Origin of the sequence: Janthinobacterium sp. SUN073, from assembly GCF_030397665.1 — a bacterium.
Classification (GTDB): Bacteria; Pseudomonadota; Gammaproteobacteria; order Burkholderiales; family Burkholderiaceae_D; genus Janthinobacterium.
The window spans coordinates 151,771-208,212 of record NZ_JAPUBT010000008.1 but is presented as its reverse complement, the minus strand read 5'-3'; the positions used below and the strand labels follow the sequence as shown (position 1 = coordinate 208,212).

Annotated in this window: 52 protein-coding genes (2 of these 52 cut by a window edge); 23 read left to right on the top strand and 29 right to left on the bottom strand. The window is 62.5% G+C overall.

Annotated features, from left to right (window positions below):
* From O0882_RS21065 to O0882_RS21055, 3 genes are all read left to right on the top strand, one after another.
* Positions 1 to 118: the end of a diacylglycerol kinase family protein gene (locus O0882_RS21065; protein WP_289951139.1), read on the top strand. Its footprint begins 797 nt before the window's first position; the window shows 118 of its 915 coding nt (coding positions 798-915); the start codon falls outside the window, past its left edge; it ends in the stop codon at positions 116 to 118.
* A gap of 3 nt (positions 119 to 121) precedes the next feature.
* The gene (locus tag O0882_RS21060) at positions 122 to 940 is read left to right on the top strand and encodes a metallophosphoesterase family protein (RefSeq protein WP_289951137.1); all 819 of its coding nucleotides are present in this window, start codon (positions 122 to 124) and stop codon (positions 938 to 940) included.
* 115 nt (positions 941 to 1,055) lie between these two features.
* Positions 1,056 to 1,571, top strand: coding sequence for a hypothetical protein (locus O0882_RS21055; protein WP_289951135.1), 516 nt, complete (start codon positions 1,056 to 1,058; stop codon positions 1,569 to 1,571).
* Between the two features lie 18 nt (positions 1,572 to 1,589).
* Here the strand turns inward: O0882_RS21055 and cls are convergent, their stop codons facing one another.
* The gene (cls, locus tag O0882_RS21050; protein ID WP_289951133.1) at positions 1,590 to 2,981 is read right to left on the bottom strand and encodes a cardiolipin synthase; all 1,392 of its coding nucleotides are present in this window, start codon (positions 2,979 to 2,981) and stop codon (positions 1,590 to 1,592) included.
* Entirely contained in the window at positions 2,978 to 5,089 is a 2,112-nt protein-coding gene (locus tag O0882_RS21045; protein ID WP_289951131.1) for a site-specific recombinase, read from the bottom strand. The genes cls and O0882_RS21045 overlap by 4 nt, the downstream gene beginning before the upstream one ends.
* A 318-nt stretch (positions 5,090 to 5,407) precedes the next feature.
* Here O0882_RS21045 and O0882_RS21040 point away from each other — a divergent pair, with 318 nt between their 5' ends.
* Entirely contained in the window at positions 5,408 to 6,517 is a 1,110-nt protein-coding gene (locus tag O0882_RS21040; protein ID WP_289951129.1) for a porin, read from the top strand.
* Here O0882_RS21040 and O0882_RS21035 read toward each other — a convergent pair.
* The 3 genes from O0882_RS21035 to O0882_RS21025 all read right to left on the bottom strand — a co-directional run bounded on the left by O0882_RS21035 (position 6,505) and on the right by O0882_RS21025 (position 9,058).
* The gene (locus O0882_RS21035) at positions 6,505 to 7,083 is read right to left on the bottom strand and encodes a DUF3617 domain-containing protein (protein WP_289951126.1); all 579 of its coding nucleotides are present in this window, start codon (positions 7,081 to 7,083) and stop codon (positions 6,505 to 6,507) included. The two genes, O0882_RS21040 and O0882_RS21035, sit on opposite strands and share 13 nt — an antisense overlap.
* Positions 7,084 to 7,150: 67 nt before the next feature.
* Entirely contained in the window at positions 7,151 to 8,698 is a 1,548-nt protein-coding gene (locus O0882_RS21030; RefSeq protein WP_289951123.1) for a TerC family protein, read from the bottom strand.
* Between the two features lie 84 nt (positions 8,699 to 8,782).
* Entirely contained in the window at positions 8,783 to 9,058 is a 276-nt protein-coding gene (locus O0882_RS21025) for a hypothetical protein (protein WP_289951121.1), read from the bottom strand.
* Positions 9,059 to 9,345: 287 nt separating this feature from the next.
* On the opposite strand from O0882_RS21025, the gene O0882_RS21020 reads away from it, so the two are divergent.
* The gene (locus tag O0882_RS21020; protein WP_289951117.1) at positions 9,346 to 12,192 is read left to right on the top strand and encodes a pitrilysin family protein; all 2,847 of its coding nucleotides are present in this window, start codon (positions 9,346 to 9,348) and stop codon (positions 12,190 to 12,192) included.
* Between the two features lie 68 nt (positions 12,193 to 12,260).
* On the opposite strand, the gene O0882_RS21015 is transcribed toward O0882_RS21020, so the two are convergent.
* From O0882_RS21015 to O0882_RS21000, 4 genes are all read right to left on the bottom strand, one after another.
* Positions 12,261 to 12,944: an OmpA family protein gene (locus O0882_RS21015; RefSeq protein WP_289951114.1), complete on the bottom strand. Its 684-nt coding sequence runs from the start codon at positions 12,942 to 12,944 to the stop codon at positions 12,261 to 12,263.
* 141 nt (positions 12,945 to 13,085) lie between these two features.
* Positions 13,086 to 13,232 (bottom strand): lmo0937 family membrane protein, encoded by a 147-nt coding sequence (locus O0882_RS21010; protein WP_010396376.1) that lies wholly within the window; start codon positions 13,230 to 13,232, stop codon positions 13,086 to 13,088.
* 184 nt (positions 13,233 to 13,416) lie between these two features.
* Entirely contained in the window at positions 13,417 to 13,728 is a 312-nt protein-coding gene (locus O0882_RS21005) for a hypothetical protein (RefSeq protein ID WP_289951112.1), read from the bottom strand.
* Between the two features lie 83 nt (positions 13,729 to 13,811).
* Complete coding sequence (locus O0882_RS21000) at positions 13,812 to 14,462, bottom strand: glycine zipper 2TM domain-containing protein (RefSeq protein WP_289951109.1); 651 nt, start codon at positions 14,460 to 14,462, stop codon at positions 13,812 to 13,814.
* Between the two features lie 177 nt (positions 14,463 to 14,639).
* On the opposite strand from O0882_RS21000, the gene O0882_RS20995 reads away from it, so the two are divergent.
* Positions 14,640 to 15,416 (top strand): Crp/Fnr family transcriptional regulator, encoded by a 777-nt coding sequence (locus tag O0882_RS20995; RefSeq protein WP_289951106.1) that lies wholly within the window; start codon positions 14,640 to 14,642, stop codon positions 15,414 to 15,416.
* Positions 15,417 to 15,494: 78 nt separating this feature from the next.
* On the opposite strand, the gene O0882_RS20990 is transcribed toward O0882_RS20995, so the two are convergent.
* The gene (locus O0882_RS20990; protein WP_010396384.1) at positions 15,495 to 15,713 is read right to left on the bottom strand and encodes a glycine zipper 2TM domain-containing protein; all 219 of its coding nucleotides are present in this window, start codon (positions 15,711 to 15,713) and stop codon (positions 15,495 to 15,497) included.
* A 181-nt stretch (positions 15,714 to 15,894) separates the two neighbouring features.
* On the bottom strand, positions 15,895 to 17,931 hold the full coding sequence (locus O0882_RS20985) for an AsmA family protein (RefSeq protein WP_289951104.1): 2,037 nt from the start codon (positions 17,929 to 17,931) through the stop codon (positions 15,895 to 15,897).
* A 257-nt stretch (positions 17,932 to 18,188) separates the two neighbouring features.
* Here O0882_RS20985 and O0882_RS20980 point away from each other — a divergent pair, with 257 nt between their 5' ends.
* From O0882_RS20980 to O0882_RS20950, 7 genes are all read left to right on the top strand, one after another.
* The gene (locus O0882_RS20980) at positions 18,189 to 18,593 is read left to right on the top strand and encodes a DUF4398 domain-containing protein (protein ID WP_289951103.1); all 405 of its coding nucleotides are present in this window, start codon (positions 18,189 to 18,191) and stop codon (positions 18,591 to 18,593) included.
* Between the two features lie 32 nt (positions 18,594 to 18,625).
* On the top strand, positions 18,626 to 19,525 hold the full coding sequence (locus O0882_RS20975) for an OmpA family protein (protein ID WP_289951102.1): 900 nt from the start codon (positions 18,626 to 18,628) through the stop codon (positions 19,523 to 19,525).
* A gap of 87 nt (positions 19,526 to 19,612) precedes the next feature.
* Positions 19,613 to 20,149 carry a ferritin-like domain-containing protein gene (locus tag O0882_RS20970; RefSeq protein ID WP_289951101.1) on the top strand — a complete coding sequence of 179 codons (537 nt, stop codon included), beginning with the start codon at positions 19,613 to 19,615 and terminating at the stop codon, positions 20,147 to 20,149.
* Positions 20,150 to 20,207: 58 nt separating this feature from the next.
* Entirely contained in the window at positions 20,208 to 20,510 is a 303-nt protein-coding gene (locus tag O0882_RS20965) for a DUF883 family protein (RefSeq protein WP_034786336.1), read from the top strand.
* A gap of 18 nt (positions 20,511 to 20,528) precedes the next feature.
* Positions 20,529 to 20,915 (top strand): phage holin family protein, encoded by a 387-nt coding sequence (locus O0882_RS20960; protein ID WP_070224915.1) that lies wholly within the window; start codon positions 20,529 to 20,531, stop codon positions 20,913 to 20,915.
* Positions 20,916 to 20,936: 21 nt separating this feature from the next.
* Positions 20,937 to 21,275: a hypothetical protein gene (locus tag O0882_RS20955; protein WP_071078646.1), complete on the top strand. Its 339-nt coding sequence runs from the start codon at positions 20,937 to 20,939 to the stop codon at positions 21,273 to 21,275.
* Between the two features lie 136 nt (positions 21,276 to 21,411).
* Positions 21,412 to 22,566, top strand: coding sequence for a patatin-like phospholipase family protein (locus O0882_RS20950; RefSeq protein WP_289951092.1), 1,155 nt, complete (start codon positions 21,412 to 21,414; stop codon positions 22,564 to 22,566).
* Between the two features lie 24 nt (positions 22,567 to 22,590).
* Here O0882_RS20950 and O0882_RS20945 read toward each other — a convergent pair whose 3' ends face one another.
* The 3 genes from O0882_RS20945 to O0882_RS20935 form a co-directional block, all read right to left on the bottom strand.
* Positions 22,591 to 22,896 (bottom strand): hypothetical protein, encoded by a 306-nt coding sequence (locus O0882_RS20945; protein ID WP_289951090.1) that lies wholly within the window; start codon positions 22,894 to 22,896, stop codon positions 22,591 to 22,593.
* Positions 22,897 to 22,940: 44 nt separating this feature from the next.
* Positions 22,941 to 23,093, bottom strand: coding sequence for a DUF3309 family protein (locus O0882_RS20940; RefSeq protein WP_010396415.1), 153 nt, complete (start codon positions 23,091 to 23,093; stop codon positions 22,941 to 22,943).
* A gap of 67 nt (positions 23,094 to 23,160) precedes the next feature.
* Entirely contained in the window at positions 23,161 to 23,607 is a 447-nt protein-coding gene (locus O0882_RS20935) for a glycine zipper 2TM domain-containing protein (protein ID WP_096234578.1), read from the bottom strand.
* A 268-nt stretch (positions 23,608 to 23,875) separates the two neighbouring features.
* On the opposite strand from O0882_RS20935, the gene O0882_RS20930 reads away from it, so the two are divergent.
* The 3 genes from O0882_RS20930 to O0882_RS20920 all read left to right on the top strand — a co-directional run bounded on the left by O0882_RS20930 (position 23,876) and on the right by O0882_RS20920 (position 26,090).
* Entirely contained in the window at positions 23,876 to 24,430 is a 555-nt protein-coding gene (locus O0882_RS20930) for a hypothetical protein (protein ID WP_071078642.1), read from the top strand.
* 82 nt (positions 24,431 to 24,512) lie between these two features.
* Positions 24,513 to 24,824 (top strand): BON domain-containing protein, encoded by a 312-nt coding sequence (locus O0882_RS20925; protein WP_289951087.1) that lies wholly within the window; start codon positions 24,513 to 24,515, stop codon positions 24,822 to 24,824.
* A 177-nt stretch (positions 24,825 to 25,001) separates the two neighbouring features.
* Positions 25,002 to 26,090 (top strand): AI-2E family transporter, encoded by a 1,089-nt coding sequence (locus O0882_RS20920; protein ID WP_289951245.1) that lies wholly within the window; start codon positions 25,002 to 25,004, stop codon positions 26,088 to 26,090.
* Between the two features lie 54 nt (positions 26,091 to 26,144).
* Here O0882_RS20920 and O0882_RS20915 read toward each other — a convergent pair whose 3' ends face one another.
* The 3 genes from O0882_RS20915 to O0882_RS20905 all read right to left on the bottom strand — a co-directional run bounded on the left by O0882_RS20915 (position 26,145) and on the right by O0882_RS20905 (position 28,641).
* Positions 26,145 to 27,092 carry a YihY/virulence factor BrkB family protein gene (locus O0882_RS20915; RefSeq protein ID WP_289951085.1) on the bottom strand — a complete coding sequence of 316 codons (948 nt, stop codon included), beginning with the start codon at positions 27,090 to 27,092 and terminating at the stop codon, positions 26,145 to 26,147.
* A gap of 70 nt (positions 27,093 to 27,162) precedes the next feature.
* On the bottom strand, positions 27,163 to 28,182 hold the full coding sequence (locus O0882_RS20910; RefSeq protein ID WP_289951083.1) for an OmpA family protein: 1,020 nt from the start codon (positions 28,180 to 28,182) through the stop codon (positions 27,163 to 27,165).
* Between the two features lie 189 nt (positions 28,183 to 28,371).
* Positions 28,372 to 28,641 carry a hypothetical protein gene (locus O0882_RS20905; protein ID WP_289951081.1) on the bottom strand — a complete coding sequence of 90 codons (270 nt, stop codon included), beginning with the start codon at positions 28,639 to 28,641 and terminating at the stop codon, positions 28,372 to 28,374.
* A 10-nt stretch (positions 28,642 to 28,651) separates the two neighbouring features.
* Between O0882_RS20905 and O0882_RS20900 the strand changes: the two genes are divergently transcribed.
* Positions 28,652 to 34,390, top strand: coding sequence for an MG2 domain-containing protein (locus tag O0882_RS20900; protein WP_289951079.1), 5,739 nt, complete (start codon positions 28,652 to 28,654; stop codon positions 34,388 to 34,390).
* Positions 34,391 to 34,407: 17 nt separating this feature from the next.
* Positions 34,408 to 36,504 carry a penicillin-binding protein 1C gene (pbpC, locus tag O0882_RS20895; protein ID WP_289951243.1) on the top strand — a complete coding sequence of 699 codons (2,097 nt, stop codon included), beginning with the start codon at positions 34,408 to 34,410 and terminating at the stop codon, positions 36,502 to 36,504.
* On the opposite strand, the gene O0882_RS20890 is transcribed toward pbpC, so the two are convergent.
* From O0882_RS20890 to O0882_RS20845, 10 genes are all read right to left on the bottom strand, one after another.
* Positions 36,505 to 38,127 carry a DUF2875 family protein gene (locus tag O0882_RS20890; RefSeq protein ID WP_289951077.1) on the bottom strand — a complete coding sequence of 541 codons (1,623 nt, stop codon included), beginning with the start codon at positions 38,125 to 38,127 and terminating at the stop codon, positions 36,505 to 36,507.
* A 113-nt stretch (positions 38,128 to 38,240) separates the two neighbouring features.
* On the bottom strand, positions 38,241 to 40,559 hold the full coding sequence (locus O0882_RS20885; RefSeq protein WP_289951074.1) for a DUF3274 domain-containing protein: 2,319 nt from the start codon (positions 40,557 to 40,559) through the stop codon (positions 38,241 to 38,243).
* 92 nt (positions 40,560 to 40,651) lie between these two features.
* A complete protein-coding gene (locus O0882_RS20880) occupies positions 40,652 to 41,332 on the bottom strand; it encodes a hypothetical protein (protein ID WP_289951073.1) in 681 nt (226 codons plus the stop codon).
* Positions 41,333 to 41,407: 75 nt separating this feature from the next.
* Complete coding sequence (locus O0882_RS20875) at positions 41,408 to 41,716, bottom strand: hypothetical protein (RefSeq protein ID WP_289951071.1); 309 nt, start codon at positions 41,714 to 41,716, stop codon at positions 41,408 to 41,410.
* 105 nt (positions 41,717 to 41,821) lie between these two features.
* On the bottom strand, positions 41,822 to 43,168 hold the full coding sequence (locus tag O0882_RS20870; protein ID WP_289951069.1) for a sigma-54 dependent transcriptional regulator: 1,347 nt from the start codon (positions 43,166 to 43,168) through the stop codon (positions 41,822 to 41,824).
* The gene (locus tag O0882_RS20865) at positions 43,168 to 45,063 is read right to left on the bottom strand and encodes an ATP-binding protein (protein WP_289951067.1); all 1,896 of its coding nucleotides are present in this window, start codon (positions 45,061 to 45,063) and stop codon (positions 43,168 to 43,170) included. Before O0882_RS20865 ends, O0882_RS20870 begins: the two co-directional genes overlap by 1 nt.
* Before the next feature lie 107 nt (positions 45,064 to 45,170).
* A complete protein-coding gene (locus O0882_RS20860; RefSeq protein WP_034786306.1) occupies positions 45,171 to 45,962 on the bottom strand; it encodes an ABC transporter ATP-binding protein in 792 nt (263 codons plus the stop codon).
* A gap of 11 nt (positions 45,963 to 45,973) precedes the next feature.
* The gene (locus O0882_RS20855) at positions 45,974 to 46,795 is read right to left on the bottom strand and encodes an ABC transporter permease (protein WP_096234589.1); all 822 of its coding nucleotides are present in this window, start codon (positions 46,793 to 46,795) and stop codon (positions 45,974 to 45,976) included.
* A 15-nt stretch (positions 46,796 to 46,810) separates the two neighbouring features.
* A complete protein-coding gene (locus tag O0882_RS20850; protein WP_289951062.1) occupies positions 46,811 to 47,812 on the bottom strand; it encodes an ABC transporter substrate-binding protein in 1,002 nt (333 codons plus the stop codon).
* A 384-nt stretch (positions 47,813 to 48,196) separates the two neighbouring features.
* Positions 48,197 to 48,433, bottom strand: coding sequence for a hypothetical protein (locus tag O0882_RS20845; RefSeq protein WP_289951058.1), 237 nt, complete (start codon positions 48,431 to 48,433; stop codon positions 48,197 to 48,199).
* A 411-nt stretch (positions 48,434 to 48,844) separates the two neighbouring features.
* On the opposite strand from O0882_RS20845, the gene O0882_RS20840 reads away from it, so the two are divergent.
* Complete coding sequence (locus tag O0882_RS20840) at positions 48,845 to 49,381, top strand: winged helix-turn-helix domain-containing protein (RefSeq protein ID WP_289951056.1); 537 nt, start codon at positions 48,845 to 48,847, stop codon at positions 49,379 to 49,381.
* Positions 49,382 to 49,618: 237 nt separating this feature from the next.
* Positions 49,619 to 50,491, top strand: a complete 873-nt coding sequence (locus O0882_RS20835; protein ID WP_289951055.1) for a M90 family metallopeptidase — start codon at positions 49,619 to 49,621, stop codon at positions 50,489 to 50,491.
* Positions 50,492 to 50,500: 9 nt separating this feature from the next.
* Here O0882_RS20835 and O0882_RS20830 read toward each other — a convergent pair whose 3' ends face one another.
* Both O0882_RS20830 and O0882_RS20825 read right to left on the bottom strand, forming a co-directional pair.
* Entirely contained in the window at positions 50,501 to 51,202 is a 702-nt protein-coding gene (locus O0882_RS20830; protein ID WP_289951053.1) for a response regulator, read from the bottom strand.
* Positions 51,199 to 52,860 (bottom strand): sensor histidine kinase, encoded by a 1,662-nt coding sequence (locus tag O0882_RS20825; protein ID WP_289951051.1) that lies wholly within the window; start codon positions 52,858 to 52,860, stop codon positions 51,199 to 51,201. Before O0882_RS20825 ends, O0882_RS20830 begins: the two co-directional genes overlap by 4 nt.
* A 164-nt stretch (positions 52,861 to 53,024) precedes the next feature.
* Here O0882_RS20825 and O0882_RS20820 point away from each other — a divergent pair, with 164 nt between their 5' ends.
* The 3 genes from O0882_RS20820 to O0882_RS20810 all read left to right on the top strand — a co-directional run.
* On the top strand, positions 53,025 to 55,115 hold the full coding sequence (locus O0882_RS20820; protein ID WP_289951049.1) for a serine hydrolase: 2,091 nt from the start codon (positions 53,025 to 53,027) through the stop codon (positions 55,113 to 55,115).
* Positions 55,116 to 55,206: 91 nt separating this feature from the next.
* Positions 55,207 to 56,037 (top strand): transporter substrate-binding domain-containing protein, encoded by an 831-nt coding sequence (locus O0882_RS20815; protein WP_289951048.1) that lies wholly within the window; start codon positions 55,207 to 55,209, stop codon positions 56,035 to 56,037.
* 20 nt (positions 56,038 to 56,057) lie between these two features.
* On the top strand, positions 56,058 to 56,442 hold the 5' portion of the coding sequence (locus tag O0882_RS20810; RefSeq protein WP_289951047.1) for an amino acid ABC transporter permease. The gene runs 293 nt beyond the window's last position; 385 of the gene's 678 nt are visible here — the first part of the coding sequence; it begins with the start codon at positions 56,058 to 56,060; its stop codon lies off the right edge, out of view.

Here is a 56,442-nt window from a genome sequence, read left to right as displayed (position 1 = left end):
CCGCCTGCGCGTGGCCACCGATGGCGAAGTGACCATCATGAATACGCCGCTGCGCTACCGCATCCGTCCCGCCGCGCTGGAGGTGATCGTGCCCGCACCGGCGCCAGCCCAGGAGTAGGCTATGCGTACCCTCGTGCATTTATCCGATTTGCATTTTGGCAGGGTCGATCCTGCGCTGCTGGCGCCCCTGCGCGCGCTGGTCGAGCGCCTTGAACCGGACGTCGTCGTCGTTTCCGGCGACCTCACGCAGCGCGCCCGCAGCGCTCAATTCCAGCAGGCGCGGGCTTTTCTCGACAGCTTGCCGGGGCCGCAGGTCGTGGTGCCAGGCAACCATGACGTGCCCCTGTATAACGTCTTTTCCCGCTTCCTGACGCCGCTGGTGAAATACCGGCGCCATGTGACGGACGATTTGTATCCCGAATACGTGGACGAGGAAATCGCCGTGCTGGGCATCAACACGGCCCGCTCCCTGACGTTCAAGGATGGCCGCATCAGCCACGAGCAGATCGATGTCCTGCGTGAACGCCTGGGCCGTTTGCCGCCCGGTTTGACGCGCATCATCGTCACGCACCATCCCTTTGACTTGCCCGAGCACTTCGACAAGGATGACCTGGTCGACCGCGCGCCGCTGGCGCTGCAAATGTTTTCCGAATGTGGCGTGGACCTGTTGCTGGCCGGCCATTTGCACGCCAGCCATGCAGGCGACACCTCGGCGCGCTACAAGATCGACGGCTACGCTGCCCTGATGGTGCAGGCGGGCACGGCCACGTCAACGCGGGGCAGGGGCGAGTCGAACTCGTTCAATGTCATCCGTATCGAAGACAGCGGTATCAGAGTCGAGCGCTACAGCTGGAATGAAGACAGTGCCGACTTTGAAAAGGTCAGCACGGAAGCGTTTGCACGCCAGGGCGGCGTGTGGGCCAGCTTGCGGCCGTTGTAGTGGGAGTAAAGGGGATATTGACAGACGAATAGCGCTGTATTTACAGGTTTGATCGGCAAATGATCAGCAGGCGGAGTCGTTATAATCGCGATAATATATTGTTTTGGAGAAATATATGCTAATCGACTCAAAAATGACCACTGCATCATCCGTCTCCCCGCGCGTGGCAGATACGCTTTCCCGCCCTGAAAACAAGTCCTTTGCCGCAGTATTTGCTTCGGTAACGGAGTCGGCGGCAACTTCAGCCGGGAATGCCAACAGGCAAGGCGCTGTGGCCGATGACGCCACTGGCGCCATCTACCGCAAGCGGCTGGTCGATAGCGCCAAGGCCGACCCGGCAGAAGCGGAAAAACTGCTCGCTATCAATACGGCACCGGATAACGGTGCATTTCCCCTGATCGATATTTCGAACTGGCCTACAGTGCGCTATTCCGTTTCTGGCGAACTGCAGACACCGGAGTCCGAAGCCTATTTCGCTGGCGTCGCCGCGTCGGCATCGAAGGCGCGCGTGGAGCTGCTGCAGCAGGAACGTGCGAAAGGGACACCTCCGGCAGAGATACTGGACAAGGTGCTGGCCTTGAATAGCGCCTTGTCTCCGCGATATAAAGCCATGGCGAATATCGGGTATTGAGCGCGCGGCGGGCGGCCGTTACAGCCAGTAATTCATGAAGCGCGCCGCCCACTCCTTCATGCGGTCCGAGATGGGCCGCGTTTCCCATTTCGCCCTGGTGATCTCTTCCGAGTCGCGCAAGTCTTCCTGGAAGGCGTTTTCCATTTCACGGCCGAAACTGTCGCCCAGTACGATCACGTTCAGTTCACTGTTATGCAGGAAGCTGCGCATGTCGATGTTGGTCGAGCCTACCGTTGACCAGGCGCCGTCGATGACGGCCGTCTTGGCGTGCAGCACGGCCAGTTTCAAGTGGAAGATGCGGATGCCGCCGGCCAGCAGCTTGTCGTACAGCGCGTGTCCCGCATGGAACACCAGGCCGCTGTCGGACACGCCGGGCAGCACCACGGTGACATCCACGCCCCGCATGGCGGCCGCCACCAGCGCGTCGACCGTCTGCTGGTCGGGCACGAAATAGGCGGAGGTGATGTGGATGGATTTTTTTGCTTCCTGGATGGCTAAAATATACGCCTTGTAGATTTCAAAGCCGCCGTCCGGTTCGCTGGCCACCACGCGCACCAGCTTGTCGCCCACTTCGGACAGCACGGGGAAATAATTGGCGTCCGGCAAGTCGGCCTGGTCCTGCTGGGCCCAGGTGCGGATGAACAGCCACTGGAAGGCGGCCACGGCCGGACCTTCCACTTTCACGTGGGTATCGCGCCAGCCCACGTCCTTCTTGTCGGTGGCTTTCGATTTCGAGCGGAACAGCGAGCTTTTCGCATAGGTATCGCTGATGTTGACGCCGCCCGTAAACGCCATCTTGCCGTCGACGATCAGCACCTTGCGGTGGTCGCGGTTGTTGATCTTCCAGTCGTCGCCCTTGAGCTTGGCGGGATTGACGGGATTGAAGGCCACCAGGCGCACGCCGGCCGCGCGCATGCGCTCGAAAAACGCCTGTGGCACGCCGAGCGTGCCCACGCTGTCATAGATGACGTTGACCGTCACGCCCGCTTGCTGCTTTTCGATGAGCATGTCGGCAAATTTCAGGCCCAGCGGGTCCTGGTCGAAGATATACGTTTCCAGGTTGATGCTGTTCTTCGCCTCGCTGATGGCCTGGAACATGGCGGCCATCGTTTGCGGGCCGTCAAACAGCAGGGTGACCTTGTTGCCCTTGATTAAAGGCACGCCCGTGGCCGCCTCTTCCAGCGCGGCCTGGGTTTTCAAGTCCATGCCGGACTTGGCCCAGCGCTTGTTGAGCAGGGCGGCGCGGCTATTGACGTTCAGCAAGGCGCCCTTGCCCGTGATCACATTGGGCCTGGCCACGGGGGCCAAGGTGGTGTTGAGGTTCTTGACATTGGGCAGCGAGGCGCATGCAGCCAGAGTCCAGCACAGCAGTAGGGCGGTGAGGCAGGATTGCATGCGCCTGGGGGTCATTTTTGAGCCTTGGTCGTGGGTGACAGGTTTGCCGAGTCGTCAAGCAGTGCCAGGGGTGGCGGGTTTTTCGAACCGAAGAAGAAGACGATGGGCGAGCGCAGGAAGCGCTTGCCCAGAATCTTCAACAATTGCATGCCGTGCTTGAAGCGCACCTGGCGCGAACGCAGGGCTACCCACAGGGCCAGGCCGAAGCTGACCAGCAGGTTGGCCGTGCCGATGGCGAAGATGCCCGACAGCGACTTGACGGCCAGCTGCCAGCTCATGTTGTGGTCCAGACCCACCAGCGCCGTGGCAAAGTTGGCGGCCGAAAAGGTGATGTGGCGGATATCGATGGGCAAGCCGATCAGGAAACCCAGGGTGCCGATGGAGCCCAGCAGGATACCGAAATAGAAGTTACCCATCAGGCCGCCCAGGTTATTTTCCAGGTACAAGCCCAGCCGTTGCAAACGCTCCTGGCCGATCACGCGGCCCAGGCCGCGCAATTGCGCGATGCGCTGCGCCCAGCGCGTGTACAGCGCCTGGTTGTCATAGTAGCCGGAAATCAGGCCGGCCACGAACAGGCACACGCCGGCAATCATGGCGTAAAAGATGGCGGGGCTGCCGATGGGGTCGATATCGTGCAGCAAGTGCATGGCTTTTTCCGGTGATACCAGGTGGTGGCCCGTGATCGCCTTGTAGCCGAGCGCGATCAGCCAGGCCGTGGGGATGGCCGTGGCCAGGTTACCCAGCACGGCCATGTTTTGCGTACGAAAGACCTTGTTGATCAGTTCCGCCATGCTGTCGAGGTCGATATTTCGCCCATCCTTGCTGTGCAGGCCGGCGGCGATGCGCGAGGCCGTCATGGCTGGCTGCTTGGTGGCCACCGTGAAGTGCAACAAATGGATGAACATGAAGCCGATCGAGTAATTCATGCTGAACATGAAGGCTTCGACCAGCGGCGCCGAGCGCAAATACGACATCAATATCTTGAACAGCGCCATGAAGCCGATGATCACGCCCGCGCCGGCCGACGAGAGGAACATGGCGCCCATCTCGCGCCGGTTTTCCGCGATGTAGTGCTCGCCCGTACGGCTGGCGTTTTCCGTCACATTGCGCGCCAGCAAGTTGATATTGTCGGAAAACAGGTCGCTGACCTTGTACTTGTGGTTATGCGCGCGTATCAGTTCCAGCGCCAGCCCCACGGCGCCCGCGCGGCGGCGGCTGACCGGTTGCGGGTGCAGCAAGTCTTGCGTGGCGTCCACCGTGATGGCGGCGATATCCACGTTGCTCGATGCGGGCAGCTCGCCGCTCGTGTCGACCAGGAACAGCAGCTTGCGCAGGCGGTCGATGCTTTGCGCCAGCGCCACCAATAAATAGGTGAGGGGAATGCTGGTGCCCTGGTACAGGGCCTTCTTGCGGATCTTGGCGATGACGGCATCGCACTGGTCCAGCATCACCAGCAGGTGGCGCGCGTCCTCGATGTGCTCGATATTGCCGTGCAGCAGATTCGAGTAGGCGTCCAGGTAGGCGTTCACTTCCGTGTTCTGCACCATGAATGGCGACTGGAACACTTCGATTTCACTGTGAAAGCGTGTCAGCTCCGGTTCCAGGCCCATGGCGCAGACGCGGTAGGACAGGGTGCGGATGGCGTCGAGTATGCCGGGCAGCATGATATTGCCATCGCCGACGGCCAGTTCGATGTCGTCGCTGGTAAGCACGTCGAACAGTTCCAGCCAGTCCGTGGCGGGCACGTTGCTGATCCACAAATAATCGGTCTTCAGGTACAGCACCTGGTCGAGCGCGTCGTTCAGGTACTCGTCGCCCAGGGCGGGCGGCAGCATGCGGTAGGCGATGCGGCGTTTCAATTCGGTGAAAAAACCGCTGTTCGACAGCACGCCGATGTCCGTGTACAGGCTGGCGTGGCGGCGCGCGGCCAGCACGCGCAGCACGTATTCGTGCAGGGCGCGCGCTTGCGCGGGGTTACCTTTGAGAAGCTGGCGCAGGGTGCGCACGTTGGCGATCGCGGTAGCGCTGTCTTGCGGGCGCTTGGGACGCAGTGAGTTGAATAATTCCACCAGCAAGTCGATATTGCTGGAGTTCGGGTCAATGCGTTCGAGGATAGCTAGCATGCAGAAAAAACGGGCGAGCCGCTGTCGGTAAAACCAGTAGTGTACCGCCTGCGTCAAATCGCGCAACGTTCGCCACCGAACGTTGCGTTACGGCAGGGTCTGCTTTTAACGCCGCTTTGCCGCGGATTGCCACAATCATGGTCACTCTTGCGTGTTGTCAGTGTGCGACTCTTTCCCCGGGGCTAAGCTGAAGTTTCTGTTGCACAACGCACGGATGGCTGGACAAAAAGCGAGGATAAGGTAACACTGGGATGTGACACACAGCGCATGTCCTGATCAATACCGGGAAGTTTCACCCACGTCACCGAGATATTTATCATGAAGACCTCGTATTTTGCGCTTGCTGTGATAGGGATGGGGCCATTCGCGCTGGGCGCAACGGCCCAGGCCGCCGATGGCGCGGGCAGTGCCGCATCCAGTAACGTTGCCGTGTACGGCGTGCTTGACGCGGGCATCGTTGCCGAACGGGGTTGTGCCGCCAATTGCGCCAGCAGCAAGGTGTCTGGCGGCGTCGCGTCCGGCTCGCGCCTGGGGTTGCGGGGCCGTGAAGCGCTGGGCAATGACGTGTCCGCCGTATTTGCCCTGGAAGCGGGCGTGCAGAACGACACGGGCCAGTCGGAAGACGGCCGGCTGTTCGGTCGCCAGGCTTACGTAGGCCTCGACAGCCGCCTGGGCGCGCTGACCCTGGGGCGCCAGTACAACCTGCAATACCTGGCGCTCACCGATGTGGCCGACCCGTTCAAGGGCGGCATGGCCGGCAGCGCCAGCAACCTGGCCGGCTACAGCGTGAAACGCTACGACAATACCGTCAAATACGTGTCGCCCGCCTTGCGCGGCGTGTCCGCCAGCGCCATCTACAGTTTTGGCGAGTCGCCGTACAGCAGCGCCAACAACCGCGCGTATGGCGCCACCCTCGGCTATTCGGCCGGTGCCGTGAATCTCAGCGTGTCGCACCAGCGCAAGAACAACTTCATCCTCGCCACCGGCACCTTGCCCGCCATCGACATGTCGTCCCGCAACACCCTGATCGCGGCCAATATCGACCTGAAAGTGGCCACCGCCTTTGCCGCCGTGGGCGTGAACAAGGGCTATGGCAGTTCGCCGTGGGACCCCAGCAATGCGTACAGCTCGCTGGCCCTGTCGATGTCGTCCTCGGACAGCCGCGACACCCTGCTGGGCGTGTCCGTGCCCGTGGGCGGTTTCAAGATGCTGGCGTCCTGGGTGCGCAAGGATGACCGCGACCTGGCCAATCGCGACGCCACGCAGGTCGCCGTCGGCCTCACGTATTCCCTGTCAAAACGCAGCGATTTCTACGCGTCCTACGCGAAGATCCACAACAAGAACGGCGCCCGCTACACGGTGGGCAATGCCAGCGACGCGGGACGCGGCGATGCAGCCTTCAATATGGGCTTCCGTCACGGCTTCTGAGCTGCTGTCGCCGCCGGGGCAGGGCAGCTGGCGCCCAGCCACTTGCCATTGCTCGTCACATTGACCTGTTCCGGCGTGCCGCGCGCGCTGGTCGTCACGGCCAATTGCATGCTGAACGCCTGCTCGCCGGTGAACATGACCTTGCCTTCGCCGCTCGATTTCGGGTTGGCGCACGTAAACGACACGTGCATGCCGCCCGCGATGTCGCTGTTCTTCGAGGTGCAATCGCCGGGCTGGCCCGTGGGAATCTGCTTGCGCGCGGCCATGTCCGGCGTCACGCACGCCGTCACGCGCACGGCGCCGTCGGCGCCCACGGTGGGCATGGCCATGCCGCGGCTGGCGGCCATGCTTTCCAGTTGCTTGCGTTGATCGGGAGGAAGGTTGCCCAGCTGCTGCAGCACCATGGACATGGCGTTGTCGGTGGCGGCGTCGGGTGACGCCATCTTGCTGTCGACTTGCCACAGGCCCGGCTTGATGGTGGCGGTCTGCGAGGCGGCCATGACATTGGCTTGGCTGCCTGAGGCGGCGCAAGCCAGCAGGGTCAGGCGTAGCAGGGATCGTTTCATGTTGGCGTCTCCAAAAAAGGCAGACCCCAGCATACGGCATGGCAAGCGGGGCACGCTTGCCATTGTGTTACAAACTGTGATCGGGCTCGATGCGGCGCACGTCCACGCAGGCGATGCGGCGCTCGTCCGCTTCGACGATTTCATAACGCAGATCATCGAGTTCCAGCACTTCGCCCACGGCCGGCATGTTTTCGAAGTGCGCCAGCAGGAAGCCGGCCAGCGAGTTGTAGTCGCCGTCTTCGCTGACCAGGGACTCCGTTTCGAAGACTTGCTCCAGGTAATGCAGGTCGGTGGCGCCATCGATGCGCCAGTGGCCTGGGCCCAGCACCTCCACATCGGGGAGCTCGTCCTCGTCGGGGAATTCGCCGGCGATGGCTTCCAAAATGTCGATGGGCGTGAGCACGCCTTGCACGGTGCCGAACTCGTCGACCACCAGCACCAGCTGGCCGCGCGAGCGCTTCAGGGTTTCCATGGCTTTCAGCACGCCGGCCGCTTCCGGCACGACGACGGCTTCGCGCATGCTGGCCGGGTCGATCTTGCCGTGCGAGACGAGGTCTTCGATCAGGTCCTTGCTGCGCGCGATGCCGATCACATTGTCCAGGTCATCATTGCAGACAGGAATCATGCTGTGCGGCGTTTCGCGCAGCAGTTGCAGCATCTTCTCGCTGCTGTCGTTCAGGTTGACCCACGAGACATCGCCGCGCGGCGTCATCACGGAGCGGATCGAGCGCTCGGCCAGGGTCAGCACGCCGCTGACCATGTTGCGCTCTTCCACGCCAAAGGCGGAGACATCGGGCATTGCCTTGACTTCATGCTCTTCGACGGCTTCGCGGCCCTTGCGGCCACCCAGCAGGCTCAGGACGGCTTGCGCCGTGCGGTCGCGCAGCGGCGCGTTGGACTGCAGCTTGAGGAAGTTGCGGCGCGCCAGCTGGTTGAAGAACTCGATGACGATCGAGAAACCGATGGCGGCGTACAGATACCCCTTCGGAATGTGGAAGCCCAGGCCCTCGGCCACCAGGGAGAGGCCGATCATCAGCAAAAAGCTCAGGCACAGCACCACGACGGTGGGGTGGGCGTTGACGAAGCGCGTCAGCACCTTCGAGGCGAGCATCATGACGACGATGGAAATGACGACGGCCGCCATCATCACGTACAGGTTGTCCACCATACCGACGGCCGTGATGACGGCGTCGAGCGAAAAGACGGCGTCGAGCACGACGATCTGCGCCACCACCAGGCCGAAGCCGGCGTAGACTTTCGGGCCCGTCTGGGCATGCGTGACGCCTTCGAGGCGCTCATGCAGCTCGGTGGTGGCTTTGAACAGCAGGAACAGGCCGCCGATGAGCAGGATCAGGTCACGTCCCGAAAACGAGAATGTCCATAGGGAAAACAATGGCGTGGTCAGGGTGACCAGCCAGGAAATCAGCGAGAGCAGGCCCAGGCGCATGACGAGGGCCAGGGTCAGGCCCAGTACGCGCGCCTTGTCGCGCTGGTGCGGCGGCAGTTTCTCGGCCAGGATGGCGATGAAGATCAGGTTGTCGATACCCAGTACGATTTCCAGTACGACCAGCGTCAGCAGGCCGACCCAGATTGTCGGGTCAAATAACCATTCCATGTGTGTAACCTTGTAAAGTCAATCAATATAAAGCGTGCCCGGCGGCGGATTGCCCCGGGGCTGAATGCGCTGCGTGCTGCGGTGTCAGTGGCGGACGCGCGGCGGCCGGGTGGCCTGCCGCGCGTCCGCTTCGGCAAGTGCGCCCGGTCCCGCCTGCCAAATGATGGCGCAAAACGGCGCGCCCTGGCGCGAGGTCGGGTACAGCGTGATGGGGTCGTTGTCGCATTCGTCGGCGTCGCAGTTGTCACCGGGCAAGCCCGCATGGGCGCTGGGGTCTAGGCAATCGGCGACGAAGGCAGGCGTGGCAGTAGTGCCGGCCGCGACTGCATGCTGGAATGGGGAAGGGCTGGCGTAAGCCATGCTGGCGAACGCCTGGGGTAAGGCGATGAAAACAAAAAGGCAGAGCAGGACGAGAGCTCGTCTCATATACAGGCAGATAGTTCTGGAACCGTGGAGTATAACACGGGCATATAACAGCTTGATGACAGGGACTTGCGTAACTGATAAGTATGCCGTAAATTGTGAGAGCAATCATTTCCCTGGGCAGCGAAGACGCAGCGTGGGTCCATGGCAGTTCTTGCGTTTGTATCGTATTGCGCTTGCGCATCTTTCGCATTTTTATATCGTAGTGTTACGGGGACTCTGACTTGAAACCAATTACCGCCCTCCTGCTTGCCGCCGGCATCCTCTCGCCGTCGTTCATCCTGGCCGCCACCCCGGTGGAAGCCGCACCGACCCAGAAAACCGGCAAGGCCGCACCCAACCGCGGCGCCGCCGTCAAGGTCACGTCCGTCGAAGGCATCACCGAATACCGACTGGCCAATGGCTTGCGCGTGCTGTTGTTCCCCGATGCCAGCAAGCCGACGCTGACCACCAACATCGTCTACCTGGTCGGTTCGCGCCATGAAAACTATGGCGAAACGGGCATGGCCCACTTGCTGGAACACCTGCTGTTCAAGCCCAGCGCCAACTTCGGCGTCAAGAAGGGCACGAAAACCCCCGTCGAGATCCTGAACTCGACGGGCGCGCAGTTCAACGGCACCACCTGGTACGACCGCACCAATTACTACGCCACCTTCCCCGCCAACGACGACAACCTGCGCCAGATGCTGGCCATGGAAGCGGACCGCATGGTCAACGCGGCCATCGACCAGAACGACCTGTGGAACCCGAAGACGCAAAAAGGTGAAATGACCGTCGTGCGCAACGAGTTCGAGATGGGCGAGAGCGATCCGATCGGCGTGACGAGCGAACGCATCCAGGCTATCGCCTACGACTGGCACAACTATGGCAAGTCGACCATCGGCGCCCGCTCCGACATCGAGCAAGTCAACATTCCCCGCTTGCGCGCGTTTTATCATAAATATTATCAGCCGGATAACGCCGTGCTGATGGTGGCGGGCCGCTTCGATGAAGCCAAGGTCTTGCAGCAGATCAATGCGCTGTTCGGCAAGATCCCGAAACCCACGCGCGTGATCGAACCGACCTACACGGCCGAGCCCGTGCAAGATGGCGAGCGCGCCGTGACGGTGCGCCGCAGCGGCGGCACGCAGTTTGTCGGCGCCGGCTACCACGTGGCGCCGTCCGGCAACCCGGACGCCGTCGCCATCGAGGTGCTCGGCCACGTACTGACGGACGCCCCGGCCGGCCGCCTGCACAAGGCGCTGGTGGAAACCAAGCTGGCCAGCAAGATCGAATACAACTCGGTGAGCAACCTGGAGCCGGGCTACAACCTGTTCGGCGCGCTGGTGCCCGTCGATGGCAACCTTGATGCGGCGCAAGCGGCCATGCTGAAAGTGCTGGAAGAGCTGAAATCGCAGCCGATCACGGATGCGGAAGTGGCGCGCGTGAAGCAGCAATTGAACAAACAGATCGAACTGGCCACCTCGAACACGGCGCGCCTGACGATTGCCCTGACGGAGTCCTTGGCGGCCGGCGACTGGCGTTTGTTCTTCCTGCAGCGCGACCAGCTCGACAAGCTGACGACGGCGCAGGTGCAGGCAGCGGCCGAGAAATACCTGAAGAGCTCGAACCGCACCCTGGGCCGTTTCATCCCCACCGATGCGCCGGACCGCACCGTCGTGCCAGCCTATGCCGACGTGGCGCCACAACTGGCCGGCTACACGGGCCGCGCCGTCGTGGCGCAGGGCGAAGCGTTCGACCCGAGCCCCGACAATATCGAAGCGCGCACCCAGCGCTTCACCTTGCCGAACGGCTTGAAGGGCGCCTTGCTGCCGAAGAAAACCAAGGGCAGCACCGTCAGCGTCGTGCTGAAATTGCAGCTCGGCAGCGAAGAGAGCTTGCGCGGCAAGGGGCAAGTGGGCAGCTACACGGCCAATCTGTTGTCGCGCGGCACGGATAAACTGTCGCGCCAGGAAGTGAAGGACAAGTTCGACCAGCTGGGCACGCAAGTGGCGATCACGGGCGGCGCCGAGGGCGTTACCGCCATGCTGATGGGCAAGCGCGAGAATTTGCCGGCCGCCATGGACCTGCTGGCGCAAGTGTTGCAAAAGCCGGCCCTGAACGAAACGGAATTCCTGGAATTGCAGCGCGAAAGAGTCGGCCGCGCGGAGCAGGAATTGCCTGAACCGCAGCCGCTGGCCGTGAACGCTTTCCGTCGCCTGCTCGACGCCACGCCGGAAGGCCATGTGCGCCACGTGGCCACCCTGCCGGCCGAACTGGCACAATGGAAAGCCATCCAGGTGACCGATGTGAAAGCATTCCATGGAGCCTACTATGGCGCGTCGAACGCCACCTTTGCCGCCGTGGGTGATTTCGACCCGGTCGCGCTGAAGGCGCAAGTGGCCAGCTTGTACGGCAGCTGGAAGGCGCAGCAGCCGTACGTGCGCATTCCGGACGCCGTCAAGCCCGTCAGCGGCGAGAAAGTCACCCTGGAAACGCCGGACAAGGCGAATAGCGTGCTGTTCGCCATCCAGCCGATTCCCCTCAAGGATGACGCCGCCAGCTATCCGGCCTTGCTGATCGCCAATCACATGCTCGGTGGCGGCGCCTTGCGCAGCCGCCTGGCCGACCGCATCCGCCAGAAGGAAGGCCTGTCGTACGGCGTCGGTTCGCAAGTGAGCATCCCGTCGCGCGAGCCGGCCGGCTACTGGATGGCGTACGCCATCAGCGCGCCGCAAAACACGGTCAAGGTGGAAGCGGCCCTGCGCGAGGAAATCGCCAAGGTGCTGGCCGACGGCTTCACGGAAGCGGAACTGGCCGAGGCGAAGAAGGGCTGGCTGCAATCGCAGGAAGTGGGCCGCACGCAGGATGCGGGGCTGGCGCGCGAACTGGCCGGCTACCTTGCCGAAGACCGCACCATGGCTTACGACAAGGACCTGGAAGCGAAAGTGGCTGCTCTGACTCTGGCGCAAGTGAACCAGGGCTTGCGCGAGTACCTGAAGCCATCGGCCGTGTCGATCGTGACGGCGGGCGATTTTGCCAAGGTGGCGAAAGAGGGTGACAGCGGCGCCAAGGCAACGACGTCGAAATAAGCTGTTTTACGTAGAAAACCCGCCGGCAAGTCACCTTGCCGGCGGGTTTTTTATTGATGTGTGTCAGCTTAGCGCGGTGCTAATTCCGCAACATAAATTTCCACGCGGCGGTTGCGTGCGCGTCCCGAGGCATCCGCATTCGAGGCGATCGGCTCGCGGGCGCCGCGGCCTTCCGTGACGACGCGCGTTGGCGACACGCCGCGCATGGCCAGGTAGTCGCGCGTGTGGGCCGCGCGTTCCACCGACAGCGGCTCGTTGATGGAAGCGCTGCCCGTGCTATCCGTGTGGCCGATGATGCTGACCGTGGTGTTCGGGTTGTCATTCAGGGTGGCGGCAAAACGGTCGAGGATGGGGCGGAAATTGCCCTTGATGTCGGCGCGGTTGGTGTCGAAGGAAATATCGCTGGGGATTTCCATTTTCAGGCGATTATCGGCCGTCTGCGACACTTGCACACCCGTACCCTGTGTCGCCTGTTCCATCGCGCGCTTCTGGTTTTCCATGCGGTTCGACCAGATATTGCCGACCACGGCGCCCGCTGCCGCACCCAGCAGGGCGCCGCCGGCCGTGCGGCCGCCGCTGCCGCCACCGGTGGTGCCGCCGATCAAGGCGCCCAGGCCCGCGCCGATGCCGGCGCCCGTGGCCGTGCCACGTTGCGTCGAGGACATATCCGCGCAGCCACTAGCGGCCAGTGCGATCACCAGCATGCCGATCAGGGATGTGGCGCCAGGGCCTTTTTTGAATGTTTCTTTCATGGATTTTCTCCTTGTTTTGTTATTGGGACATACCCAGGACTACCCGTACACGTTACTGCAAAATGGGCCTGCTTGCCAGCGCACGCAAAAGGGCGGCGCCCGTTTGCACGCGCACCGCCCCTCTGGCCAGTCAATTGGCCTCTATAAACCGCGCCCGCTGATCAGGCGCAGCAGCACCATGATCACGGCGACCACCAGCAGGATGTGGATGAAGCCGCCAATGGTATAGGAAGTTACCAGGCCCAGCAGCCAAAGAATAATGAGTACGACGGCGATTGTATACAGCATGATATGTCCTCCGAGGGTAATGTGTGGATGACGGCGACTGCCATGGCCTTGCAGGCGCTGGCGCGTGGCGCCGTCATCGGTTTTTTGTCATTGCGCGGCGATTGGGTCGCTGAACGCTGATGCCATGACTGAGTGTCTACTTTGTTTCGATTGCGTTCTGTACGCTGTCGTACACAAGGATCAACTATCGGGACCGGTCAGCGCGGTCATCTGCCATGCCAGGTATCCAGGCCAGCATGCCGGCCATGCCGACGGCGCCCGCCAGGCAACTGACCATGCCGCCCGTCAGCAGCAGCATCACGCCGAACACGGGTGCGCTCGCTTGCAATGGCGTCAGGTCCAGCGCGCAGAAGCCCAGCGCGGTGGCCAGGATGCCGGCCCCGATAAAGCCGAGCCAGATCCGCTTACTTCCTGCCTTGTCGTTTTCCATCGCAGCTCCTTGAAGATATTCGTTGAACTTTTCTGAGTGCATCATCTCGCGGGACGGGAAACTCATCTGTACGCCAACGAACATTGCTAAAAAGAAAACGCCCGGACAGGCCGGGCGTGTGTTCGGTTTAAACGCCGGCTGGCGGCCGCTTAGCCCATGGCGCGCAAGCCGCCGTTGACGACGCGCACGCGGTCGCCCTGGCGCCAGTTCGGCGCGGCGCTCTGGTGCACGGTGCGCGTCTTGCCGTTATCCAGGCGCACGACGATGTTGTAGCTGCGCGTGGCGCGCACGCTGCCTTCGATCTGGTTACCGGCGACGGCGCCGCCAACGGCGCCCAGCACGGTGGCCAACTGCTTGCCGTGGCCGCCGCCTACCTGGTTGCCCAGCAAGCCGCCAACGACGGCGCCGCCGGCCGCGCCCACGCCGCTGCCTTCGGCGCGCGTATTGACTTCATGGATGGCTTCGATCACGCCGCAATTGCCGCACACCTGCGGCGCCGGGGCTGCCGCATATTGTTGCTGTGGTTGTTGCTGTGGCTGCGGCTGGCGCACGGGTTGCGGCTGTTGCTGCGGCGGCAGGGCAGCCAGCGCTTGCGCGCCGGCAGGCTGCAAGTTCGCTTGCGGCTGGTTCGCCTGCAAGCTGGCCAGCTGTTCGGCCGAGGTGCTGGCCGCCAGTGGCTGGGCATCGCGCTGGGACGAGGGCAGCCAGCCCATCAGGGCCGCCGTGCCCACGCCGCAAAACAGCAGGACGGCGACGGCGGCGGCAAGCACCAGCGGATGGAGGGATTTGGTGGTGGTCATGGAGAGCTCCTTGGTTTTTTTGAAATAATGAAATGGGTAGTGCGTGTTATCCGTGCATGCAGCCAGTGTGCTGTGCCGCGTGCCCCGCTTCCGTGCGTCACCGTACATACAGGCACGGTACTGCGCCGTAGGCTAAGTAAAAATTATGTCGAGTTGTAACGACACCAAGGAAAAGCAATGCCACCAATGAACGCCAGCATGACCCTGTCCCGCGATGCAGGCCGATCCGGCTTGGGCACGCCTGCGGGCGCGCTTGATGCCGGTAACCGTTTGCTGGCCAGCCTGCCCGAGCACGACTTGCGGCACCTGACGGCGCTGTTCGAGAGCGTCACGGTCGAGGTAGGCGAGGTGCTGTACGAACCGGGCCAGCCTATCGGTCACGTCTATTTCCCCGGCGACTGCCTGATCTCGCTGCTGGCCGTGGCGGAAGGCCGCATGACCCTGGAAGTGGGGTCCGTCGGCCGCGAAGGCGTGCTGGGCGCTTCCGTCGCGCTGGGCCATGACCTGGCGCAAGTGCGGGCCGTGGTGCAACGTTCCGGTACGGCCAGCCGCATCGGGCGGGCCGAGTTCTGCGCCGAGTTCGCCCAGCTCGATTCCCTGCAGCGCCTGCTGTACCGCTACACGGACACCTTGCTGGCGCAAGCCATCCAGATTGCCGTGTGCAGCCGCTTTCACGTGCTCGAGGCACGCCTGGCCCGTTCGCTGCTGATCACGCGCGACCGCCTGCAGTCGGAAAAATTTCACCTGACGCATGAATTCCTCGCCCATACCCTGGGCGTGCGACGGGTCGGCGTAACCAAGGCGGCCAGCGCGCTGCAGCAGCAAAAACTGATTACCTACAGCCGCGGTAATATCGAAATCCTCGATTCGGCCGGCCTGGAAGCCGTTTCCTGCCGTTGCTACGCGCTGGTCAAGGACAGCGGCGCCATCGGCATGGCCAACGTCTTCGTCTGATTTTCCTCATCCTCGTGCCGCGGACGCAAAAAAGCGGGGTGGGCGCCTGGGCACCCACCCCGCTTTCTTGAGCGCCAATTACTTCGGCTTGACCTGGTTACCGATCACGCCGCCGACTGCGGCGCCGCCGACTGCGCCGACAGCGCTGCCACCGGTCAGCACGGAGCCGGCAACCGCGCCGATGCCGGCGCCGATGGCCGTGTTTTTATCCTGGCCCGACATGTTGGCGCAAGCGGTCAAGCTCAGCAGCAGAGCGGCAACGGAAGTGGTAGCGGCGATTTTTTTAATGATTTGCATGATAGTTCTCCTATGAATTCGGACCTCGTGGCGCCGGCCTGGCAGGGGGCCGGTGGAATTTCGTATCGCCACGTCTTGGTGTTTCAGGCACGATCACAGAATAGGATTGTGACAAGGCAGGGTCTGTTCGGCAACGCACATAGGGCTGTAACAATTGTAATCGTGCACGGCCAAGTGTGACTCACCGGTTTTTGCGCGGTGTCTTGCCCGGTTTCGGCGCCACCGGTTTCACGCGCGCCTGGGCCAGCAGGGCGGCGCATTCGCTGTTCTCGCCGGGACCGGCATTCACCAGCGGCAGCAGCGCCGCCACGGGCGCCACCACGGCCAGCGCCAGGGCGCCGCCAGCGCGCAGGGCCAGCACGCCCTTGTCGACGCTCACGTCGGGCTTGCTGAAGGTGCCCTGCACATACAGGGGCGAGCGCAGCGAAAAGATGCGCAAGCCCTTGCTGTCCGGCTGCAATGTCAGGTCCAGCTGCTCATTGGCCAGGTTCACCGTGCCGTCGACATGCAGTACGGCATCGTCCGTGTCGACGAGGAACTGGCGCGTGCGCATCAAGCCCTTGGTGACGACGAAATCGGCGGCCATGCAGTTCAGCTTGACCTGCTTGTCGCCCACCAGTTTGGTCAGCACGATGCTGCCGATATTCAAGCCCATTTCTTCCAGCAGCAGCTTGCTGATGCTGCCCCGGTCGATCAGCGCGCGCACTTCGCCGTTTGAACTGCCCAGCAGGCTGGCGACGGAATTGCCCGTGGCCGACAGCGAAGCGTCGCCATTGATTTCGCCCACGCTCGCTTGCAGGCCCGGCAGGCGGGGAAACAGTTGCTGGATGTGCAGATGGCGGGCGCTGGCCTTGAGTTCGGCCGCGATGCCGTTGGCGATGACCTTGCCGCTGCCGTCGAGCCTGATCTGCGACGTCAGGGTGCCGCCCGCCACGTTGAAGTTGAGCGGCGTCAGGGACAGCACGCCGTCCGTCAGCACCACATGCGTGTCGAGCTTGCTGATTGGCAGCTCGGCGTCGCGCGTGATTTTATCGGCCGTGTAGCGCACGTCGGCGTCCAGGCTGGTCCAGCGCTCCGTCTTGAAGGTTTCCACCGGCAGCACGCGGCCGGCCGGCTGCGTCGACGGGACGCCCCGTTCCTTCTTGCTGGCGCTGGAATCGGCGCCCACCAGCGGGCCCAGGTCGGAAAATTGCAGCAGGCGCGAGTGCACCTCGCCCGTCAGGCGCTTGCGCGGCGTGCTGGCGGAAAAAGCCAGCTTGCCACTGATGTCGCTGGAACCCACCTTGCCGCTGAACTTGTCGTAGACCCATTCGCCGCCGCGCGGCGCCAGCGTGCCCGTCAAATGGCCTTCCGTACTGAAATGCGGCGTTTCCGGCAGCAGCACGCCCGTCAATGGATACAGGCGCGCCATGCTGGGCCCGGATATTTTCAGGCGCACATCGAGCGCGGCCAGGTCCGCCGGGCGCGTCAGCGTGCCTTCGATGGCCACGCTGCTGCCGCTTGCGCGCATGTCGGCCTGGATGGGGAAGGGCGTGCCTTGCTGCTGCAGCGACAGCACGCCGCCCGCCTTGCCGCCGCCCTGGATGCTTTCGCCGCGGTAGGTGCCCGACAGCTTCCAGGCGATGCCGTAGCGCGCATCGTCCGCGATGGTGTCGACATCGGCGCGCATGGCGGTGTGCGTGACGGCATCGTCCAGGGTCACGCTGCCCTTGCTGAATACCACGCTTTGCAGTTCCAGCTGCCACGGCGACGGCTGCTCCTGCTTGTCGAAGGTCCAGTTGTTCTTGCCATCCTTGTTGCGCAGCAAGCGCACCTGCGGCGTGTCGAAGCGCAATTGCGGAATGATGATTTTCTTGTCCAGCAGGGCCAGCGGATTGAGCGAGAACGCCAGCTGGCTCACGCTGGCCAGCTGCGCCGGCTCATCCGTTCCTGCCATGGCGCTCGGGTTGCCCAGGCGCACGTCCTTCGCCTGCAAGTGCGGCCACGGCAGCCAGGTGCGCCAGCTTTGTTGCCCCGCAGTGCTTGGCTGCTGCCATGTCAGCGACAGGTCGCCCGCAATCGCAAACGGCCGGCCCAGCGCTTCGCTGGCGCGCGCATTGAGCCAGGGCTTGGCGCGGTTCCAGTCCATATTGAACAGGGCGACGGCGGCGACGACGGGTAATGCGATGAGTACGGTGGCACTGGCGAGGGCGATTTTCTGGCGGCGGGAGAGCGGCATAAGCTGATTCTTTCTGGACAAGTAGACACGATGCTACAGGAATCGCTACAAAACCGGTCCCGTTTCAGGTTTTGCAGGCGTGCACGTGCGCTGGCGCACGTTGCCCATGCAAGTATTGTCGATTTCTTACTCTATGTGCGGCACCGAACGGATATGCGGGGAGCCGGAGCCTATAACGTCATACATCAAACGCAGTTCCTGATTCCAGATGTACCGACGTTGAACCCTACCGCTTAACACTCTCCAGGAGAAAAAAAATGACAAACCGAGATTTCAAGATGTTCCCATTGGCCGCTTTGGCCGCTTGCGCCACCGCCGTCGTGCTGATGACGGGTTGCTCCAGCCTGAAAACGCCGGCCACGGCCGATGTCGCCGTGTCGCGCGCCGCCGTCGATAACGCCGCCAGCGCTGGCGCCGCCGACCTTGCACCCGACGAAATGCGTTCGGCCCGCGAAAAAATGCGCATGGCTAACCAAGCCTTGAAAGACCGCGACTACAAACTGGCGCGCGACCTGGCCGACCAGGCGCAAGCCGATGCCAAGCTGGCGCAAAGCAAGGCCAACTCGGCCAAGGCCACCAGCGCCGCCGATGAAATCAACGAGAACATCCGCGTCATGCGCGAAGAACTCGATCGTGCCAATCAGCAAGCTCCAAAACAATAAGCAACAACAATAACTGATAACAGGATTCCATCATGAAAAAAGCTACCTACACCACGATTCCCGGCCTGCTGGCCATGGCCGCTTTAGTTGCCGCCTGCAGCTCCGCACCGACCACCACCAGCCTGCTCGACCAGACGCGCGGCGACTACATGGCGGCGCAATCGAACCCGCTCGTGTCGACCTATGCGCCACGCGAATTCCGCGAAGCAAGCGCTGCGCTGGAAGCGGCGAACGCGGCCGCCACGCGCCAGGATGACAGCGAAAAGGTCGACAAGCTGGCCTATCTGGCCAAGCAAAAAATTGCTACGGCACAAGAGATAGCCAAACAGAAGGCAGCGGAAGCCGACATCGCCAACGCGGGCAAGCAGCGCGACCAGTTGCGCCTCGATGCGCGCACGCAGCAGGCTGACCAGGCCACGGCCCGCGCCCAGTCGGCGCAAGCGGATGCGGAAGCGGCCAAGGCCCAGGCGCAAGCGGCTGAAGCGTCGGCCCGCGATGCGCAAGCCCGCGCCGCCGGACTCGAAGCGCAGCTGGCCGACCTGGCCGCCAAGAAAACCGAACGGGGCATGGTCATCACCCTGGGTGACGTGCTGTTTGGCACGGACAAGGCAAACCTGACGGCCGATGGCACGAATACGGCGCGCAAGCTGGCCGACGTACTGAAAAACAACCCGCAGCGCACCGTGCTGATCGAAGGCTTTACGGATAGCACGGGCGGCTCCGCGCATAACCTGGAATTGTCGCAACGCCGCGCCGAATCCGTGCGCAATGCGCTGCTGGAACAAGGCATCGGCCGTGACCGCATCGCCACGAAAGGCTATGGCGCCGCCTACCCGGCCGCCGGCAATGACAGCGCGGCGAACCGCCAGCTGAATCGCCGGGTGGAAATCGTCCTGTCGGAAGATAACACCGCGATTCCCGCCCGCCGATAAGCCGCGCCGCCTGGCGCGGAAGTAGAAAGGCAGCACCGGCCGAAGCTTGGCCGGTGGATACCCATGCAAGACTTGAAAGGAAACATCATGACCCTAACATCTGTTGAGATTCCAGCTGGCATCGATACGGCCTCCATCCGCGCGGCCGCCAAAAACCTGGGCGACGGCGCCGTGACGGCCGGCTACCAGGGCGACCGCCAGGAGTTGATCGCTCTGCTGAATGGGGCGCTGGCCACCGAACTGGTGTGTATTGCGCGCTACAAACGCCATTACTACACCGTGAGCGGGCGCGACAATGGCAGCATCAAGGCCGAGTTCCTGGAACACGCGCAGCAGGAGCAGGAACACGCCGACTGGCTGGCCGAACGCATCGTGCAATTGAATGGCAAGCCAGATTTTAATCCTGCAACATTGCTTGCACGTAGCCATGCCGAGTATGATGACTCCGAAGACGTGCAAAGCATGGTGCGTGCCAATCTGATCGCGGAACGGGTGGCGATCGAGTCGTATCGCCAGATGATCGTGAAAATTGGCGACAAAGACCCGACCACACGCCATTTGTTGATCAAAATCATGGCTGTCGAAGAAGAGCACGCCGATGATATGCGCGATCTAATGGAATAGTGTTTTTGAGTAAAGTAGGTATAGTAACTACATTCATCCACAGCTAAGGAGCTAAACCATGTTGGAAAACAATATCACCACCGTCAATAACGATGTCAAAACCCTGGTCAAGGATGCGCAAGCCCTGTTCAGCGCCGCTGCCGCCCTGACCGGCGAAAAAGCCGATGAAGTGCGCGTCAAGGGTATGAAAACCCTGGACGCCGCCTTGGCCAAGGCGCACGAAGCGCAAGCATCGGCCATCGTTGCCACCAAGCAACTCGCCTCCCAGGCGGACGGTTATGTCAAGGAAAACCCATGGCGCACGGTGGCCGTCGCCGCTGGCGTCGGCGTGCTGGTCGGCTTCATCCTGGGCCGCAAGTAATCCACTGTCAGGAGCGATATGGACAAGTCTGCTTCGTCTCACCAGGGGCCGGGATTGATCGGCTCGGTCGCCGGCCTGGCCAAGAACGCCGTCGGACTGATGTTGTCGCGGCTGGAACTGGCCACCATCGAACTGTCGGAAGTGCGCAATCACATGCTGCAGCTGGTGGTCATTTTCGCGCTGGCGACGGTGGCGGGCTTGTTTGCCATCGCTTACGGCAGCGTGCTGATCGTTTTCCTGGCCTGGGATAGCCTGGGCTGGAAGATCCTGGCGATCATGACGGTCGTGTTCGTACTGCTGGCCATCGCGCTGGTCATGTATGCGCGCGCCATGCTGCGTCAAGGAAAGTTGTCCATGCCCGCCACCATGGCGGAATTGAAGGCCGACCGCGACATGCTGATGTAAGCGGCCTTACGAGGAGAATTCATGTCGGAAAACGACAAACTGGCGGCGCAAGCCGCCCGCAAGCGCCTGCTGATCGCCCAAGGTGAAATGTATCGCGTCGGCATCGTGCATGCGCGCGCCAACGTGGGTTATGCATTGCGTCCCGAATCGCTGCTGCAGGGCGTGGTCGAGACGGCGGTCGGCTTTGCCGGTCACCGCGTCGAGTCCTTGCTGGCGCCGGGCGGCATGCGTTTGCAAGGCGCCATGCCCTACGTGCTGACGGCGCTATCGTTCATCGGACGCAAGAAGCTGGTCAAGCCGGCCCTGGTCCTCGTGGCCGTGGCGGCCGTTGCCGCCAGCTGGCTGCGCCGCAAGCGCTGAACGCCAGCCATGTTGCACAGGAACGCCGTCATTGACGGCGTTTTTTTTGCCTGCACCCAAGGTCCGACACGCACTGACGCAATCCCTTACAATGATTTACGCCGCATTCCGCGCGGTGGACAGAGGGGCCATCTTGATGACGAATTCGACGACACCGATCAATCAGTTAAATCCCTCGCGCCTGCGCATCGTGCTGGTATTGCAGGGTGGCGGTGCACTGGGCGCCTATCAGGCCGGCGTCTACCACGCGTTGCATGAACATGGCCTGGCGCCCGACTGGGTGGTGGGTACCTCGATCGGCGCCATCAATGCCGCCATTTTGGCCGGCAACAAGCACGAGGACAGGCTGGTGCGCCTGAAACAGTTCTGGCAGCGCGTGGCGCACCGCGACAGCATCGACATGAACCTCGTCTCGGACCAGCAGCGCCGCTCGAACATCTGGCTGGCCACGCTCGATACGGTGCTGCGCGGCGTGCCCGGCTTTTTCAAGCCGCGTTCGTTCAGCCTGTTCCCGGCAGGAATCGCCGTCAAGCCGGAAGAGGCCAGCTATTACGACACGAGCGAGCTGGCCAGCACCCTCGATGAACTGGTCGATTTCGATTACCTGAATCAGCCGGGCGGCATGCGCCTGACGGTCAACGCGCTGCGCGTCAAATGTGGCAGCCTCACCAGTTTCGACAGCCAGCAGCAGCCGCTGACGGCCGAGCATATCCGCGCCAGTGGCGCCTTGCCGCCCGGTTTTGCCGGTGTGCGCGTCGATGGCGACCTGTACTGGGATGGCGGCCTGTACTCAAACACGCCGCTGGAAACCGTGCTCGACGACACGCCCCACGTCGACACGCTGGTCTTCATGGTGGATTTATGGAGTTCGGAAGGCCCGGAACCGACCACCCTCGATGAAGTGCAGACGCGACAAAAGGACGTTACCTTTGCCTCGCGCTCGAAGCGGCATATCGAAGATTACGTCAACACGCATACCTTGCAGCACAAATTGCGCGAACTGTACGCCAAGCTGCCCGACGACGCACACAACCGGCAGCAGACGGAAGAACTGGTAGCGCTGGGCTGCGACAGCACCATGCACATCGTGCGCCTGCCGTACGCGGGGCGCGACTGGCACATGGCGGCCAAGGACATCAATTTTTCCAGGGGCTCCATCGAGTGGCGCTGGGAGCAGGGCTACCAGGATGCCCTGCGCGCCATCAAGGCGGCCGGCTGGCTGGCTTTTGTCACGGAAGACACGCCGCTGGTGGTGCACGAACTGCCACCCTACGAGCGCGACGCCGCCTGATCAGGCGGCGTTGGAGAGAACGGTTTATGGCTGCGGATGCGCCGCTACACGCAGTTTTTCCGCGTTCGCCATGTCTTGGCGGTACGTATCTTGCGCATCCTTCAGGCAAGTGGCCCGCGTGGCAGATGGTTCCAGGCGGCAAGCTTTTTTGGCCTCGGCCAGGGCCGCGGCGATTTCCTTGCGCAGGGTGCGCAGCTGGGCTTGCGCCGTGCTGTCTTCCTGGTACCAGCGTTGCGGGTCGCCCGGCTGCGGCGTGGCCGTCTGGGCCAGTGCCAGTGGCGCCAGGCTGCAGGCGAACAGGGTGGCCAAGAGTGTGTTGTGGATAGTCATGATATTTCCTCCTTCAAATAAAAAAGGCGCCGCGGCGCCTTTTTCTACAACCTGCCCGTCAGTAATAGCAGGATCAGTATCACGACGACCAGGCCGGCGATGCCGCTGGGGCCGTAACCCCAGTTGCGGCTATGCGGCCAGGTAGGCAGGACGCCGACCAGGGCGAGGATCAAGATGATCAGAATGATGGTGCCCATGGCAACTCCTTGTTATCGTACGATGCATGCGGGATGGCGGACGCTTGCTGGCAAGCTCCGCCGAAAATTAATAGCGGTAGACGCGGCCGTCAACGACGCGCACGCGGTTGCCCGGGCGCAAATCATTCGCGCTGTCCTGCACCACGGTGCGGTATTCGCCGTTGTCGAGGCGCACGCTGATCTGGTAAGCCTGCGCTTGCTGCCTGCGGCCTTCCACCTGGTTGCCGACCACGCCGCCGGCGACGGCGCCCGCCACGGTGGCGGCCGTGCGTCCGCCGCCCGAGCCGATGGTATTGCCCAGCAGGGCGCCGGCAATGCCGCCGACCACGGCGCCGGCGCCGCTGGTCTGTCCGCCGCCTTGCACGATCTGGATGGAGTCGACGGTGCCGTACATGGCGGACTCAGGCTGGTTGGCCGGGTAATATTGTTGTGACTGGGTAGGGCCGGTGGCGCAACCACTGAGTACGGCGGTGGCGGCGAGCATCAGTGCAGCCAAGGTGGCGTTGGTTTTCATTTTATTCTCCTGACGAGGTGAGGGTGTAGTGCCATCTTAGTCACGCCCCTGTCCTTGGTCTGTACGCTGCCGCACGCACTTATTTGCTGTCGAACTGGCATTCTGGGCTGGAGCGATCCACCAAAACGTTGTTATTTCTCCCTGTCTGCCTTCCGCGTTCAAAATAAATTACTTGTGTACGGCAGCGTACAGAAGAGCGGCGGCGATCCACGTAAAACGGTAGTCATGCCAAGCAGACATGCTTGTCACCACCAGGGAGAAATACAACATGAACAAGAATAAGCTCTTCACCGCCATCGTCGTCAGCCTGGCATGCGCCGCCTGGGGCGGTCAGGCAGTGGCCGCCACGCCGGAAGCGAAAGCAGCCTACAAGGCAGCCAATGAACAGGCTGGCCTGAATTACAAGCTGGCGCATGCCGAGTGCGAAAAAATCACGGGCAACCCGAAGGATGTCTGCATCGCCGAAGCGAAGGCCGTGCGCGCCTACGATGAAGCAGTTGCTCAGGCGCAATATACGAATACCCTGCGTGCCTACACCAAGGCGCGCATCAAGATTGCCGATGCTAACTACGACGTCGATCTGGCCCGCTGCAATGCGCTGACGGGCAACGACAAAGATGTCTGCGTCAAGCTGGCCAAGTCCACCAAGGTGGCGGCCCTGGCCGACGCCAAGGCAGACAAGAAAGTCATCGAAGCGCGCAGCGATGCGCGTGAAGCAAAGAGAAAAGCCGAGTACAAGGTCGCGACAGAAAAATGCGATGCATTGGCCGGCGCAGCCAAGGATGACTGTATCAAGGCTGCAAAAACCCAGTTTGGCTACTGAGCGCCATCCGGCGCGCAGTCACCACACTGGTATAAGAAGCTCATTGTGAGCACATTGATTGACCACTCCTAAGGAAAAAACCATGAAATTCACTAAATCTATCGCTACTGGCCTGTTCGTCGCTTCCCTGTTCGCCGTTGCAGGTTGCGCTTCCACCCCAACCAAAGAAGGTACGGGCGAGTACCTGGACGACGCGGCCATCACCACCAAAGTGAAAGCCAGCATCTTCAATGAGCCTACCCTGAAATCGACGGAAATCAACGTTGAAACCTTCAAGGGCGTGGTTCAGCTGAGCGGCTTCGTAGCCCAGCCAGCCGATGCCGCCAAAGCGGGCGAAATTACCCGTGGCGTCAAGGGCGTGAAGTCGGTGAAAAACGACATCCGCGTCAAGTAATGGCCTGACCTGCGGCAGCGCCCAGCCCTACGGCTGGCGCTGCGGCCCTCCACCGACCGTCGCGGGAATCGCATGCATATCCAGCCTACAGATACCCCGCCCGAGCCGGTGGCGGCTGCCTCCACCGAGCCTGCCGGGCCACCTCCCGGCGCGCCCGGGGAGCACCTGGACGCATCCTTGCGCCTGCCGCTGCATGTCAATGCGCGCGGCCTGGCCTTGGGCATCATCGCCACCGTCAGCTTCATCTATGCGTTGCAGTGGGCGCAGAAATTCCTCATTCCCGTCATCTTCGGCATTTTCATTGCCTATACCCTCAATCCCGTCGTCGCCTGGCTGGAAAAGCTGCGCCTGCCGCGCGCCATCGGCACCACCATCGTCACGGCCCTGATACTGTTCGGTTCCGTCGTCGTGGTCGACCGCGTGCAGGGCGAATTCGAATCCATCGTGGAGGAGTTGCCGGCCGCCACACAGAAACTGTCGCGGCTGATCGCCGAGAACACGGGTGGCAAGAACAGCACCTTCCAGAAGATGCAGGCCGTGGCCAATGCAATCGAGCAAGTGGCCGCCGGCGCCGAAGCGCGCCGCAACAACCGCCGCGCCGCCGCCGAGGCGCCCAACTTCAAGATCATGGACTGGGTCTGGGCCGGTTCGCTTGGCCTGGTGGGCTTTCTCAGCCAGGCGACCATGGTCATCTTCCTCGTGTTTTTCCTGCTGCTGTCGGGCGACACTTTCAAGCGCAAGCTCGTCAAGCTGACGGGACCGTCGCTGAGCCGCAAGAAGGTCACCGTGCACATCCTGGAAGACATCAATACCTCGATCCAGAACTATATGTTCATGCTGCTTGTCACGAATGTCTTGCTGGCCGCCATGATGTGGATCGCCTTGCGCGTGATCGGCCTGGAAAACGCGGGCGCCTGGGCCATCGTGGCCGGCTTGCTGCACATCATGCCGTATTTCGGCCCGCTGCTTATCACCATCGCCACGGGTTTGGTCGCCTTTTTGCAGTTCGAATCGCTGCAAATGGTCTTGCTGGTGACGGGCACGTCGATGGCCATCGCCACCCTGGTGGGCACCTTTGTCACTACCTGGATGACGGGACGCATCGCCCGCATGAATCCCACGGCCGTGTTCATCAGCCTGCTGTTCTGGGGCTGGTTGTGGGGCGTCTGGGGCTTGTTGCTGGGCGTGCCCATCATCGTCATGGTGAAGGTGGTGGCCGAGCGCGTGCAAGGCATGGAAGTGGTGGCCGAGCTGCTGGGCGAGTAGTCTCTAAAATGCAAACGGCGCCCGCGGGCGCCGTTTTGACATGCGTCAGTCTGCTCAGGACTGGTGGCGTTTCAATATCTTGACTTGCACATCGCCATCGTCTGTCTTCGGCATATCCTTCATGCTGCCCAGTTGCAGGGCGAACTGGCGCGTGAATTCGGCGCCCAGGAAGAAGATTTGCGCCGAGTAATACACCCACAGCAGCAGGGCCACCAGCGAACCGGCCGCGCCATAGCTGCTGGCCACGCCGCTATTGCCGATATACACGCCAATCGCATATTTTCCCAGCGAAAACATGAAGGCCGTGCCCATGGCGCCGATCAGCACGTCGCGCCAGGACAGGCGTACGCGCGGCAGCATTTTATAGATGACGGCGAACAGGCTGGCGATGACGGCAAAGCCGATCAGGTTCGACAAAATGGTAAACAGCACGGCCGTGTCTTTCCACACGCCTTCCCAGAAGTTGGCGAGGATGGCCATGGCGGCGTTCACCACCAGCGACACCATCAGCAGGAAGGCCAGTACCAGCACCAGGCCGAAGGACAGCAAACGCGTGCGCAACATGTCCCAGGCGCCCGCTTCCTTCAGCGGTGGTACTTGCCAGATTTCATCGAGACTGGCTTTCAGTTCTGCAAACACGCTGGTGGCGCCAAACAGCAGCAGGGCGCTGGCGATGAGGGTGGCGATGCGGCCCTGCTCATGGTTCTTCGCGCCGGCCAGCACCAGCTGGATGGCTTCGGCACCTTGCGTGCCCAGCAAGCCCTGCAATTGCCCCATCAGCTCGCCGCGCGCGGCGGCCGGACCATAGAAAAAGCCAGCGATGGCAATCACCAGCACGAGGATGGGGGCGATGGAAAACAGGGTGTAATAGGCGAGGGCGGCGCCCTTGCTCGAGGCGCGGTGTTCCAGCCATTCGGTGACGGAACAGACGATGACACTGCGCATCTGCTTGCCGAATGGCGCAATGCTGGCCAGTCTGGGATAACGGGTAGAAAAATTCATGATGACTTTCAATGCAAAAAAGGGGCGCGAGCCCCTTTTTTTATTCACAAGTGGCGTACCACTGTTGAGTTTACTGCACGCGGCGTTCGATGGTGATTTGTTCCACTTCAACGCGGCGGTTTGGTTCCAGGCACTTGATCAGGTCGGCACGCTTCTTGTTATCGCAGGTGACGACAGGATTGGTGGAACCCTTGCCTTCGGCCGTCAGGCGGTTGGCGGCCACACCATGGGCGACCAGGTATTCCTTGACCGCATCAGCGCGCTGCTGCGACAGTTTCAGGTTGTACTTGGGCGAACCGATGCGGTCGGCATAACCACTGATGACGACGTTGTTGACGTCCGGTGCAGCGTTCAGCACGCGGGCGATTTCGTCGAGCTTGGTCTGTGTCGGACCCAGCTTGGCGCTGTCGAACGCGAACAGTTCTGTTGCCGCCATCGTCACTTTTTCAAAGCGTGGCGGTGGTGGCGGTGGTGGCGGCGGCACGACCACGACGACTTCTTCGCGCACTGGCGGCGGCGGTGGCGGTGGTGCAGGCGGTTTGTCGAACGCGAAGTTCAGGCCCACGGTGACGTAGTAGTTGTTGGCCTTGCTGCTAGGGTCGAAGGTATTGCCGCGCAGGAAACCGTGCACATTGCGTACGTCAGCCTGGAGGGACAATTGATCCGTAATGCTGGACTGGAAGCCCAGACCCACGCTGGCGTATGGCGAACTCTTCGAGCGTTCACCGAAGGCGAAGCTGGTGTCCTTGTCGCGCTGCATGCCGGCACCGACCAGCAGGAAGGGACGGAAGGCTTTACGCGAGAACATGTACAGGCCGTCTACGCCCAGCGTATTTTGCTGGTAGCGTTGACCGCCATCCTTGGAGCGGGCGTACGTGGTGCCCAGCTGGATATCCCAGTCCGGGGAAACAGGTTTGCCGAAACGCAAGCCTGCGCCATAGCCGGTTTTATCCGTGGCAAAGTCGGAATCTGGCTTGAGTGCGTTGATGCTAGGTTGAATGTACCAGGAGGGATTGATTTCCTGGGCCTGTGCGCCGAGGGCGGAGCACAGTACTGCGGCGGCAACGGCGATTTTTTTTAGATTATTCACAAGTAACTCCCAACGTTGATAAGAGATTTTCTCTGCTGCATCAATGCGACAACTGCCAGACATGCTCTGCTAGAGATAGACAACAATTCCAGGTGCGCTTTCTTGCGATAAATGCACTGCTGTTGGAGTAGAGAATACGGTTGCAGGTTCAAGCAGTCGGTGCGTTGGCGCACAAAGCATTGTGGTATATCAATGGTGTTGCGAATTCACGACAAATACTTTGCTGTTGAAAAAAACTAATTCGCCTCGGTAAAGTTTTGCAATCACGCCCACTTCCGGGCGCCGCGAGGGGCGGCAATCGTACGACTTGTTACTGGCATGCCACTGTATATTAGTAGCAATGATGAGCTTGACAACTAATATTACATTGATGTTGTATTCCTGCCGCGTCCGCTTGCCTTGTCTGGCTTCCTCCAGGCAACTTTTGCGCGCCGCAGCCAGCTCCGCCACTTTCATCAAGGAGTTACCCGTGCCTGACCTGTCCCGTGTTTTTTCTTCCCCGCTGTCTGGCAAACTGGGCCCGCTGGGTTTGCTGTTGTCGCTGGGCCTGGCTATGCCGGCCTGGGCCGATAGCGGCGTGGCCCTGTTTTCACCGAGCGGCACGGTCAAGGCCGTGCGCCAGGTGCGGGCCCAGTTCGCCACGCCGATGGTGCCGTTCGGCGACATGGGCTTGCCCGCGCCGTTCGCCATCGATTGCGGCAAGGCCGAGCCTGGCGTCGTGGCGGGCGCGGGGCGCTGGGCCGACGAGCGCAACTGGAACTTTGATTTCGAGCGCGACTTGCCCGCCGGCGTGGCCTGCAGCTTTACCTTGAAAGCGGGGTTGAAGGACCTGGCAGGCAAGCCTTTGCAGGGAACGGCGTCGTACCGATTTTCCACGGGCGGCCCGGCCATCGTCGAGGCCGTACCGTATGACGGCCAGCCGTACATCGATGAAAACCAGATCTTCGTGCTGGGCCTCGATGCCGCGCCGAACGAGGCCAGCGTGGCCGCGAACGCGTATTGCCGCGCCGATGGCATCAATGAAAAGATTCCCGTACGTCTGTTCAAAGGCAAGGAACTGGAGCAGGTATTAACTTTGCGCAAGAGCTTCCTCGACCGCTATCTGACTGTCTACTTCAAGAAGCGGGGTACGGTCTGGAAAGTGGGCATGCCCGTCGCCAGCAAGGGCGCGCCGCCGCTGCCCGTCGCCGTGCTGCAATGCAAACGCAGCTTCCCCGCCAACGCCAAGGTCTCGCTCGTGTGGGGCGAGGGCATCGCCAGCGCCAGCGGCATCGCCACGGACAAGGCGCAAACCCTGCAGTACAAGACGCGGCCCGATTTCACGGCCAAATTCAGCTGCGAGCGCAGCAACCCGAAGGAACAGTGCATCCCCTTCCTGCCCATGCGCGTGCAGTTTTCCGCGCCCGTGAGCGCGGCGCAGGTGCGCGCCATGACCCTGAAGGGCGGCGGCAAGACGTATGCGCCGACGATTTCAAAAGACGAAGAAAAGGCGGAATTCCTGTATGGCGCCACCTTCAATGGCCCCTTCCCCGTGCAAGCCAGTTTTGTGCTGAACCTGCCGTCGAAGCTGACGGATGACGCGGGCCGCGCCTTGCTCAACCGCGCGCGCTTTCCCATGACGGTGCGCACGGGCGAACAGCCGCCGCTGTTGAAGTTCCCGGCCCCGTTCGGCATCATCGAAGCCAGGGGCGACGGCTTGCTGCCCGTGACGGTGCGCAATATCGAACCCGTGCTGTCGGGCAAGGAAGTCGCCCAGCCAGCGGCCGCCACGGGCGCCACATTGCGCGTGCCCGACAATGACGACAAGTTCATCATCGAGTGGATGCAGCGCCTGGCCGGCAATGGCGACGGCGGCGAATACTGGCAACCGTACGCCCAGTATGCTGGCAACATGAGCAAATCCGTGCTGGCGGGCGCGGCCGGTACGCGTCCCATCAGCCTGCCGCGTCCCGATGGCAAGCAAACCTTTGAAGTGATCGGCATCCCGTTGCAAAAACCGGGCTTTTATGTGGTCGAACTGGCCAGCCCCATCCTCGGCAAGGTGCTGCTGGGCAAACCGACGACGGCGTACATCCGCACGGCCGCGCTGGTGACGAATCTGGCGGCCCACTTCAAGCACGGCGCGCAATCGTCGCTGGTGTGGGTGACCTCGCTGGACAAGGGCGCGCCTGTTGCGAAAGCGCAAGTGGCCGTGCGCGACTGCGCCGGCAAGCTGCTGTGGCAAGGCGCCACGGGCGCGGACGGCGTGGCGCACATCACCGGCGAGCTGGCCAATTCCAGCTGCAAGAACAATGGCCGCTACTTTATCAGTGCGCGCAGCGGCGGCGACATGACGTTCACCCTGTCGGACTGGGTGGGCGGCATCGAAGCCTGGCGTTTTAATTTACCTACGGACGACACGCGCGCCGACAACACCTTGCTGGCCACGGTATTTGACCGCACCCTGCTGCGCGCGGGCGAAACCGTGCACATGAAGCATTTCATTCGCAAGCACACGGCCGAAGGCATGAGCCTGGTCGACAAGAATAACGGTCCCGGCAGCGCCACCTCCGTCGTCATCACGCACCAGGGCAGCGACCAGAACTATCAATTGCCACTGCGCTGGTCCGCCAGCGGCACGGCGGAAAACGACTGGCTCATTCCCGCCGACGCCAAGCAGGGCGAATATAGCGTGACGATGGCTGGCCGCCCGTCCGGCAGTTTCCGCGTGGAAGCGTTCCGCGTGCCGACCATGAAAGCCGTGCTGCAGGGGCCAAAGGCACCCGCCGTGCAGGTAAAACAGCTGGCCCTGGATGCGCAAATCACCTACCTGGCCGGCGGCGCGGCCACCAACGCGCCCGTCAAGTTGCGCACGGTGCTGCAAGACAAGAGCGTAACGTTCGCCGATTATCCCGACTATAGCTTCAGCAATGGCGACGTGAAGGAAGGTCTTGTGAAACAGGGCACCGGATACGACGACGATGAAGGGGAATGGCAGGACGAAGGCCATGGCGTGGCCGGCGCCGGCGCCACGGCCGCGCGCACGCAAAGCTTGAGTCTCGACAAGGCCGGTGGCGCGCGCATCGTCATCGACCAGTTGCCGCAGCTGTCCACGCCGCGCGACCTGGTGGCGGAAATGGCTTTCCAGGACGCAAATGGCGAGACGGCATCGGTGGCCACGAGAGTGCCGCTGTGGCCATCGAATGTCGTGATCGGCATCAAGCCCGACGCCTGGGCCTTGAGCAAGGATGCCTTCAAGTTCACGGTGGCCGTGCTCGGTACCAATGGCAAGCCCGTGGCGAATGCCCCCGTTGCCGTCGATTTCTTCCAGCGCAACAGTTACTCGCACCGCCGGCGCCTGATCGGCGGCTTCTATGCGTATGAAAACAGCAGCGAAGTCGTCAAGCTGGGCCCGGCTTGCTCGGGCAAGACGGACAACAAGGGCTTGCTGATCTGCGACGTGAAGGCGCCCGCCAGCGGCAATCTGATTTTGCGCGCCCGCACGCAGGATGCAGCCGGCAACGCGGCGGTCGCCAACCGCGAAACCTGGGTGGCCGGCAGCGGCGACTGGTGGTTCAACGCCAGCGACAATGACCGCATCGACGTATTGCCGGAAAAGAAACGCTATGAACCGGGCCAGGAAGCGAGCTTGCAGGTGCGCATGCCGTTCCGTTCGGGCACGGCGCTGATCACGGTCGAGCGCGAAGGCATCCTCGACACCTATGTGCGCCAGCTCAATGGCCGGGAACCAGTGGTGAGTATCCCGGTCAAAGCGGATTACGCGCCGAATGTATATGTGTCCGTGTTTGTCGTGCGGGGCAGGGTCGATGGCGTGCAGCCGACGGCCCTGGTCGACCTGGGCAAGCCGGCCTACAAGATGGGCATCGCACCGCTGAACGTCGGGTGGCAGGCGCATGAGCTGAACGTCATGGTGGTGTCCGACAAGGAAGTGTATAAAACGCGCGACAAGGCGGAAGTATCCGTGCGCGTGCGCCGCGCCGATGGCAAACCGCTGCCGGCCGGCGCGGAAGTGGCGCTGGCGGCCGTCGACACGGGGCTGCTGGAGCTGATGCCCAACGATAGCTGGAAATTGCTCGATACCATGATGGCGCAGCGCAGCCTGCAGGTGGAAACGGCGACGGCGCAGATGCAGGTGATCGGCAAGCGCCATTTCGGCCGCAAGGCCTTCCCGGCTGGCGGTGGCGGCGGCAAGGGCGCCAGCCGCGAACTGTTCGACACCCTGCTGTTCTGGAAGGGCACGGTCAAACTCGATGCCAAGGGCGAAGCGACGGTGCAAGTGCCGCTCAACGATGCCTTGACGGGATTCCGCATCGTTGCGATTGCCAGTGCCGGCAAGGAATTGTTTGGCACGGGCAGCACGGACATCCGCAGCTCGCAAGACTTGATTTTGATGTCGGGCTTGCCGACCCTCGTGCGCGAAGGCGACCAGCTGCGCGCGGGCTTTACCGTGCGCAACACGTCGGCAGCATCCTTGAACGTGGACCTCAATGCCACGGCGGCCGGCAAGACCTTGCCGCACCAGAGCTTGAGCTTGGCGGCGGGTGAAGCGCGCGAAGTGGGCTGGGATTACCAGGTGCCGCTCGGCGCGCAAACGGTCGTGTGGGACATCAGCGCCAAGGCCGGTAGCCACACGGATAAACTGAAAATCACGCAAAAGGTAGGCCAGGCGACGCCCGTGCGCACGTATCAAGCCACCTTGCAGCAGATCGACAAACCCATCAATATGTCCGTGCAAATGCCGGCCGGCGCCTTGCCGGGCCGGGGCGGCATCCAGACCAGCTTTGTCGCCAGGCTGGGCGGCGAGCTGCCCGGTGTGCGCGAGTACATGGCCGCCTACCCGTACACCTGCTTCGAGCAAAACACGTCGAAGGCCATTGCCCTGCAAGACCAGGAGGCGTGGAACAAGCTGGCCGCCAGCCTGCCCGCCTACCTGGACAGCGACGGCTTGCTGAAATATTTTCCCATCATGGAGCAGGGCAGCGACAGCCTGACAGCCTACGTGCTGTCGGCCACCAGGGAAGCGGGCTACGCGATTCCCGAGCAGACGAAGAACCGCATGGAAGCAGCCTTGACGGCTTTCGTGCAGGGGCGCATCGTGCGCCGTTCCGCGCTGGCCACGACCGACCTGGCCGTGCGCAAGCTGGCCGCGCTGGAGGCGCTGTCGCGTTCCAATAAAGTGCCGCCCGATGCGCTGGAGAGCATCAGCATCAGCCCGAACCTGTGGCCCACGTCCGCCGTCATCGACTGGAGCTTGTTGCTGCAACGCACGCCAAGCCTGGCGCGCCGCGATGCGCTGCTGGCCGAGGCGCAGCAGATCCTGCGCAGCCGTTTGAACTTCCAGGGCACGACCATGGGCTTTTCCACCGAGCGCAAGGATAACTGGTGGTGGCTGATGGTCTCCGGCGACGTCAACGCCAACCGCTTGTTGCTGGCCGTGATGGATGACCCGGCGTGGAAAGACGACATCGGCCGCCTGGTGCGCGGCAGCATGGGCCGCCAGAAAAAGGGCCGCTGGGATACCACGGTGGCCAACGCCTGGGGCACGCTGGCCATCAATAAGTTCTCGGCCAAGTTCGAGTCGACACCCGTGACGGGCGCCAGCGCCGTCAAGCTGGGCGGCGATACGCAAGCGCTCGTGTGGAATGGCGCGGCGAAAGTCGGCCCCGTGCTGCAGGTGTGGCCGAAGGGCACGGATAGCCTGGGTCTGGCGCACAGCGGCACGGGCAAACCGTGGGCCACCGTGCAAAGCCTGGCGGCCATCCCGCTCAAGGCGCCCGTCTCCAGCGGTTACACGATCAAGAAAACCATTACGCCAGTGGAACAGAAAACCACGGGTCAATGGTCGCGCGGCGATGTCTACCGCGTGCGCCTGGATTTGTCGGCGCAGGCGGACATGAGCTGGGTGGTGGTCGATGATCCGATTCCCGCCAGCGCCACCGTGCTGGGCAATGGCCTGGGCCGCGATTCGCAGCTGCTGACGGCCGGCGAGAAATCCACAGGCTGGGTCTGGCCCACGTTCGAAGAACGGGCGTTTGATGCTTTCCGCGCCTACTACGCCTTCGTGCCGAAGGGCACGTGGAGCGTGGAATACACGGTGCGCCTGAACAATGCGGGCGATTTCAGCTTGCCGGCCACGCGCATCGAAGCCATGTATTCGCCCGAAATGTTTGGCGAGTCGCCGAACGTGAATGTGAAGGTGGGGCAGTGAAAGGGTTTGTTTTACTGATGGGCTGCCTGCTGTCCGGCCCGGTCTTCGCTGAAGCGATATTGACGCCGGCCCAGGTGCAAGCCGCCTACCGCAGCTCGGAAGCGCAGTTGCTGGACCGCAGCGGCGCGCCCCTGCAATCGTTGCGCGTGGACATGAAGGTGCGGCGCTTGCCATGGGTGCCGCTGGCCGATATTTCACCGGCCGTGCAGCAAGCCGTGCTGCTGGCGGAAGACCAGCGCTTCATGCGCCATGGCGGCGTGGATGTGTCCGCGCTGGCCACTGCCGCCTGGGACAATCTGTTTTCGAAAAAGCCCCGGGGCGCCTCGACCATCACCATGCAGCTGGCGGGCCAGCTTGATGCGGACTTGCAGGCTCAAGCGGGTGGACGCAGCCTGCGCCAGAAATGGGACCAGATGCGTGCCGCCCAGGCCATCGAAGACAGCTGGAGCAAGGCGCAGATTTTTGAAGCGTATTTGAACCTGGTATCGTTCCGTGGCGAGCTGCAAGGCATCGCCTCCGCCTCGTACAGCCTGTTCGGCAAGGCGCCGTCGGGCCTGAACCAGACGGATGGCATCATTTTGGCCAGCCTGGTGCGGGCACCGAATGCGCCGCCGGCCACCGTCACGCGCCGCGCCTGTGCGCTGGCGAAGGAGTGGCGCATGGACAGCAGCTGCCAGCTGATCGGCCAGCGCGTGCAGACGGCCTTGCAGCGCACGGCCCTGTACGCCGACCTCGCGCCGGCGCCGCAAGTGGCGCAGCAGCTGCTCAAGCAATCGGGTGCCTCCGTGCGTAGTACCCTCGATGGCCCCCTGCAGCGCTTTGCGCAGGAAAACCTGCGCCAGCAGCTTGCCTCCTTGCGCGAGCGCAATGTCAACGATGGCGCCATTATCGTGCTCGACAACCGCAGCGGAGACATTCTCGCCTATGTCGGCAACGCGGGCGGCAGCCACGTCGATGGCGTGGCTGCCTTGCGCCAGGCCGGTTCCACCCTGAAACCATTCCTGTATGAACTGGCCATCGAACGCCGGCTGATGACGGCCGCCTCCGTCATGGACGACTCGCCGCTCGACGTCGCCACGGCGTCGGGCATGTATGCGCCGCAAAACTACGACCGCAATTTCAAGGGTTACGTCAGCGCCCGCACCAGCCTGGCCAGCTCGCTCAACATTCCCGCCGTGCGCACGGTGCTGCTGACGGGGCAGGACGGCTTTTACAACCGCCTGAAGGACGTGGGCCTGTCCAGCCTGACGGAACCGGCCGAGTACTACGGCCCCTCGCTGGCGCTGGGCTCATCCGAAGTGACCTTGCTGGAACTGGCCAACGCCTACCGCGCGCTGGCCAATGGCGGGCTGTACAGCACCGCCAGCCTGCAGCCGGGGCAGGCGGGCAAGGACAGGCGCCGCGTGATGGAAGCGGGCGCCGCCTTCATCGTCGGCGATATCCTGGCCGACCGCGCCGCGCGCAGCATGACGTTTGGCTTGCGCAACGAGCTGGGGACGAATTTCTGGAGCGCCGTCAAGACGGGCACCAGCAAGGACATGCGCGACAACTGGTGCATGGGCTACTCGGCGCGCTACACGGTGGGCGTGTGGGTGGGCAATTTCGATGGCAAGCCCATGTGGGACGTGTCGGGCGTGACGGGCGCCGCGCCCGTGTGGCGCGACGTGATGGATTACCTGCACAAGAACGTGCCCAGCCACGCCCCGAAGGCCCCGCCAGGCGTGCTGCAGCAAATGGTGGCGTACCAGCCCGCGCTGGAAGCGCCGCGCCGCGAATGGTTTATCGCCGGCACGGAAAGCCCCGTCATCGCCGTATTGGGCGACACCGTCAAGCCAGCCGCCATCGTGTATCCGGCCGACGACAGCATCCTCGCCATCGACCCCGACATCCCGCCCGCCCTGCAGCGCGTGTTCTTCCAGGCGCAGGGCAGCCATGCCTTGCGCTGGGTGCTCGACGGCAAGGATATGGGCGCGGCTCTTGACAGCATCAGCTGGCGCCCCGTGCCGGGCAAGCATGCGCTGGCCCTCGTCGATGATGCCGGCAAGACGGTGGCAAGGGTGGCGTTCCAGGTGCGGGGCAATGCGCTGGCGCAGCTTGCCGTACAGGGAAAATAATCAGTTTGATGGATAATTCGCCGGGTCGATGGCCGGCGTGGCGTAGTGCCGCAGCACATCGCCGCCGTGCGGGTGTTTTTGCGTCCGGCGTTTTTCGTCCGATGGCGGGCTGACCAGCACGATGCTCGCTTCGTCCGGGTTGCGTAAATTCACCACCGCGCTGACGCCGCCATCGCGGTAGCTGCCCATCACGGCTATGGCCATCTGCACGAACAGGGTGGCCGCGCCCGTGTTGCCCAGGCGCTGGTCCGTGTCGATCCACTGTGCCGTATTGCCGCTGTCGAGTTCCATGCCGCCATCTTCCGCATGGCTCAGCAAGGTCTTGTGCAGTGTCACCAGTTGGGCCTGATTTCCGCCTGTGGCGGCGACCAGGCGCGCCGGCGCGGCGGGCCGCTCGGCTTCCGGCAAACTGCGCAAGGCTTGCTGCCAGCCTGCCTGCAAGGCTTGTTCGCGCTGGTCGCGCCGCGTGAACGGCTTGCCGTGTTCATCCGTCATCCTGACGAACGTGGGCCGGTGGATGAAGCCGAAGGTCGGCAGGCGGTCCAGCTGGGCCAGCTGCTCCTTGTTGAAGGGCAGGGGAAACCAAGGCGTGGGTTGCCAGTCTTTTGGGGGCTGATAAGTCTTGTGCTGGAGCCTGTCGACCATGCTGAACGTGCCCGTGCCGCGGATATCGGAGCGCTGCGCGAATTGTGCGGCGACGGGGAGCCATTCGGCGATGGTGGGCTGGCGCCGGGTGATGGCTGTCGGATCAGTTTCCAGGCGCGCCTGCGGCACGGTTCCCATCAACTCGTAGTAAGCCAGGTATAGCCGCCGCGCTACGCCGAAAGTATTCAAATCGTCGACGCTGTCTTCAGGCGGAGCGTCCTCATACGCAAACTTGCGCACGGCGTCGATGCGCTCGCGTCGGGCCAGCACGAACAGAGCGGAGGCGTCGGGCATTTCGGGGATGTAGCGGCCGTCCTTGACCAGTGATGGCGAATCAATGGGCCGGTACAGATCGCGCGTGGGCGTGCTGTCTTCGGAATTGAGCACGATGTAGGGTACGTCGGGGTTGGCGTCAAAAAAGGCAAACACGTCTTCCAGGATACGGTCCGGATGCTCGCTGAAGCGGCGCGGGCCGGCAATGAACAGATGCCAGTGCAGGCCGGAGGGGGCGGCGCCAGCGGCCAAACCTATTACCGGCGCATCGGGGCGGTCCAGCATGCGTGAATTAAAGATCGGTGGTTCTGCGTTAAACACGGGCACACCAAAATACATGGGGATGTACTTTGCGCCATTTTCCAGCGCATCACCACTGCGCCCCCCCGACATCCCGGATCTTTCCATGGCATCCCATGGATATTTTTCCTTGTCCTGTTCACGGATGCTGGCATAGGCGTTTCCCTTCTGCAGGGCTTCCCACAGCTTGCCCTGACGATACTTGTCCAGGGTGACGCCGAGGCCGATAACCTCGATCACATATTCCCGCTTTTCCTGCTCGCTTGGCACAGCCTGCTGCACTTGCGGCTTTGCGATGGGCACAGGCTTGGACGAATGCAGCCAGCGTGCGCCAAGCAATGCGGCCGCCACGATGGGTGGGATCAGCAACAGCCATTGCAAGTGCTTCCATATTTTGCTGCTCATCGTTGCCTCCAGCAAGAAAGGTGAGTGATTGCTCAGTGCAGCCCAAAGCAGTAGCAGTGCCAGTGCACCAAGGCCAGCACCGAGCGGATACGTCAAGCGAGGAAGCAAGTTGTTCATTTTGGGATGTCATCGCTGGCTTTGTGGACGACTGGCGTGATGACCGATTCGGTGCGTCGGCCAGTTACGGTTTCACATACGACGGTGGAGGGCAGGCCAGCTTCCAGGGCAGGTAACCAGGCCGGTAGCACTCCCGAACTGTAGTACTGGGCATTACCTTCGATAATTTGTCTGTGTTGTGTGGATTCAGATGCCCAATAGATACCAAATTGCGTCAAGAACTCTTCCCATCTGCGAATAGACGGCCGGTGAGGTATCAGTGCATCTCGTTGCATTCGCCAATCCGCCACCGCACACAAATACCGGTAAAACTTCGGATCGCTGCTCGCCTTGCCGCCACCGATGGCCACGTCATACGCCGTTACGTTGCGGTGGTTTTCCGCATTGCCGATAATGGCGCCGTGGAAGGATTTGGGGCTGACCTCGTTCTGCCAGCGTTTGCGCGCCTGGTTTGGGGTTTCCAGTGGATCGATGTACAGCAGGTCGCCGCCGCGCGGGTAGCGGGCCACGCGTTCCAGCTTGCGCCAGTCTCCCGGATCTTTGCCCAGGTTGAGCGCTTGCTCTACCTGTTTGAGTGCGGACGGACTGAAGGGGCCATAGTTGTATTCCGATTTCCGGTCGTGCAGGGGGCGAGGATCGTCGACGACTTCCCTCGGGAGTTTTTGCACGCCTTTTTTACTGGTAATGGCGATGGCCGCATCGATGGGGTCGACTTCTTCGCACGGTCCTTGCTGGTCGCGCGGCAGCTTGGCCTGGTCGGAATCCTTGGGGAATTGCCCAGGGCGGATCTCGCCGCCGTCCAGCACGGCCGCTCTGGGCACGCGCAGCGCTTCGCCATTGATCGTGCGCAAGCCTTCGCGCCGACCCGCCTCCGTGGAAAAGATATTCCATTTGCCGGGTTTGACGGGCGGCCACGGCGCCTCGTCATGGTTGCCGCGATGGCCGCGGTTGGCGGCGGCCACGTGGGCATGGTCGTCCTCGCCGTCCAGGCGCAGGGCGAAGTCGTGCGGCGGCAAGCCCACCAACACCGGCCCGCTGTTCTTGCCAGCCGCATCGAGCCGCTGTTTATTGGTGAAGACGCGCTGGAAGAATCCCGCCCCCAGTTCCGCCAGCGGCTTGCGCATTTGATACTCCTTTTCCCAATTAGTGGGACCGGCGCCCCAGATACCTCCCTCCTTCTTGCCCTTGCTTGTCGACAGGCCATGGCCGTTCTGATGATCGGGTATGCCTTGCCAGCCGATGCCTTGCATATTGTCCAGCGCCACAGTCATGTCTTCGGGGCAAAAGTACAGGTACACCTTGCCCCGGTTGTCGCGGTCCGCTTCCGCGCGCCATGCAGCGCCCGCCATGCCGTGACAGACGGCGTGATCTTTGATCTGCGCAAAGGCGGGTGTGGCGTGCTTTTTGGCCACCACGCCTTGCACGATCTGCACCAGCGTTTGCAGGCGCGCATGAAAGGTCTGGCGGTCGTTGATGGCCATGTACTGCTTGCGCATGACCGCATCCTGGCCGCCGCCGAAGATGCGGCTCGATTCCGCCGCGCCGAAAAACATGGTCGTGTCTTCCACCAGGCTGTAGGGCGGATGCGTGAGGATCAAGGTGTCGGCGGGCCGCTTGCCTTCGTCGAGCAGGAAGGCCTGTGCCAGCAGCGAGATCAGACAGCCCTGGCTGTGCGCGACGATGGAGACCACGTCATCGCTGTCGTAGTCGCGGATCATGGCGATGAGCGCGGCCAGGCGCTTGGCGGCCAGCACCATGTACATGCGGCCCGGCGCCGTCATCAGGGGCCGCACGGGATCGCCGCCCACGTCGTAGGGCGAGAACAGCCCCTTGTTCCACATGTCGGGCAGGGTGTTGGTGGCGTTGCCGAACGGGCCGCCGTTCTTCGACATGTCCTTGTCGAGGCGGTTGCCGTAGCGGTCCGTGTTCTGGCCGTTGACCACTTTGCTGGCGTTGCCTTGTTCGCGATAGCCCCAGTAAAACGGAATGACGGGGCTGTACGTCGTGTCATCAGGCTGGCGCTTGAAATAGATGGCGTCCGGATCGGCGATCACTTCACGCTTGTCGGATTCCTGCGGCATACGGTACGCGGCTGGGGTGAACACGTGGCCACCGCCGTACATGCGCGCGTCGAGTCCCTGGCATAAACCCTTTTCCACTGCGCCAAAACTGGTGCCCACATCATTGACGCCATGGATGACGATGACATTGCCCGGCAGCTCAGGGCGGATGCGTACGATGGCGTCCTGCATGCGGCCGCAATGGAGCAGGGCGGTGCTCTTGCCGCTGGTGTAGGGAAGTTTGGGATACGCCATCGCCGCTCCATGCTGACCAGACAGGACAGTGTAGAGGGCGGGATGGCGGGGTTAATTGCGTTTACGCAAGCTTTGCGGGAAAGAATGCGGCCTTACGGCGCACTGAGGATGTTCGTCAGCGCAATGCGATACGCAGGCTGCACATCGCCATCCTTGTCCAGCTTGTCCGTCATGATCACGCCGTAACCCTGCGCGTACCACACGTATTCACCGCTTTGACCCTTGCTCTTGCCGCCCACGTCACGCAGTTCGAACTTGCAGGCGTCGGGGAAGCGGCGCCCACCCAGTTCCAGGCGTTCCCAGCCCAGGAAGGTGATGGAGAAATCGCGTTTATCCGTGCGCGTGGAGGTGGTGATCTTGTCGGACAGGCCCGCCAACGGGTAGTGGGTGCTCGTCTGCGTGTCCGAGAACTGCACGCGCACTTCCTGGCCGGGGCGCATGTTGGCGGGGATGGCCGATTGCGGCGCGTAGACGTTCTTGCTGCGCACGCTGCCGTCTTCGTTGTAGTGAATCGTGCCCGTCAGGAATACCTGGCCGTCGCGGATGTCCTGGTAGGACGTGGCCAGCAGCACGCCGCCGTCGAGGATCAGCTGCGTGCCCTTGAGTTTCTTGCCCTCGAAGGTTTCCTCGACGTTGACTTGGGCGTCGCCATTGTTCTTGCTGAACTTGATGCCCGTCGTCAGCTCCATGCACTCGCCCACCGTGGGCGCCGCCTGTACGCCGGCGGCCGCCAATACGCCTGCCGCCACCATCGTTTGCCATGCTGCTTTCATTGTCATCCTTGCTATTTCTAAAGGATGTGATGATAGCTTGCCTGGCAGTAATGTGGCGCAGCCCTGGAGGCCGACTTAGCGGGCCGGTGCTGCCGGTGTCGCTGGCGGCGAGGTGGCCGGTCCGCTGGCTGCCGGGGTGTCCTGCGTGGCGACGGGCTTACCGCGGCGGCTGCGCTTGTCCGTCCGCGCCTTGGCCGGCTTGGCGTCGTGCACCAGCTTGCCTTTGTTGTCGAGTTTGTCTGACTGGTCCGATTTCTGTCCCGGATCGTTGGGATTATTGGTGTGGTTGCCCGTCTGGTTGACATTCGTCGTCGACTGGGCTTGCACCCAGGCGCCGCCGACGGTCATCAGGGTGGCGGCCAGCAAGAGAGCGGCGGTTTTCATGGCAGTGTCCTCTGCAAGTGTTGATGTGAGCTGGCATTCTCACACAGGAGTCCGCCGGAACAGGTAGGACGGCGCCGCATGGCTGTGTCGGCTATTTGCCTATGATTATCGAAATTGCTCCATCGAGATATCAAATCGCTTGAGCTTGTCGTACAGGGTTTTCTTCGGGATATTCAAGGCAGCCGCCGCATCGATGACGTTGCCATTGTGGCGGCGCAAGGCTTCCTCGATGATGGAGATTTCGAAGGTGTCGACTTGCTCGGCCAGCGACGCTTCGCGGCAGCCGGCCGGGCTCAGGGTGTCGTCGAGCAAGCCCAGCACGAAGCGGTCGGCCACATTGTGCAGCTCGCGCACATTGCCGGCCCAGCGCTGCGCCATCAGCGACGCGATCAGCTCGCCGCTGACGAGGGCGGCCGGCTGGCTGTAGCGCAAGGCCGCCTGCAGCACGAAAAACTCGAACAGCAGCGGGATATCCTCGCGCCGGTTGCGCAGGGCGGGCAGCGTGAGGCTGGCCACGTTCAGGCGGTAATACAGGTCGGGCCGGAACTTGCCCTGTTCAGCCAGCACGCTCAAGTCTTCCTTGGCGGCGGCAATCACGCGGAAATTCACGGATATCAATTTGTTCGAGCCGAGGCGCTCCACTTGCCGTTCCTGCAGCACACGCAGCAGTTTGACTTGCAGGGCCAGCGGCATGCTTTCGATTTCATCGAGGAACAGGGTGCCGCCATTCGCGTATTCGATCTTGCCGATGCGCTGGCGCTGCGCACCTGTAAATGCGCCTTCCTCATGGCCGAACAGTTCCGACTCGAAGATCGATTCGGGCAGGGCGCCGCAATTGATGGCCACGAACGGGTGGTCGCGCCGCTCGCTGAAGTCGTGCAGGCAGCGCGCGATCAGTTCTTTGCCGGTGCCCGTTTCACCGAGGATGATGATGTCGGCCGATTTCGGCGCCAGGTTCAGCACCAGCTGGCGTACTTTGGCCATGGCCGCGCTGCGGCCCACGATGCGCGCCTCGATGCCGACCCGTTGTTCCAGCTGGCGGCGCAAGTCCATGTTTTCCAGCACCAGGTGGCGTTTATCCAGGGCGCGGCGGCACACTTCCACCAGCAAGTCGGCGGAAAACGGCTTTTCGATGAAATCGTAGGCGCCACGGCGCATGGCGCCCACGGCCATCGACACGTCGCCGTGGCCCGTGACGAGGATCACGGGCAGGCTGGCATCCTGCGCCACGGCGATATCGAGCAGTTTCAAGCCATCCATGCCGGGCAGCTTGATATCGCTCAATAAAATGCCCGCAAATTCGGGCACCAGCCAGGGCAGCGCTTCCTCGGCCGTGGCGACGGCCGTCACTTGCAGTCCGGCCAGTTCCAGCGATTGCCGGGCGCCCTTGCGCACGACGGCGTCGTCTTCCACCAGCAGCACTTGCATGCCTTCAAAATTATTCTCATGCATCAGATGTTTCCTTCGTCTCTATCCCCCGGGTCGCAGCTCAGGGTGATGGTAAATTGTGCGCCGCCCCCTTCCTGCGCGCTGCGGTTGCGTACGGCCAGTGCGCTGCCGGCCGCGCGCAGTATGCCTGCGCTGATGGACAATCCCAAGCCCAGCCCGTGTTCCTTGGTGGTATAGAAGGGGTCGAAGATCTTGTCGAGCGAAGCCAGCGGAATGCCGGGACCATTATCGGTGATATGGATGATGGCCAGTGTGCCTTCGCGGCGCACCTGGAACCAGATCTGCACGGGCTCGCTTTCCGGCACGGCATCCATGGCGTTGGTGATCAGGTTGCTAAACACCTGTTCCAGGCCGATGGCGTTGCACAGCACGATGATGTCGTCTTCAGGCCAGCTTTCATGCAGGGTCAGGCGCTGCGAATGCTTGCGCGTGCGGATTTGCAGCATGCTTTGCGCAAACGCCTGGCGCACGCTGACGGGTTTGCGGGCATCGTCGCTGCGTCGCGCAAAGCCTTTCAGTTGCGAGGTGACATAGCCGAGACGCTTGACGAGGTCGGAAATGGTGGACAGGTTGTCCAGCGCATCGTCGATGCGCCCGCGTGCCAGGAAAACCTTGGCATTGTCGGAAAACGTCTGCAGGGCGGCCAGCGGCTGGTTCAGCTCGTGCGTGACGCCGGCCGCCATCTGGCCGATGGCCGCCAGCTTGCCGCTTTGCACCAGTTCCGCCTGGGCATAGCGCAAGGTTTGCTCGGCCCGCTCGCGTTCGGCCACTTCCGCCTGCAGCCGGCCATTCGCGTGCACCAGGTCGGCCGTGCGTTGCTCGACCTTGATTTCCAGCTGTTCATAGGCGCGCGCCAGGGTTTGCTGCGCATTGAGCTTGTCGGCGATGCGGCGCCGGCGCTGGCGCGCATACATCAGGGCCAGCAGCAGCAAGGCCCAGCCCAGCGCGGCGGCGATCGCCGCGTTGCGCGCCGCCTCGTTGACCTGGTCGAGTTCGGCCAGCACGGTGATCTGCCATTGCAGCGGGCCAAGAGCGCGGTTCACGGCCAGATAGTCCGCCTTGTCGGCGCTGCCGGACAGGGCCGGCGTGTCGCCCGACTGCTGGCGCTCCAGGGTCATGACGCTGGCGCCGTCGGTGAACTGGCGCAGCACCTTGTGCGGCAAAATGGGCAGGTTTTCCTGCAGGAACTGGCGCTGCGCGCTGATATCGTTCTTCGCGGCCGGCGACAGGGGCGCCAGGGTCTTGAACTTGAAGGCGGGTGTGGTGGCCAGGATGATCACGCCATTCGCATCCTTGACCCAGATCTGTTCGCCCGCACCGGGCGTGCGCCACGATTGCTCGATCCAGTCCAGGTTGACCTTGGCGGCGACGACGCCGATGATGCGCCCGTCGCGCAGCACGGGCTGGGAAATGAAATAGCCGGCCTCGAAGGTGGAAAAGCCGATGCCGTAGAAGCGGCCGATGCCGCCCGCGATGGAATTCTTGAAATAGGGACGGAAGCCGTAGTTGACGCCCACGTAGGAGCTGCGGTCTTGCCAGTTGCTCGATGCCAGGGTCGTGCCCTTGTCGTCGAGCACGTAGACGGCAAAGGCGCCTGCGCGGCGGTTCATGTCGACCAGGTAGGCGTTGATCTGCGTGACTCTGTCGGCGCTGGGCTGTTCCAGCAATTGCGCCACGGCATCGCTCTGGGCCACGGCCAGGGGCAGGAATTCGTATTTGTTCAGGGCGCCGCCGATGGACGCCGCATACAGTTCCGCGCGCGAATCGAGCGTGCGGTGCAATTCATCGAGCTGGCGCTGCTTGACCCAGGCATACGACGCCCACGTCAGCAGGACCAGCGACCCCACGGCCAGCAGGGGGGCGAGCGCGGGTCTCAAGGGCCATTTGCCGAGTGCCATGGTGCTCCGTGTGTCGGGTTGAAGAGATGTGACCCCAAAGCGAAGGACTGGGGTCGGACCTTAAGGTCCGACCCCGGCATTTGCTTTGGGGTATGGTCGCACGACGACTAATCTGCCGTACTCGCCATCGTTTCCGCATTGTGATGACGCTGCTGCTCTTCCATCACCATCTCGCCCAGCATGCGTTTCAAGCGGTTGAACTCGGGGTCGCTCGGGTCGCGCGGGCGGGGCAGGTCGATGGCCACGTCGCGCTTGATGGTGCCGGGACGGTAGGTCATGACGATGGTGCGGTCGGCCAGGTAGATCGATTCCTCGATCGAGTGCGTCACAAAAACGATGGTGGTACCGAAGACTTTCCAGATTTTCAGTAATTCATCTTGCAGGTTGCGTCGCGTCAAGGCATCCAGCGCGCCGAACGGTTCATCCATCAGCATGATGGGCGAATCGAGGGCCAGCACGCGGGCAATCGCCACGCGCTGGCGCATGCCGCCCGACAAGTCTTTCGGGTAGCGGGCACGGAATTCCGTCAAGCCCAGCATGCTCAGCAGCATGTCGACCCGTTCCTTGATCTCGGCTGGCGTCTTGCCGGCGATTTCCAGGCCGAAAGCGATATTGCTCTCGATGGTCATCCATGGGAACAGCGCGTATTCCTGGAACACCATGCCGCGGTCGGGACCGGGTTCGGTGATCAGCTTGCCGCCGGCCAGGATCTGGCCCGACGTCGGCTGCGAAAAGCCGGCGATGGCGTTGAGCAGGGTCGACTTGCCGCAGCCGGACGGTCCCAGCAGGCAGATGAACTCGCCGCTGGCGATTTCCAGGTTGATGTCCTTCAGGGCAATGACGTCGGCGCCGCCCGTGGTGAAGATTTTATTGACTGCATTGATATTGATCGTGGTCATGGCCGTTCCTCTCAGTGTTCCAGGCCGCGGTGCCACTGCAGCAAATGATTATTCAGGGCATTCATGGCCATGTCGATGGCCAGGCCGAACAGGCCGATGGTAAACATGCCGGCGATAATCTTGTCAGACCAGAAATATTCGCGCGCTTCCAGGATGCGGAAACCGAGGCCGCTGTTGACGGCGATCATTTCCGCCACGATCACGACGATGAAGGCCGTGCCCATGCCGATGCGCGCGCCGGCCAGAATATATGGCGTGGCCGCTGGCAGGATGACGCGGCGGAACATCGTCATCTGGCTGGCGCCCAGGTTGCGCGCGGCGCGGATGTAGATGCCGTCGACCTGGCGCACGCCGGCGATGGTATTCATCAGCACGGGGAAGAAGGAACCGATGCTGATCAGGAAGAAGGCGGGCGGGTTGCCCAGGCCGAACCACAAAATCGCCAGCGGGATGTAGGCGATCGGCGGAATCGGGCGCAGCACCTGCACCAGCGGGTCGAACAGTTTATAGATGGTCTTGTTGGTGCCCATCAGCAAGCCCAGCGGCAAGGCCAGGCCGGCGCCGATGGCGAAGCCGCCCAGCACGCGCGACAGGCTGGCCCAGGCGTCGTGCGGCAGTTCGCCGGAGAACATCCACACCAGGTAATTGCCCGCTTCGGGCGTGTACGCTTGCATGGGGATCAGGTATTCATACCACTTCACGACCACGGCGACGGGCGAGGGCAGGATTTGCGGGTTGATCCAGCCGAACGTGGACAATGCTTGCCAGAACAGCAGCACGACCACGGGCACGATGGCACCGTGCGCGAAGCGTTTCATCATTTGAATATTCATCGTGATACTTTCAGATTAGCGTGGAGCGTAGGTTTTCTTGGCTTTTTCCAGCAGGTCCAGCTTGACCCAGTCCTTGGCGGCAGGCGGCTTGGCCATGCGGCCCACGCCAAATTTCACCATGTAGTCGGTGGTCAGCTGCACGTGGCTCTGCGTGATGTCTTCCGTGAAGATGGCGTTGTCGATGGCATCGCGGTAATCGTCGGACGTGATCTGGTTCTTGAACATCGATTCGCGCACGTATTTCTCCGCCAGTTTCGGGTCGGCCAAAAACGCCCGTGTGGCGGCGACGAAGCAATCCATGAAGCGCTGGGCCACGGCCGGCTTTTCCTTGTACATTTTTTCCGTCATCACGAGGGCGCGCACGGGCTCGCCCAGTGGCGTGTCGTAGGGCTTGAGGATGGCCGCGCCGTATTTCTTGTGGATCGCCTGCGTCGAGTAAGGCTCGGACTGGCTCATGGCGTCGATATCCTTGGTCAGCAGCGCCTGGTTCAGGTCCGGGTAGCCCATGTACAAAATTTGCACGTCTTTGCCCGGCTTGTCGGACCAGGTCAGCTTGGCCTTGGAGAGTTCGGCAAACAGCAGGATTTCCTGCGGGCCGCCACGCGTGACGCCGACTTTCTTGCCTTTCAGGTCGGCAATGCCCTTGATGTTCAGGTCAGGACGCCCGACGATCTGCACGCCGCCCTTGGCGAAGCCGCCCACCAGGTACACGGGCAAGCCCGTGGCGCGGCCCGTGATGGCCGCTTCCAGCGCGCTGGCGGAGACGTCGATTTCGCCGGCGATCATGGCCGGCACGATGTCGAGGCCCTTGGCGAAGATGCGTTCCTCGATTTTCAGGTCGTATTTGGGCGCGATTTCCTTCATGTAGGCAACGGCGCCGTAATGGGCGAATTTCAGGTTGCCCAGGCGGACCAGGTCGGCCGCGTGGACGGCGAGCGGGAATTGTGCGGCCAGTGCGACGGCCACGGCCAGTGCCTTGGTGTTCAGGAAGGACGAGATACGGAAGGTGCGTGCCATGCTGTTGTCTCCAAAAAAGGTAGATGGTTTTATATTGGGTCAGGCTGCCGCTCTGGTGGCGGTTATGAAAATATAAAAGCATCTTCCGTGCCAGTGGAGCGCATTTTGGCGTTTATTGCAAGTGATTGTTTATAAAGGTTTAATTTGATTCCATTGAAAGTGGGAAATATCGATATTCCGTCTTTCCGCACGGCGAGGGGAAAGCTTGTGCGGATTGCCGCATTCCGGGCGCTGCGCATGCGGGTCAGCAAGCAGGTGAACCTTCACGGCGTGGCCGACTCCAATCGTAAAAAAACGCGTTGCAAACAGGCTGGCAACGCGTAACTCCCCCGTGGAGTAGGGGCGGCGGCGCGCGGGCGCCTGATCGATCACCAGTTGGCGGGTTTATTTCGGCGCCGTGGCGGGCGGCAGTGCCGGCGCGGTGGCCGGGGCGGTCAGCGGCGCAGGTGGCGTCACGTGGCCGGGACCGGTTTCCGGTACGGCTGGCGTGACGGGGGCGGGCATCACTTGTGGCGCGGACGTGGGGTTGGGCGCCGTTTCGGGCAGTGGCGCATCTGCCGGTTTTTTACAGGCGGACAGGGTGACGAGCAAGGCGGCGGTCAACAGGGCAGGTATTTTCATGATGATTCCTTTGCAAAAGTCGAGATATCGCGATGCGGCGGTGGGCGCCACGCGTGAAGCTTGAATTTATGGCAAGAATGGCGATGCTTCTGTTCGCCACTTCACCTTGAGCGCAGAAATGTCACTGCATGTAGATGCTTTTTAGAAATAATTCAGTGAGGAAATATTTTTCACTTTCTTGTTCCTAATGTTCGTTAACGCACAGACCAGAGAATAGCAGGGTGGCATTCTGTGTCCAGACGCTCAGGATTCGTGGTGTTCTGGTATAAAAATTGCCAAGAACTTAACAATCCGGGCTACCGGCAATCGTTTAAAAGGAGTATTCAAATGCATGCAATGACTCAGTCTCACGTGAAGAGCGAATTAAAGGCAGCGCACCAGGAACTTCGTAGCCCCGAAAAAGGCTCGCAAATGGTAGAGCGCGCAGCACCCATCCCCCCGGAGCGCCTGAATCCCATTTCCATGGCACCGATCGAGCGCGTGCGTTCCACATCGGCCACCCTGCGCCGCATCGAAAACATGCAAAAGCTGATCGGCGAATTGTCGCTGCACGAGATGCTGGCCGATGAAATCGCCTGGTTCCTCAAGTTTTCGCCATCGGGCGCCCGCAAATACATCCGCGACTTGCGCGAAGCGGGCGTGATCGAACTGGCCCGCTACATCGAAGGCACCGCCACCTACCTTGGCAAGGCAGTGTACCAGCTGACGCCGGACCCTGAGCGCGTGCGCGCCTTCCTGGCCGCCATCGTCCAGCCCAAACGCGAAGGCGCGCCACCACGCAAGGACCGTCCCGGCCTGCGCGAGCAAAGCATGGCAGGCAGCGGCCGCCACTTCCACATCCTGGCCGATGACACGCATTACGCCATCCGTGTCAACCGCGGTCCCGTGACGCGCGATCCGCTCGTCGCTGCCCTGTTCGGTGCGCCGCAGCAAAAAACGGCCGAGTAACACCCGACGGTTTTGTCGAGCGTTGAGAGCTTGTAGTGAAAGCCGGGTTACGTCCCGGCTTTTGGCGTTGCAGCCAGCCCTTTGGATCTTGGCGGATTGAAAAGATGTTAATCAACCCCATGTGGGCTGGACTGCCCGCTCGTCCCGCTGCGGGTTCATTCGAAGGAGCTTGTCCTTGTCTGCCTACACCGTCTCCCTTGGCCTCATTGCCATCGCTGTCCTGAAGCGGGCCGCCGCATGAATCCGCTGCTGTGGATCGCCCTCGTCACGGCCGCCATCGTCTTGTCGCTGTGGTTTCCCCGCTGGCGTCTGAAGCGGGCCTTGGCCAAGCCCTTGCCGCCCGAAGGCCTGGCCGTGCTGGAAAAGAATATTCCCGTCTATCCCCGCATGCCGGCGCCGCTGCAGGAACAATTGCGCCGGCTTGTCGTGCAATTCCTGTACCAGAAGAAATTCGTCGGCTGCGGCGGCTTGGAGATCACGGACGAAATGCGCTACACCATCGCCGGCCAGGCTTGTTTGCTGCTGCTGAATCGCCAGACCCAGGTGTATCCGGAGCTCGACACTATCCTCGTGTATCCCACGGAATTCATCGTCACGCGCGATGAAGTGGGGCCGGGCGGCGTCGTCACGCCTTCGGCCAACGGTTTATTGGGCGAATCCTGGGGCGATGGCCGCGTGGTGCTGGCCTGGGACCACGTGCAGCGCGGGGCGGCCGACTGGACCGATGGCCACAATGTGGTGCTGCATGAATTCGCCCACCAGCTCGACAGCGAATCGGGCGCCGCAAATGGCGCGCCCTACCTGCCCAGCGTGTCGAGCTACCGCAGCTGGGCCACCGTGCTGTCGCGCGACTTCGACAACCTGCGCCACGACGCTATGTATCAGCAGCAAAGCGTGATGGACCATTACGGCGCCACGAATCCCGCCGAATTCTTTGCCGTGGCCACGGAAACCTTCTTTGAAAAGCCCTACCAGATGGCTGAACACCACGGAGAACTGTATGCGCAATTTTTGCAGTACTACAAGGTCGACCCGCGCGACTGGATGGCGCCGCCCGTGGAAGCCGAGCACATGGCCTCGCCATTCCCCAACTTTGCCCAGCACTGGTAAGCGGGGACTTTAACCTAGCAGCCGCTGTTTCAGCGCGGGATAGCTGCTGCGCGAGACGGGGATGCCCGTGCTGGTCTGCGTGTCGAGCGCGTATTTGCCGCCCGCGGCGATCTGCAGCCGCTTGAAACCCAGGCTGTTGACGATGTAGGAGCGGTGCACGCGCAGGAAGTGGGGCGGCAGCAAGCCCATGAGCTTGTCGATAGCCAGGTCGTGAAAGCACTGTTCGCCGTTGCGCAGCACGATGTTGCTGTAGTGGCCATCGGCTTGCACATGGTCAATGTCGGCCATGGCGATCCATTCCAGCGCGCCCCGTTTTTTGACGGCCAGCGAGGCGGTTTCCGTGTGCCGCCCGGTATAGCGTTGCAGTGCCTTGTGCAGGCGTTCGCGACTGAAAGGCTTGGCAACGAAGTCGAGCACGCCGAACTCGAAGGCCGTGATCGAGCGTTCAGCGTGGGCCGAGACGATGATGGTCTGGAACGGGGCTTTTTGGGCCAGGCGCAGCAGGTCGTAGCCGTCCGCGCCGTGCAGGTGCAAGTCCAGCAGCAGCAAGTCGACCTGCTCCTGCGCCTGATCCTGCGCCAGGGCGGCCAGGGCTTGTGGCACATTGTCATGCAGCACGACATTGCTGAGGCGCGTGCCGAAATGCGCGCGCACCTCGCGTTCGAGGCCTTGCGCGATCAGCGGCTCATCTTCCAGTATCAACACATTCATGGCGCCGCCGGTAAGCTAAAGGTGAGGCGCCAGCCTGCCTGCTGCTGTTCGCTGGCATAGTGGGCGGCATCGCCGAACACGGCGTGCAGGCTGGCGCGGATGTACTGTTCGCCCACGCCGCTGCCCGCATGCGGGCGCGCTACGCCTTCGGGCAGGATCAGGGTAAGTATTTGCGTTTGCGCATGTTGTGCGATGCGCAGGACAAACACAGCGCCATGGCGATAGCGGTTGTGGCTGAACGCGTTTTCCAGTGCCGTCAGCAACAGGGCGGGTGGCACGGTAATGCCCGCTGCCTCGCCATCGAGCTGCAGGCTGCACGGTTGCTGCAGCCGCGTGCCCATGATGCTCAGGTAATTCTGGCACAGGGCCAGTTCCTGCGTCAGGGCAATGCTGGGCTGCTGGGCAAACTCGTTGAGCATGCGCAACTCAGCGCCCAGCGCTTCGATGAATGTTTCGGCCGCCTGCGGCGATTGCGCATTGAGTTCGCTGATCAGGCTCAGGGAATTCATCAGGAAATGCGGCTGCATGCTTTTGCGCAAGAGCTGGTTTTCCAGCTGCCGGGCGCGCGCCGCCTTGCTGCGTACACGCAGCAGCTGCGCCAGCAATTGCGCGCACAGGGGCAGCAGCAAGAAGCACACGACGAGGGCAAAGCCGCCTTCGGCAAACTGGCTGCCCGTCAGCAGGAACAGGGCGCACGAGGCCAGCCCGATCAAGGTGCCGCCGCGGCTGCCCGGCAGGCGGCGCCTCAGGGCGTCCAGGTTGAGTGCCAGGCTCGCTGCCAGGGCCGTCAGAAACATCCACCAGCAGCGCGAGTCGAAATGCGCGGGCAGCGCGCCGGCCAGCGCGATGCCCGCCAGCAGTACCACCGCCGCCAGCGGCCAGCGCGGCAGGCGGTAGGCCGTATAAAAATACAGGGGCAGCAGGGCGGAAAATAGCCAGGTCAGGGCGCTGACGGCGTACAGGCGCGGCAAATGCCAGGGGTAGACATAGCCGGTAATGCTGCGCCAGAGTTCCACCACCAGCAGCAGCGCCGCCACCAGGCATAGCGCGGCAAACATGGCCCAGTGCCGCTGCCGCTGGTACAGCACCGTCAAGGCCAGGAAGAGCAGGGCGACGGCGCCCAGGGCCCCGGCCAAGAGCAGGGGCGGCAGCCGGTACCAGGCCAGCGCCGCGCGATGGTCTTGCCGGTCGACCAGGAACAGCGCATAAAAGGGCGACGTCAGGTGCGACGGCACCTGCTGCGTCGACAACAGCAACCGCAGATGATGCTTGCCCATGGTCAACTGCTGTGGCGTCAGGTGGATGGCAAAATCGATGTCGCCCGCGCGCTCCCCGCTGGCCAGGCGGGCCGGTTGGCCATTGCTGCCGATCAAGTGGCCATCCAGCCAGAGCTCGCTCGAAGCCAGCGCCGACAGCACCAGCAGCTGCGTCGACGACGGCGTGGCGGCCAGAGTGACGTCGCGCTCGAGGCACAGCAACTGGCCCGGCCGGAAGAGCTGGCGCAGCGAAGCGGCGGGCGCGGCGGCACTCGCGCCGCAGGTGCGCCAGCCTTCGTCCAGCGATAACCGGTCCATGCCCATGGCGAAACAGGGCAAGGCCAGGCAGCAAGCGAGGCAGTACCGCAGCAGGTAGTGGAAGAAGGAGGGCATGGCGGGCATTGTAGCTGTTCATTTGCCAACCCTTTGCAACATTTTCATCGTCTTCAGTGCCGTTCATGCGGGCCACGTGCATTTCGTGCACGGCCCGCCAAAAGTGTGTGAAAGACACTTACCATGCATCAGCGCCGTGCTGTGCTCACGGCCCTCACCATGGAACAATGACTATGCAAAGCAGCAAATACTACGCTTTCGCCGGCACACTGGCGCTGTTGTGCGGCGTGGCGCAGGCCGCCTCCGCTCCCTCATCTGCTCCCTCCGCTGCGCTGGCCGCGCGCCTGGCGGATTTCGACGGCTGGGTCGCCCGGCGCATGGATGCGCAGCGCATCCCGGGCGTCACCGTCGGTTTCAGCCAGGGCGAGGTGGAGTGGGTAAAAGGCTATGGTTATGCGGACCTGGAAAACCGCGTGCCGGCCACGGCCCGCTCCAGCTACCGGCTGGCGTCCGTCACCAAGCCCATGACGGCGGTGGCCGTTCTGCAACTGGTCGAACAGGGCAAGGTCGACCTGGATGCGCCCGTGCAAACCTATGTGCCGTATTTTCCCGTCAAAGCGTTTCCCGTGACGGTGCGCCAGTTGCTGGGCCACCTGGGCGGCATCGATGCCTACCGCGACAGCAAGGTGGAGCAGCATTTCAAGGAGCACAAGGATACGCGCCAGTCCATCGCCGTTTTCGAGCAATTCGACCTGATCGCCGAACCTGGCACGCGCTTCCGCTACACCAGCTATGGCTATAACTTGCTGGGTGCCGTCATCGAGGGCGCCTCGGGCGAAAGCTATGGCGGCTATATGCGGCGCCACGTGTGGGGGCCGCTGGGCATGGACACCATCGTGATGGACGACCCGGACGCCGTGATCGCCCACCGCGTGCGCGGTTACCGGCTGGCCGGCAAGGAATGGAAAAATTCGGAATTCGTCGACATCAGCAGCCGCTTTTCCGCCGGCGGCACGCGCGCCAGCGTGCCCGACATGCTGGCGTTCGGCAGGGGCGTCCATGAAGGCAAGATCCTGTCGGCGGCTAGCGTTGCCGCCATGGTGCAGCCGATGGCCACGCGCGCGGGCCGCTTGACGAATTACGGCATGGGTTGGGAAATCTTCCCCACGGGTGGGCGCTACGCCATCGGGCACAGCGGCCAGCAGCCGGAAACGGTCACCTATTTGTACAGCTTTCCCTCGCGCAAGCTCACTCTTGCCGTCGCCGCCAATCTCGAGCGCGTCAATCCGGAAGGGTTCGTGCAGCGCCTGTTCGAGGTGGTCACGGGAGAGCCGTGGCAGCTGAAAACGTATATCGCCGATGCCGGCGCGCAGCGCGCTTACCAGGTGGCGGAAGGCCTGTTCGAGGAGGGCAGGGCGCATGCCGAGCGCACGGATCAAGCGTATGCCGATGCGGCCGCCACGCGCGAGGCATTTACGCAAATCAACCGGCAAGCGCTGGCACCGGACGCCAAGGCGGCGCGCACCTTCATCGAGGCGGCCCGCCATCCCGCAGGCGGCCGCGTGTTCCTCACGGCCGGCGCCAGCATGGCCGCTGCGCTGCGCCAGTCGGGCATCGACCTGGACACCTATTCACGCGGCGGCGCGCTGGCGTTTGCGCGCGACTATGTCCTGTTGTCGCAAAGCAAAGCGGCCGGCACCTTGCCCCGTTTTGACCCCACCTTCGAGCAAGCCATCGTGGCCCTGGCCGCCAGTTGGGACCACACGGCCGCCATCGCCTGGCCGGGCGCACCCGCCTCCATCGCCGCACTCGATAGCCAGCTGCGCACGGCCTTCCGCGGCCAGCGCGCCTATCCCGATTTCGTACCCGAGTTGCAGGAGCTCGCGCAAGCGTCGGCCGCGCGCGGCGAGACAGACGCGGCACTGGCGGCCAGCCGCCTGGCCGTGGAACTGTATCCGCTCAGCGATCGCGCGCATGCACTGCAGGGCTTGACCTTGCTGGGTGCCGGCAAGTGGGAAGCGGCCCTGGCCCCCCTGCGCCTGGCGCTGGCGCGCGACCCGCTGGGCGCGGCCAGTCCGGCGGCGCTGAACCTGGAAGCGTATCGCTTGAAAGGCAGCGGCGCCGTGGCGCAAGGCATGGCCGTGCTGCAGGCGGCCGTGAGCCTGCATCCGCAGAACGCGAATCTGCACGACAGTCTGGCCGAGTTTTATGTGGGGCAAGGCTTGCGTCCGCAGGCGGTGGCAGCCTATCGCCAGGCGCTGCAGCTCGACCCCAGCTATCCGGGCGCCGAGGGGGCCAGGGCGGCGATCATCCGCCTTAGATGAATTCTTTATAAGCAAGGCTGAAAAGATTCCTTTTTGGAAATAAGGGCGCCGCGGTCTAATGGCGGCATTCATTGTCCACCAGAGGAATCCCATGCAGACCCGCCTTCATTTCGCCGCCCTGTTATTCACCAGCATCGCTTACACGCAGGTGGCGCAAGCGGACCAGCTGGCCGCCATCAAGGCGAAAGGCGAGCTGGTCTGCGGCACCTTGGGTACGGACGAACCGAACAGTTTTATCGACGCCAAGTCGCGTCAGCTGGTCGGCTATGAAGTGGACTTGTGCCGTGCCATCGCCCAGGGCCTGGGCGTCAAACCAGTCGTGAAACAGCTGGCCGTGGCTGCCCGCATTCCCGAATTGCAGCAGGGGCGCATCGATATCCTGACGGCGTCCTTGACGCACAACAAGGAACGCGAAGCGCTGATCGATTTCTCGCTGTCCACGTTTTACACGGGCCAGCGGGTGCTGGTCAAAAAAAGCAGCAGTATCACGACGGTCGCGGGCCTGGCCGGCAAGAAAGTGCTGACCGTCAAGGGCGGCACGCAGGAACCGAACGTCCGCAAGGCCGTGCCCGGCGTGGAGGTGGTGACGTTCGAGACGGCGGGCCAGGCGTATTTGGGCTTGCAGCAAGGGAAGGGCGTTGGCTATGTCGATGATGAAGTCTCGCTGCTGAACAACTACGCCAAGCTGGGCGCCGCGCAAAAGGATTACCTTGTGCTGCCGCAAAACATCAGCCAGGAAGTGTTTGCCTTCGGCATCCGTAAAGGCGAGAAGGGCGTGAAAACAGCCGTCGACCAGGTGCTGCGCGGACTGGAAAAATCGGGCGAGGCGGAAAAACTGTTTTTCAAATGGTATGGCCCGACGAGCAATGTGAAATTCCAGAAGCGCAATTTCAGGATCGAATCGGACAAGATCGACGCCTGAACCTTGCCTGACGCTTCCGCATGTTTGATCTGAACTTTTTGCTGTCCGGCGACTACCGCGACTGGCTGCTGTCCGGCTTGCTGCTGTCCTTGCAACTGATGGGCATTACCTTGCTGTTGTCCCTACCGCTGGCGTGCGGCGTGGCCATGCTGCGCCTCGCGCCGTCGCGCCTGCTCAATGGCCTGGGCGCCGCGTATGTCGAGCTGATCCGCAACGTGCCCTTGCTGGCCCACTTCCTGTTCTGGTATTTCGGCGCGCCCGAACTGCTGCCCGACTCGTGGAAGGAGCGCTTGTATGCCGGCAATATCGAAGCGGCCAGCGCCATCACTGCCCTGACTGTATACACGGCCGCCTACATGGCGGAAGACATCCGCAGCGGCATCCGCGCCATTCCCGCACAGCAAT

What these genes read in the sequence shown, in the direction of transcription:
- O0882_RS20840 (WP_289951056.1), top strand. Translation starts at nt 48,845, where the DNA reads ATGGTAGAGCGCGCAGCACCCATCCCCCCGGAGCGCCTGAATCCCATT.
- O0882_RS20965 (WP_034786336.1), top strand. Translation starts at nt 20,208, where the DNA reads ATGTTGGAAAACAATATCACCACCGTCAATAACGATGTCAAAACCCTG.
- O0882_RS20870 (WP_289951069.1), bottom strand. Translation starts at nt 43,168, where the DNA reads ATGCATGAGAATAATTTTGAAGGCATGCAAGTGCTGCTGGTGGAAGAC.
- O0882_RS20925 (WP_289951087.1), top strand. Translation starts at nt 24,513, where the DNA reads ATGAAATTCACTAAATCTATCGCTACTGGCCTGTTCGTCGCTTCCCTG.
- O0882_RS21025 (WP_289951121.1), bottom strand. Translation starts at nt 9,058, where the DNA reads ATGGCTTACGCCAGCCCTTCCCCATTCCAGCATGCAGTCGCGGCCGGC.
- O0882_RS20860 (WP_034786306.1), bottom strand. Translation starts at nt 45,962, where the DNA reads ATGACCACGATCAATATCAATGCAGTCAATAAAATCTTCACCACGGGC.
- O0882_RS21060 (WP_289951137.1), top strand. Translation starts at nt 122, where the DNA reads ATGCGTACCCTCGTGCATTTATCCGATTTGCATTTTGGCAGGGTCGAT.
- O0882_RS20825 (WP_289951051.1), bottom strand. Translation starts at nt 52,860, where the DNA reads ATGCCCGCCATGCCCTCCTTCTTCCACTACCTGCTGCGGTACTGCCTC.
- O0882_RS20975 (WP_289951102.1), top strand. Translation starts at nt 18,626, where the DNA reads ATGAAAAAAGCTACCTACACCACGATTCCCGGCCTGCTGGCCATGGCC.
- cls (WP_289951133.1), bottom strand. Translation starts at nt 2,981, where the DNA reads ATGACCCCCAGGCGCATGCAATCCTGCCTCACCGCCCTACTGCTGTGC.
- O0882_RS20945 (WP_289951090.1), bottom strand. Translation starts at nt 22,896, where the DNA reads ATGACTATCCACAACACACTCTTGGCCACCCTGTTCGCCTGCAGCCTG.
- O0882_RS21035 (WP_289951126.1), bottom strand. Translation starts at nt 7,083, where the DNA reads ATGAAACGATCCCTGCTACGCCTGACCCTGCTGGCTTGCGCCGCCTCA.
- O0882_RS21055 (WP_289951135.1), top strand. Translation starts at nt 1,056, where the DNA reads ATGCTAATCGACTCAAAAATGACCACTGCATCATCCGTCTCCCCGCGC.
- O0882_RS20955 (WP_071078646.1), top strand. Translation starts at nt 20,937, where the DNA reads ATGTCGGAAAACGACAAACTGGCGGCGCAAGCCGCCCGCAAGCGCCTG.
- O0882_RS20850 (WP_289951062.1), bottom strand. Translation starts at nt 47,812, where the DNA reads ATGGCACGCACCTTCCGTATCTCGTCCTTCCTGAACACCAAGGCACTG.
- O0882_RS20935 (WP_096234578.1), bottom strand. Translation starts at nt 23,607, where the DNA reads ATGAAAACCAACGCCACCTTGGCTGCACTGATGCTCGCCGCCACCGCC.
- O0882_RS21030 (WP_289951123.1), bottom strand. Translation starts at nt 8,698, where the DNA reads ATGGAATGGTTATTTGACCCGACAATCTGGGTCGGCCTGCTGACGCTG.
- O0882_RS21000 (WP_289951109.1), bottom strand. Translation starts at nt 14,462, where the DNA reads ATGACCACCACCAAATCCCTCCATCCGCTGGTGCTTGCCGCCGCCGTC.
- O0882_RS20885 (WP_289951074.1), bottom strand. Translation starts at nt 40,559, where the DNA reads ATGGCGTATCCCAAACTTCCCTACACCAGCGGCAAGAGCACCGCCCTG.
- O0882_RS20985 (WP_289951104.1), bottom strand. Translation starts at nt 17,931, where the DNA reads ATGCCGCTCTCCCGCCGCCAGAAAATCGCCCTCGCCAGTGCCACCGTA.
- O0882_RS20915 (WP_289951085.1), bottom strand. Translation starts at nt 27,092, where the DNA reads ATGAATTTTTCTACCCGTTATCCCAGACTGGCCAGCATTGCGCCATTC.
- pbpC (WP_289951243.1), top strand. Translation starts at nt 34,408, where the DNA reads ATGGGCTGCCTGCTGTCCGGCCCGGTCTTCGCTGAAGCGATATTGACG.
- O0882_RS20890 (WP_289951077.1), bottom strand. Translation starts at nt 38,127, where the DNA reads ATGAGCAGCAAAATATGGAAGCACTTGCAATGGCTGTTGCTGATCCCA.
- O0882_RS20930 (WP_071078642.1), top strand. Translation starts at nt 23,876, where the DNA reads ATGAACAAGAATAAGCTCTTCACCGCCATCGTCGTCAGCCTGGCATGC.
- O0882_RS20880 (WP_289951073.1), bottom strand. Translation starts at nt 41,332, where the DNA reads ATGAAAGCAGCATGGCAAACGATGGTGGCGGCAGGCGTATTGGCGGCC.
- O0882_RS21040 (WP_289951129.1), top strand. Translation starts at nt 5,408, where the DNA reads ATGAAGACCTCGTATTTTGCGCTTGCTGTGATAGGGATGGGGCCATTC.
- O0882_RS20980 (WP_289951103.1), top strand. Translation starts at nt 18,189, where the DNA reads ATGACAAACCGAGATTTCAAGATGTTCCCATTGGCCGCTTTGGCCGCT.
- O0882_RS20875 (WP_289951071.1), bottom strand. Translation starts at nt 41,716, where the DNA reads ATGAAAACCGCCGCTCTCTTGCTGGCCGCCACCCTGATGACCGTCGGC.
- O0882_RS21010 (WP_010396376.1), bottom strand. Translation starts at nt 13,232, where the DNA reads ATGCTGTATACAATCGCCGTCGTACTCATTATTCTTTGGCTGCTGGGC.
- O0882_RS20830 (WP_289951053.1), bottom strand. Translation starts at nt 51,202, where the DNA reads ATGAATGTGTTGATACTGGAAGATGAGCCGCTGATCGCGCAAGGCCTC.
- O0882_RS21045 (WP_289951131.1), bottom strand. Translation starts at nt 5,089, where the DNA reads ATGCTAGCTATCCTCGAACGCATTGACCCGAACTCCAGCAATATCGAC.
- O0882_RS20855 (WP_096234589.1), bottom strand. Translation starts at nt 46,795, where the DNA reads ATGAATATTCAAATGATGAAACGCTTCGCGCACGGTGCCATCGTGCCC.
- O0882_RS20970 (WP_289951101.1), top strand. Translation starts at nt 19,613, where the DNA reads ATGACCCTAACATCTGTTGAGATTCCAGCTGGCATCGATACGGCCTCC.
- O0882_RS21005 (WP_289951112.1), bottom strand. Translation starts at nt 13,728, where the DNA reads ATGAGTTTCCCGTCCCGCGAGATGATGCACTCAGAAAAGTTCAACGAA.
- O0882_RS20990 (WP_010396384.1), bottom strand. Translation starts at nt 15,713, where the DNA reads ATGCAAATCATTAAAAAAATCGCCGCTACCACTTCCGTTGCCGCTCTG.
- O0882_RS20940 (WP_010396415.1), bottom strand. Translation starts at nt 23,093, where the DNA reads ATGGGCACCATCATTCTGATCATCTTGATCCTCGCCCTGGTCGGCGTC.
- O0882_RS20995 (WP_289951106.1), top strand. Translation starts at nt 14,640, where the DNA reads ATGCCACCAATGAACGCCAGCATGACCCTGTCCCGCGATGCAGGCCGA.
- O0882_RS20960 (WP_070224915.1), top strand. Translation starts at nt 20,529, where the DNA reads ATGGACAAGTCTGCTTCGTCTCACCAGGGGCCGGGATTGATCGGCTCG.
- O0882_RS20950 (WP_289951092.1), top strand. Translation starts at nt 21,412, where the DNA reads ATGACGAATTCGACGACACCGATCAATCAGTTAAATCCCTCGCGCCTG.
- O0882_RS20815 (WP_289951048.1), top strand. Translation starts at nt 55,207, where the DNA reads ATGCAGACCCGCCTTCATTTCGCCGCCCTGTTATTCACCAGCATCGCT.
- O0882_RS20820 (WP_289951049.1), top strand. Translation starts at nt 53,025, where the DNA reads ATGCAAAGCAGCAAATACTACGCTTTCGCCGGCACACTGGCGCTGTTG.
- O0882_RS20845 (WP_289951058.1), bottom strand. Translation starts at nt 48,433, where the DNA reads ATGAAAATACCTGCCCTGTTGACCGCCGCCTTGCTCGTCACCCTGTCC.
- O0882_RS21015 (WP_289951114.1), bottom strand. Translation starts at nt 12,944, where the DNA reads ATGAAAGAAACATTCAAAAAAGGCCCTGGCGCCACATCCCTGATCGGC.
- O0882_RS20835 (WP_289951055.1), top strand. Translation starts at nt 49,619, where the DNA reads ATGAATCCGCTGCTGTGGATCGCCCTCGTCACGGCCGCCATCGTCTTG.
- O0882_RS20865 (WP_289951067.1), bottom strand. Translation starts at nt 45,063, where the DNA reads ATGGCACTCGGCAAATGGCCCTTGAGACCCGCGCTCGCCCCCCTGCTG.